Here is a 57,671-nt window from a genome sequence, read left to right as displayed (position 1 = left end):
GGCATCATCCGCATCGGCGCCGAGGTCACCACCGGTGACATCCTCGTCGGCAAGGTGACGCCCAAGGGCGAGACCGAGCTGACCCCCGAGGAGCGCCTGCTCCGCGCGATCTTCGGCGAGAAGGCGCGCGAGGTGCGCGACACCTCCATGAAGGTCCCGCACGGCGAGTCCGGCACCGTCATCGGCGTCCGGGTCTTCGACCGCGAGGACGGCGACGAGCTGCCCCCGGGCGTGAACCAGCTGGTCCGCGTCTACGTGGCGCAGAAGCGCAAGATCTCCGTGGGTGACAAGCTCGCCGGCCGTCACGGCAACAAGGGCGTCATCGCCAAGATCCTGCCGATCGAGGACATGCCGTTCATGGAGGACGGCACCCCGGTCGACGTGATCCTGAACCCGCTGGGCGTCCCGCGACGGATGAACATCGGCCAGATCCTCGAGCTCCACCTCGGGTGGCTGGCCAAGCAGGGCTGGGACCTCAACCTCTCCGGCGCTCCGGACGACATCGCCTGGAAGCAGCGCCTGCGCTCCATCGGCCTGGAGACCTCCGAGCCAAACACGAAGCTGGCCACGCCGGTCTTCGACGGTGCGCTCGAGGACGAGATCACCGGTCTGCTGGGTGCGACCCTGCCGAACCGTGACGGCGACCGCCTGATCGACGAGACCGGCAAGGCGCGGCTCTTCGACGGCCGCTCCGGCGAGCCGTTCCCGGAGCCCGTCGCGGTGGGCATGAAGTACATCCTGAAGCTGCACCACCTGGTCGACGACAAGATCCACGCGCGCAGCACCGGCCCCTACTCGATGATCACGCAGCAGCCCCTGGGCGGTAAGGCCCAGTTCGGTGGCCAGCGGTTCGGCGAGATGGAGGTCTGGGCGATGGAGGCGTACGGCGCCGCCTACGCCCTCCAGGAGCTGCTCACGATCAAGTCGGACGACGTCCCGGGTCGTGTGAAGGTCTACGAGGCCATCGTCAAGGGCGAGAACATCCCGGACTCCGGTATCCCCGAGTCCTTCAAGGTCCTCGTCAAGGAGATGCAGTCCCTCTGCCTGAACGTCGAGGTGCTGAGCCAGGACGGGTCGCAGATCGAGCTGCGCGACGCGGAGGAGGACGTCTTCCGCGCCGCCGAGGAGCTCGGCATCGACCTGTCCCGTCGCGAGCCCAGCAGCGTCGAGGAAGTCTGAGCCGGTGAGGCGCCGGGCGGGTGAGACCCCCGCCCGGCGCCACCCTCAGTCCCCTTCACCCAGCATCAACTTCTAACGAAGGACATCAGCCACCGTGCTCGACGTGAACTTCTTCGACCAGCTCCGGATCGGTCTGGCCACCGCCGACGAGATCCGCCAGTGGAGCCACGGCGAGGTCAAGAAGCCCGAGACCATCAACTACCGCACGCTCAAGCCCGAGCGTGACGGCCTCTTCTGCGAGAAGATCTTCGGTCCCACCCGGGACTGGGAGTGCTACTGCGGCAAGTACAAGCGCGTCCGCTTCAAGGGCATCATCTGCGAGCGCTGCGGCGTCGAGGTGACCCGGTCCAAGGTGCGCCGCGAGCGCATGGGCCACATCGAGCTGGCCGCGCCCGTCACGCACATCTGGTACTTCAAGGGCGTCCCCTCGCGCCTGGGCTACCTGCTCGACCTGGCCCCGAAGGACCTCGAGAAGGTCATCTACTTCGCGGCCTACATGATCACCTCGGTCGACGAGGACGCCCGGCACCGCGACCTGTCCTCCCTCGAGGGCAAGGTCGGCCTGGAGCGCGAGCGCCTCGAGCGCCGGCGCGACCAGTCGCTGGAGGACCGCGCGCGCAAGCTGGAGGAGGACCTCGCCGCCCTGGAGGCGGAGGGTGCCAAGTCCGACCAGAAGCGCAAGGTCAAGGACGGCGCCGAGCGGGAGATGAAGCAGCTGCGCGACCGCGCGCAGCGCGAGATCGACCGCCTCGCGGAGGTGTGGGACACCTTCAAGAGCCTCAAGGTCCAGGACCTCATGGGCGACGAGATGCTGTACCGGGAGATGAAGAACTGGTTCGGCAAGTACTTCGAGGGCTACATGGGCGCCGCGGCGATCCAGAAGCGCCTCCAGGACTTCGACATCGAGGCCGAGGTCGAGAGCCTGCGCGAGACCATCGCGACCGGCAAGGGCCAGAAGAAGGTCCGCGCCCTCAAGCGCCTCAAGGTCGTCGACGCCTTCCGCAAGACCGGCAACCAGCCGATCGGCATGGTCCTCGACGCCGTCCCGGTCATCCCGCCGGACCTGCGCCCGATGGTCCAGCTCGACGGTGGCCGCTTCGCCACCTCCGACCTGAACGACCTGTACCGCCGCGTGATCAACCGGAACAACCGCCTCAAGCGGCTGCTCGACCTGGGCGCGCCCGAGATCATCGTCAACAACGAGAAGCGGATGCTCCAGGAGGCCGTGGACTCGCTGTTCGACAACGGCCGCCGCGGTCGTCCGGTCACCGGCCCGGGCAACCGGCCGCTGAAGTCGCTCTCCGACATGCTCAAGGGCAAGCAGGGTCGCTTCCGTCAGAACCTGCTCGGCAAGCGCGTCGACTACTCGGGTCGTTCGGTCATCGTCTCCGGCCCGCAGCTGAAGCTGCACCAGTGCGGTCTGCCCAAGCAGATGGCCCTGGAGCTCTTCAAGCCGTTCGTGATGAAGCGCCTCGTCGACCTCTCGCACGCGCAGAACATCAAGTCGGCCAAGCGCATGGTCGAGCGCGCCCGCCCCGTGGTGTGGGACGTCCTCGAAGAGGTCATCACCGAGCACCCGGTGCTGCTGAACCGTGCGCCCACGCTGCACCGCCTCGGCATCCAGGCCTTCGAGCCGCAGCTGATCGAGGGCAAGGCCATCCAGATCCACCCGCTCGTCTGCGGCGCGTTCAACGCCGACTTCGACGGTGACCAGATGGCCGTCCACCTGCCGCTCTCCGCGGAGGCGCAGGCCGAGGCCCGCATCCTGATGCTGTCGACGAACAACATCCTCAAGCCGTCGGACGGCCGTCCGGTGACCATGCCCTCGCAGGACATGATCATCGGCCTGTTCTGGCTCACCTCGGACCGTGGTGAGCAGAAGGGTGACGGTCGCGTCTTCTCGTCCCCGGCCGAGGCCGTCATGGCCTTCGACCGCGGCGAGATCGCCATGCAGAGCACCGTCAAGGTGCGCATGGACGACGTCGTGCCGCCGGAGGGCGTCGAGGGCGAGCTCGGTGACGCGGTCATCGTGGAGACGACCCTGGGTCGCATCCTCTTCAACGACCTGCTGCCGATCGACTACCCGTTCGTCAACGGCGAGGTGGGCAAGAAGAAGCTGGGCCAGATCGTCAACGACCTGGCCGAGCGGTACCCCAAGGTCGTCGTCGCGGCGTCCCTGGACGCGCTCAAGGACGCCGGCTTCCGCTGGGCCACGTTCTCCGGCGTCACCGTCTCGATCGACGACGTGACGACCCCGGACGACAAGCCCGGCATCCTCGCCGGCTACGAGAAGCAGGCCGCGAAGGTCCAGAAGGACTTCGAGCGCGGTCTGATGACCGACGACGAGCGTCGCCAGGAGCTCGTGGAGATCTGGACCGAGGCCAGCCGCCGCGTCGGTGACGCGATGGAGAAGGCCTTCGACCCGACGAACCCGATCTACATCATGGTCCACTCCGGTGCGTCCGGAAACATGAACCAGATCCGTCAGGTCGGCGCCATGCGTGGTCTGGTGGCGAACCCGAAGGGCGAGATCATCCCGCGCCCGATCAAGGCGAACTTCCGCGAGGGCCTCTCCGTCCTGGAGTACTTCATCTCCACGCACGGTGCCCGCAAGGGTCTCGCCGACACCGCGCTGCGGACCGCCGACTCGGGCTACCTGACCCGTCGTCTGGTGGACGTGTCGCAGGACGTCATCATCCGCGAGGAGGACTGCGGCACCGAGCGTGGTCTGCCGAAGACCATCGCGGAGCGCCTCGAGGACGGCCGTCTGGTCGCCACCGAGAACGTCGACACCGCGGCCTACGCCCGCTGCTCGGCCACCGAGATCGCCCACCCCGAGACCGGCGAGCTGCTGGTCGAGGCGGGCGGCGACCTGGGTGACGTCAAGATCGACGAGCTCATCGCCGCCGGCGTCGAGTCGGTCAAGGTCCGCTCCGTCCTCACCTGCGAGGCGAAGACCGGTACCTGCGCGAAGTGCTACGGCCGCTCGCTGGCCACCGGCAAGCTGGTCGACATCGGCGAGGCCGTCGGCATCATCGCGGCCCAGTCGATCGGTGAGCCCGGCACGCAGCTGACGATGCGTACCTTCCACACCGGTGGTGTGGCCTCGGCCGACGACATCACGCAGGGTCTTCCCCGCGTCGTCGAGCTCTTCGAGGCCCGGTCCCCCAAGGGCCGTGCCCCGATCACCGAGGCCGCCGGTCGCGTCGAGATCGAGGAGACCGACAAGGCCCGCAAGGTCCTGGTCACCCCGGACGACGGCTCGGAGGTCCAGGAGTACCCGGTCTCCAAGCGCGTGCGCCTGCTCGTCGCGGACGGCGACCACGTCTCCGTCGGCCAGATGCTCACCGTCGGCACCCCGGACCCGCAGGACGTCCTGCGCATCCTCGGTGTCCGTCGGGCCCAGGAGCACCTGGTGGGCGAGGTCCAGTCGGTGTACCGCTCGCAGGGCGTGTCGATCCACGACAAGCACATCGAGATCATCGTGCGCCAGATGCTGCGCCGCGTGACCGTCATCGAGTCGGGCGACGCGCACCTGCTGCCGTCCGACCTCGTCGACCGCACCCTCTTCGAGGAGGAGAACCGTCGCGTGGTCTCCGAGGGCGGCAAGCCGGCCTCGGGTCGTCCGGTGCTCATGGGCATCACGAAGGCCTCGCTGGCGACCGAGTCGTGGCTCTCGGCGGCCTCCTTCCAGGAGACCACCCGCGTGCTCACCGACGCGGCCATCAACGGCCGCAGCGACTCGCTGCGCGGTCTGAAGGAGAACGTGATCATCGGCAAGCTGATCCCGGCGGGCACCGGCCTCGAGCGGTACCGCAACGTCCGGGTGGAGCCCACCGAGGAGGCGCGTGCCTCGGCCTACTCGGTCACCGGGTACGACTCCTACGACTACGAGTTCGGGAGCACCGGCGGCCAGGCTGTCGCGCTCGACGACTTCGACTTCGGTTCCTACCAGAACTGACGTCACCCACGTCCGGCCCCGTCCCCACCTCGGTGGGGGCGGGGCCGTTCTGCGTCCCCGTGACGCCCGGCCCCCACCGCGTGCGTCGTCCTCGGTGCCACCTGCCAGAATCGGGCACGTGAGCAGCGCCGCCGTGACACCCCCGCCGACCGAGACCGACGTGCTGGTGGTGGGTGCGGGCCCGGCGGGCTCCGCGGCCGCCGCGTGGCTGGCGCGCCAGGGGGTCCAGGTGGTCCTCGCGGACGCCGCGACGTTCCCGCGCGACAAGACCTGCGGCGACGGGCTGACGCCCCGGGCGGTCGGCGAGCTGCGCCTCCTCGGTCTCGAGGACTGGCTGCGCGGCCGCACCGTCAACCAGGGCCTCCGCGCGCACGGCTTCGGCCAGGTCCTGCACCTGCCGTGGCCCGGGGGAGCGCTGCCGGACTGGGGGAGCGCGGTGCCGCGTACGGAGCTCGACGACCGCCTGCGCCAGGTGGCGGTGGAGTCGGGCGCGACCTGCGTCGAGGACGCCCGGGCGGTCGACGTCCGGCGCGACGGCAGCCGCGTGGCCGCCGTCGTCTTCGAGCGGCGGGGTCAGGGTGGTCGCGAGGATGCGGAGCGCTTCGAGATCGCCTGCCGGCGGCTGGTGGTGGCGGACGGCGTCCGCTCCCCGCTCGGCAAGGTGCTGGGGCGGGAGTGGCACCGCGACACGGTCTACGGCGTGGCCGGGCGCTCCTACGTCACCAGCGAGAAGCACGACGACACCTGGATCAGCTCGCACCTGGAGCTGCGGGACGAGCAGGGCTCGATCCTCTCCGGCTACGGCTGGATCTTCCCGCTCGGCACCGGCGAGGTGAACCTCGGCGTGGGGACGCTCGCCACGGCCAAGCGGCCGGCCGACATCGCCGTCAAGCCGCTCATGTCCTTCTACGCCGACCAGCGGCGCGAGGAGTTCGGGCTGGGGGACGACCTGCGCATGCCCACCTCCGCGCTCCTGCCCATGGGCGGTGCCGTCAGCCAGGTCGCCGGCCCCAACTGGGCGCTGATCGGCGACGCGGCCGGCTGTGTGAACCCGCTCAACGGCGAGGGGATCGACTACGGCCTGGAGACCGGTCGCCTGGTCGCCGCGCTCCTCGGCGACCTCGACGCGGACGCGCACGGCCTGGCCACCGCCTGGCCCGCCCTGCTGCGCGAGCACTACGGCGAGGCGTTCTCGATCGCCCGCCGCCTGGCCGGCCTGGTGACCGTCCCGTGGGTGCTCCCGCGCTTCGGCCCGGCCGGCATGCGCTCGACGGCGCTCATGACCCTCGCCCTGCGCTGGATGGGCAACCTCGTGACCGACGAGGACCGGGACGCGGCCGCGCGGCTGTGGCGCTGGGCCGGCAAGGGCTCGGTCCGGCTGGACGACCGTCCGCCCTTCTCCTGACGAGCCCGCCGTGACCCGCGACGCCTGCCCCCTGGCCAGTGGAGGGGCCAGTGCGGCCGCCGGCGCCACGTACCGGCGGGTGATCCGGGCCGGGCACGGCGTCCTGCGCCTCCTCGACGTCCAGGAGCGCTGGGCCGGGCTCGAGCACGTTCCCCGCACGGGCCCCGTCGTGGTCGTCGCCAACCACCACTCCTTCGCGGACTTCGCCGTGGTCGGGCACGCCCTGACCCAGCGCGGGCGCTTCGGGCGGTTCCTGTGCCGGGCCGACCTCTGGCGCTCCCGCCCCGTCGGCCGGGCGCTCGACGCGATGGGTCACGTGCCGGTGGACTTCGCCGCCCCGGCCGCAGCCTTCCTCGACGCCCGGCGGCTGCTGGAGGCGGGGGAGGCGGTCGTGATCTTCGGCCAGGCCGGCTTCGGCCACTCCTACACCGTCGAGCGGCTCATGCCCGGGGCGGCGGCGCTGGCCCGGACGACCGGCGCGCCGCTGGTCCCGCTCGCGCACTGGGGCAGCCAGCGGCTGTGGCCGGTCAAGCGGCACCCCGACGCCCCCGCGGCCCGGCCGACGCCCCGCCGCCACGTCGTCGTGGACGTCCAGGTGGGTCCGTCGCCGGTGCCGGGCGCCAGCTCGCAGGGGGACGCCGGGGGCAGCCCTCGCGCCGTCCTCTCCGACGCCCGCAGGCAGGACGTCGCCGCCACCCTGGCGCTGGGGGACTGGCTCGACGCCACGCTGACCCGCCTCCAGGCCCTCCCCGAGCACCGACCCACCCACGGCCCGGCGTCCGCGTGGCCGACCCACCCGACCCACCTGGGCGGGGGCGCGCTCACCCCGGCGCAGGCGACGCTCCTGGACCGCCGCCCGCCCGGCGTCGTCGAGGCCGGGTGGGGGTCACGCGAGCCGCGCCCGGCCCCGTAGGTTGGTCGGGTGACGCCGCCCCCGACGCCCGCCCAGCCGGCCGAGCCCGACCAGCCCCCGCAGGTCCAGCGCCTGGCCGCCTACGCCCTGGTGGTGCGCGACGAGCAGGTGCTGCTCAGCCTCGTGGCCACCCACATCCGGCCCGACGACCTCTGGACGCTCCCGGGCGGCGGCGTCGAGCACGGCGAGGACCCGCGGGAGGCCGTGGTCCGCGAGGTGCACGAGGAGACCGGCCTGGCCGCGGAGGTCGCGGAGACCTGCCGGGTGGTGAGCCAGCACCGGCCGGACGTGGTCTGGTCGGACGGCGAGCGCATGGACTTCCACCACGTCCGGATGGTGTTCGAGGGCTGGGTGCCGCGGAGCTCGCCCGAGCCCCGCACGCTCGAGGTCGGCGGCAGCACGCGGGACGCGGCCTGGCTGCCGCTCGCCGACGTGCTGGCCGGCCGGGTGCCCGTGGACGCCCTGGTGCGCGAGGCGCTGGCCGGCCACGCCGTCGTCCGGCACCAGCGGCTCTCGGCCTACGCGCTGGTGCGGCGGGAGGACGAGGTGCTCCTGACGCGGGTCTCCGCGCGCGGGGCCCACCCCGGCGCCTGGACCCTGCCGGGCGGCGGGGTGGAGCACGGGGAGGACCCGGCCTCGGCCCTGGTCCGCGAGGTCGCGGAGGAGACCGGGCTGGAGGTGGCTCCCTCGGGGCTGCTGATCGTCCACGACACGCACTTCACCGGCACGGCGCCCAGCGGGAGGACCGAGGACTTCCACGGCGTCCACCTGGTCTTCTCCGCCGACGTCACGGACGGGTCCGAGCCCGCCGTCGCCGAGGACGACGGCACGACGGACGAGGCCGCCTGGCACCCCGTCACCGACGTGCTGGACGGTCAGGTGGGCGTCCTCGACGTGGTCCTGGCCGCGCTGCGCGCCGACGCGGTGCGCTGAGCGACCGGTCTCGGAAGCGGGCGGCCTCAGAAGCGGGCGGCCGCGACCTCGCACAGGTTCAGGTCCGGGTCGTCGTCGTTCACGACCCAGTAGCTGGAGACGATGAGGTGCCGGGTCCGGGCGCCGTCGGTGTAGTACAGCCGCAGCATGCCGTTCTCCGGCAGCTGGATCGGCGGGACCGACTCGGTGTCCGGGTCGTAGTCGTACTGGTCGGTCACCACGTGGTCGTCCTCCGCGCCCTCGGCCTCGATCGTCTCGAACCAGACGTTCACCGTGTCCTCGGACCCCGAGGCCGGGGCCGTGGTGGGGGTGAAGGTGACGGTCTCGACCGCGTCGTCGACGTCGTCGGCCTCGCGGCAGGTGAAGGACACCGTGCCGGCCTTGCCGAGGGTGAAGGTCCGCTTGCGCAGCGCGCTGTCGGACTCGCCGTGCCAGGAGAGGCCGAAGGGGCGGCTGTCGGAGTCGGAGGTGGCCGACGCGGTGCTCTCGGCGGTGGTGCGGACGACGGTGCGGATGCGGCAGAACCGCTTCGAGACGTCCTTGCGGTGGAAGCCCTCCCAGTACCAGCTGGTCTCCACCGAGGACACCGGCGTGGTGAACGAGCCGCCGACGGCGGCGTTCCGACCGCGCCGCTGGCTGATCACGCCGTGCGCGTAGCCCGCGCCGCGGGCCTCGACGGGCGTCTCGAGGTTGAGGCCCTCGTGCGAGGCCTTCCCGGTGCCGCCCGTGCCGTCGTCGTCGGCGGTGGCGTACTTGTAGACCCGCACGTTCTTGACCGCCACGGAGACGACCTTCCCCGTGCGCGGGTTCTTGGTGTACTTCGCCAGCCACATCTGCGTCTCCTTGGCCCGCTCGTACGGGGTGAGGTTCAGCAGGGTCTCGTCGGGCCGGCACACCGCGGTCAGGACGCCGACACCGGGAATGGTGACGGACTTCTGTCGGGCGCCGTGGTTCCCGCGCCAGCGCAGGACGCTCACGACCTTCCTCGTGCCCGTGAGCCGCGCCGACGCCGTGGAGGACCCGGCGCCTGCGTCCGCGCTCGCCGTGCCCCCGACCGCCACGAGGGCGGGCAGGACGCAGAGGGCGAGCGCGAGCGCCAGGACGGAGGCACGGCGGCGGGACGGGGGCACGAGGAGGGTCATGACACCAATCGGACGGGGACCTGTGGCGGGGTGACTAGGAGCCGGAGCTCGTGGTGGCGGTGGCGGACGCGGAGGCGCTCGCGCCGGCGGACGCGGTGTCCGAGGCGCTCGCGGTGCTGGTGGTTCCGTCGGCCTCGAGGTACGTCGGGTCGAGACGACCGGTCACCCAGCCTCGCTGCTCCTTGATCTGGTCGGAGGTCACGGTCACGAGCCGGTTCTGGACGCTGAGGCCCGTGTTCGACTTGTTGCTGGTGACGTCCTTCAGGGCGTTGTCGAGGTAGTAGAGCAGGAACTCCTGCACCTCGTCGCGGTCCAGGGAGCGCTGCGTGGTGGTGAGCAGGTAGGGCCGCGAGAGCGGGTACTGCCCGTCGGTGATGGTCACCGCGCTGGGGAACACGCAGTTCTCGGTGCCGTCCTCGGTGATCTCGAACGGCCGCAGCTCGTTCTCGAACACCTGGTAGTAGCTGTAGCCGAGGTAGGCGACCCGACCGGTGAGGGCCTCGACGCGCTTGGCGGCGGCCTTGGACTTGGCGTAGCTCTTGGTGAGCGAGGCCTGCTCGGCCAGGAGGCGGTCGAGCTTGCGCACCTCGCGGGCGAGCTTCTTCTTGGCCGTGCTCAGGCGCTGGCGGTCGGACTTCTGCGTGGCCGCGTCGCGACCGGTGCGGACGCCCTTGGCGACCTCCTTGGCCGCCTTGCGGACCTCGGAGCGGGCGTCGGCGACGACGCCGCGCTGCGAGCGGATGTAGGTCGTGTACTGCTGGACCTGCCGCTGGTAGGTGCGGACCTCCGCGGCCAGCGTCTCGTCGGAGGTGTTGCCGACGACCTCGAGGCGGGTCTTCTTGTCGGTGTCGAAGCTGACGTAGTCCGAGCGGAACGTCACCTTGGCCGGGTTGTCGGTGCCGAGCACGGTCTGGGCGAACCAGGTGAACCGGTCGTCCCCGTACGGTGCGCCGATGGCCTCGAGCGGGGTGTCGTAGAACCCGTCGCCCACCTGCGACCACTCGGTGATCGGCGAGCCGGCCCGGTAGATCTCGGCGAGCTGGGACATCGAGAGGCAGTCGCCCCCGACGTCCGTCTCGTTCTTGATGGCCACCACGAGCGCGTCGGCGGCGACCTCGAACTGCACCACGTCGAGGCCGTTGGCCTGGCAGGCCTTGATCTGGGCGTTCGTCATGGCCGTGTAGGTGTCGGCGATGTCGATGTCGCCGGAGCAGAGCTTGGCGTAGGCCGTGTCGGCCGACGTCGTCGAGCGCTGCACGAAGGTGTCGGTGCCCGAGGAGTTGAACTTGGCCCGCTCGAAGGCGGTGAGCTCGTCGGCGATGCCCTCGATGGTGACGGTGCCGTCGGCGGCGGTCGGCAGGGCGTCGTAGTTGGCCTGCACCGAGCTGACGGGCGTCGACGGCGCCACGGTCACGGTGGTCTGCGCCTGGGCGTCCTGCACCAGGTCGCTGCTGGAGCCGGAGTCCATCGAGCAGGCGGCCAGCAGGCCGGTGCTCACCAGGAGGGCCGAGGTGGCGGCGGCGGCACGAGTGGTGCGGCGGTGCATCAGTTGCTCCCGGCGGTGTCGGTGGCGGTCGCCGTGGCGGACGCGGTGGCGGTGTCGGAGGAGTCCGTGGAGTCGGCGGCCGCCGACTCCGTGGCGGCCGCGTTCGTGGCGACCTTGTCCGGCGTCGGGTAGCGGTACTTCTTGCCGAGCTTGACCACCTCGAAGTCGTCGAGGCTGAGCCCCTGGAGCTCGTCGCCCTCGAGGTCGGTGGCGTCGCGCTGGGCGAAGAGCGTGGGCACCTCGGCGCGCTCCACGACGATGGCGCCGTAGGTCCGCAGGGCCAGGACGATCGCGTCCGCGTACCGCTTCTGGTCGGCGGTGAGCGCGATCTTCTTGCCGTTGGAGTCCACCGGGTTCTTGAAGGTCACGTTCGCCTTGAGGCGGATGCGGGCGCCGATGGGCAGCGAGGCGTTCTTGCCGTTGCCGTCGGTGGAGGAGGCGGGGGAGACGTACCACTTGCTGGACGGCGCGGGGACCGCGATCGCCAGGGCGTGGTCGATCTCGCCGGCCTCCAGCTCGGCCGGGCGGATGAGCCCGGCGAACAGCGGCAGGCCCGACCCGCGGGCGCCGACCTCGCCGGCCGTCTGCCAGCCGGAGCCGTCCAGGTTCCAGATCTTCATGTAGTGGTACGAGATCGACCCGTCGTCCTCGCGGCGCGCGCGCCAGAGGTCGTAGGCGATGTTGTTCGTGGTGTCGAGGATCGTGTACCAGCCGTCGTACTCCGGGTCCGGGTCCACGTCCTCGGGGACGTCGAGGGTGATGGAGCCCTCGCCGTCGCCGCAGGAGGTCTGGCGGCACGTCACCTCGGTGGCCACGCCCCCGGCGACGACCGGGTCGGTCCACTCGGTGGTGTTGATCCACAGCGGGTCGTCGACCTTCTTGACGACCTTGGTGAGGCCGGTCTTCTTCTCCTCCCAGCCGATGCGCGTCATCGCCAGCTCGAGCATCTTGGCCGAGCTCTTGTCCGTGGCCTCGGTGTCGGCGCGGGTGTTCCAGACCGAGGCGTCGTTGAAGAACTTCTGCGTGCTGGTGTCGTTGCCGCCGGTCGACGAGCCGGAGTCGGCGTCGCCGGTGGCGGCGGCGGTCACGGTGACGGTGGCGTCCGCGGTGGCGGAGGACGAGTCGTCGCCCTCACCACACGCGGCGGCCACCAGGGCCAGGGTCACGAGCGCGGCAGCGGCGCCTGCGCGCCGGCCGGGCCGTCGGAACTGGGTGTTCATCGCTCCTCGTCGAGGTCGGTGGGGTCGAGACGCTCGAGGTGCTCGGCGAATCGGGCGGAGACGGCGCCGAGGCGGTGCAGGACGACGTCGTCCGGCTGCCCCCCGCGCAGCGGACCGCGACGCGGGCCGGTGAGCAGGGCGTGCGCCTCGCGGCGGGCGTTGAGCCGGATCAGCTCGGCGTCGAGCTCGGCCTGGGCCGTCACCAGCTCGCAGCGGCGGGCCGCCTCGAGCTCGATGGCCTCCAGGTGGAGGGCGGTGGCCTGCTGGGCCGCCTGCATGCGGGCGATCACCGAGCGGGCCACGTCGTCGACGCTGACGTCGATCCGCGTCTCGCCGGCACCGAGCCCGTCGAGGGTGGCGGCCAGGTAGGTCTCGCCGGCCTGCGCGGCCGGGAGGTCGTAGAGGTCCGGACGGGCGGACGCGGCGGCCCGCTGGCCCGGCTGGGCGCCGCGCGGCTGCTGCGGGGCGGCCTGCTGGCGGGGCTGCTGGGGCGCGGGCGCCGGGGCGGTCGGCTCGGCGTACTCGGCCCACCACTCCGACGGGTCGCCCGGGGCGGGCTCGTGCCCGGCCTGCAGGTCGTCCTCCTGGACCCCGTCGTAGGAGTCGTAGGAGTCGTCGTAGGCACCCTCGTGGGCACCGTCGGAGACGGCCATGGCCTCGTTCAGCAGGGTGCCCCACGGGTCCTGGGGGCGGCCCGCACGGCGGGTCTCCTCCCAGGTGCTGGGGACCGGGCGCAGCCGGGGGCCGGCCGGGCGCGGCGCGGCAGCCTGCGGGGCGGCGGGCGCCTGCGGGCGCACCGCCTCCTCCCCGAGGCGACGCTGCACCGGCGGCTGGGCCGGCCACTGCGGCTGGGCCGGGTACTGGGCCGGGTACTGGGCCGGGTACTGGGCCGGGTACTGGGCCGGGTACTGGGCCGGGTACTGGCTGGAGTGGTCGGCCGGGTAGCCGAACGCGGGCTGCTGGGCGGGCTGCGGCGCCGGTGCCTGCGGGCGGGCGGCCCGGGGGCGGGCCGGGCGCGGGGCGCGGACCGACGGGCGCGGTGCGGCCGGCGGCTGCTCGTCCCAGACCTGCTCCGGCTCCCAGCCGATCTCGTCGGTGACGGGCAGCTTGGCCTCGGCGGTGCGCTGCGCGGCGGAGCGGCGCTCGGCGGCGCGGGTGGCCGGGCGGGGCGCGGCGGTGCGGCTCGGCGCCGTCGGGGCGACGACCTCGGCCTGCTCGCTGCGCGGGGCCGGTCGGTACGGGCGGGTGGCCGACTGGGCGCGGGCCTTGGCCTCGCGGCGGGCCTGCTCCTCGATCGCCTGGCGGCGGGCCTGGGCCTCGTGGTCGACGGCCACCGACTTCGGCTGCGGGCGGTTGACCGGACGACGGGCGGCACGGACGGCCACCGGCGTCTCGACGGGGCCGAAGTCCGCGGCCCACGAGTCCGCCTCGGCCGAGGTGGGCACCTCGGCCGGGGCCGACGCCTGCGCCGGCGTGGCGGGCCGGTGCACCGGTCGGGCCGCGGCGGCGGGCTTCCGGACGGCGGGCTGCGCGACAGGCTGCTCGAGGGCCTGCTCCACGGGCGCGGCGACCGGCTCGACGGGCTGCTGCACGGGCTGCTGAACGGGCGCCGGGGCGAGGAACATCGGCTCGTCCTCCGGCAGGTCCCGCGCGGTGGGCGCGGCAGGAGCGCTGGGGCCGGTGGGGGCCACGTCGGCCCGGAGCCCGGCCAGCCACTGGTCCGAGGCGCCCTGGTCGACCGGCAGGTGGATGGCCAGGCCCTCGGGAACGGCGGGGAGGGCCGGCTGGTCCGCGGGGGCCGCCGAGGCGACGAGCGCCTCGGCGGGCTGTGCCACGGACGTGGCCTCGGGCTGGGCGACGGGCTTCTCGGCCTTCGCGGAGCGCCGGGTGGGGCGCTGCTCCTTGCGCGAGGGCTTCGCGCCCTTGCCGGAGGTGTGCTTGACGAACGGACCGGCCTCCGGACGGGTGGCGGCCACGGGCTCCTCGACGGGCTCGGCGTCCTGCACCGGGGCCGCAGGGGCGGGGGCGAACAGGTCCACGTCGGGGGCCTGGACGACGGGGCCGTCCTGGGGCGCCTCGACGGGCTCGCGGGTACGCGCCGCGCGGGCCTCGGCGGCGACCCGGACCGCCTCGGCGGTGTCCCCCGGGCTCGCCTCCGCGGCGGCCTTCTCCTCCGCCTGCGCCGCCTGGGCGAGCCGGAGGGTGAAGTCCACCTGACCGATGCGGTCCGCCCGGTCGACGGACAGGATGTCCTCGAGCGTCGGCGGGGGCTGGATGCGGGCGCGGTTGTCGATCATGACGCGGAAGCCTCCGTGAGACCGGCGAAGTCGGCGGGGACGGCCACGACGGCGTACTCGGCGTTGGAGTAGACGACGGTCAGCTCGCCGCTGCTCAGCAGCTCCGGGTACTGCTCGCTGAGGAGGTCGTCACCGTCCGTGGTCAGGAGGAAGTAGTCGACGTCGGCCTTGACCGGGTTCTTCGCGGCCTGGAGCCAGGGCCCGTCGGACTTGTCGATGCGGTCGAAGAACAGCTCCGGCTCGCCGCTGAAGAGCATGACGGCGTACGTGGCGGAGTTGTCGGTGAGCACGGAGCCCGTGGCGTCCACGTTCTCCTGGATCCACTGGCCCATGTCGAGCGCCGGGTCGAGCGTGATCGTCTGGCCGCCCTTGGTCGTGGCGCCCTCCTGGCTCTCCCCGGAGAGGATGCCCTGGGTGAAGACCTTCTCCAGGTTCTGGTACTTGTACGTGCGCATGCCCTGGAACGTCCACGGGATGCTCGCCACGAGCGCCAGCGCGAGCAGGCCGCTGATCGCCGCGGCGCCCTCGCCGGCCGAGCGGGCCAGCCACAGCGCGCCGATCACCGACATCACCAGGATCGGGACGGCGTTCTCCATCGCCATCGGCGAGTCGGTGAGGCCGAGCAGCACCGACATGGCCGGGGTGAGGATCGAGAGGGTCAGCATGAGGCTGAGCAGCACCGCGAAGGGGTTGTTGCGGCCCAGGCCGACGAAGAGCAGCGCCGGCAGGACCAGGATCGCCAGCGGTGCCCCGAAGAGCACCAGCTCACCGGTCCAGCGCAGGAGCCCGAGGGCGGTGAACTGCTCGATGTCCGTGGTCGTGGGGGCGGCGCTGGTGATCCAGTAGATCGGGTTGCCCGCGAGCAGGAGGTTGAAGCCCGTCCACAGAGCGACGACGTAGATCGCGGGGGAGGCGAAGCCGACCATCGTCCCCTCGACCTCGGTGCCGTCCGCGCCGAGGTGGGCGAGGATCGCGCCGACGCCGACGGCGGCGAGCAGGAAGTAGAGCAGCGTGGTGTAGCCGGAGAGGCCGGCCACCGCGAACGCGAGGCCGCCGATCATGATGAAGCGGACGTCGGCGGTGATGTACCAGGCGTAGAGGGCGCCGACCGAGGCGACCAGGAACGCCAGCCAGATCATCATCGGGGAGCCGGTGGTGGCGTAGAGGACGACGAGCGGGTTGAGGCCGAACGCGACCAGCAGCGCGATCCGCAGGAACACCGGGATGCCGGTGCGGCGCATCATCGTGTTCAGGTACATCATCAGCAGGCCGGCGAAGAACGCCGAGGCCACCGGGATGACGACCAGGAAGTCGACGCCCAGCCGGAAGATCGTGAGCGGCGAGATCAGCAGCGTCTGGAGCGGCGGGTAGTCGAAGCCGATCGCCGACATCTTGGCCGGGTTGTTGTGCCACACCATGAGGGCGCGGTTCATCCGGTCGAGGATGTCGTAGTTGACGATGTGCAGCTGCGCGACGACCCGGAAGCCGATCCAGGTGTAGACGACCAGGGAGAGGCCGAAGACCAGCGCGCTCTCCCACCAGCGACGGGGGACGTCGGCGGAGCGTCGGCCGACGGCCTGGACGATCCCGGCGAGGCGAGCGGCGTTCGTGATGATCGCCGGCTGGACGGTGGTGCTCATCAGTGCTCCTCCTCGTCCAGGCCGTGCTCGGTCTTCTCCCAGTAGAAGGGGTTGGTGAAGAGCTGGATGAAGCCCTTCCAGGCCGCCCAGCTCATCAGGCCCCAGTAGAGCGGGGAGAGGAGCGCCGTCCTGGTGATGCCGAACTCACCGCGCTGCAGCGAGCCGGCCAGGTTCAGGTAGATGAAGACGAAGTTGCCCACGAAGAGCATCGCGGAGGCCATGTAGAAGACCAGGCCCGGGAACAGCGCCTGGATGAAGCCCGCCTGCGTGATGACGTAGAGCGTGGTCAGCGACCAGAAGATCGGGTTCATCAGCAGCACGTAGGCCGAGCCCATGGTCAGGTTGAAGGACATGAAGTCCTTCGGGCCGATCTTGAGCAGCAGCCCGATCGGGTTGCGCATGTGCACGAGCCACGTCTGGTAGTAGCCCTTGTTCCACCGGCTGCGCTGGCGGATCCAGTTCGGGACCTGGGAGTTGGCCTCCTCCAGCGTGGTGGAGTCGATCATCGCCGTCCGGTAGCCCTCACGGTGGAGGCGGATGCCGAGGTCGGCGTCCTCGGTGACGTTGAAGGGGTCCCAGGCGCCGAGCTCGCGCAGGATCGAGGTCACGAAGTGGTTCGAGGTGCCGCCCAGCGGGATCGGCGACTCCGAGGCACCCATGGCGGGGAGCACGAGCTCGAAGTGCATCGAGTACTCGTTGGCGAACCAGGCGGTGAGCAGGTTCTGGTCCTGGTTGAAGTGGTTGAGCTTGCCCTGGACGCAGGCCACGTTGTCGCCGACGCGGTTGAACGCGATGACGGCCTTCTTGAGCTGGTCCGGGTCCGGGCGGTCCTCGGCGTCGAAGATGACGCAGTACTTGCCGCGCGCGACCATCAGGCCGTAGTTGCAGGCCTTGGGCTTGGTCTTCGGCAGGGAGTCGGGGACGACCACGCAGTGGAAGTGCGGGGGCAGGTCCATCGACTTGATCATCTCGATCGTCTCGACGTCGTCCTCCTCGCAGAGGAGCTTCACGTCGAGGCGGGTGCGCGGGTAGTCGAGGGCGTTCATGTCGCGCACGAGGCGCTTGACGATGTTGCCCTCCTTGTACAGCGGCACGAGGATCGTGTAGATCGGCAGCGTCCGCTCGTCCAGCGCCGCGATCTCCTCGGGCGTGGCCTCGATCTCGAGGTGGGTGCCGAGGGCGCGCAGGGTGAGGCGGAACTTGTAGACCGAGACGACCAGGTAGATGACGCTCGCGAGGGTCACCAGGCCGATCAGGGTCTTCATCGGCTCGAAGACCATGCAGATCGCGACGAGCACGAGGAAGCCGATGCCGCCGACCTTCTGCGGGGTGGAGAACACGCGGTGGGCGGAGATCTCCGGGGCGTTCTCCATGAGGAAGGACGTCGCCAGCTCGGAGTAGTACTCGCCGTGCACCTTCTGGATCAGCTCGTCCAGGTCGATGCGGTTGGCCAGGAGCTGGCGGACCGGCTGCTGGACGGCCTCCTCGACCTCCTCGAGGAGCTCGGGGGAGAGCGGACGCTGGACGGCGAGGAGCAGGGTGCCGTCCGCGTCGGCGACCGGGAGCACCTGGTGGCGCTGCGCGATCGGCTCGGGGAGCCGGCGGGCGACCTCCATGTCCGGGGTGAAGTCGCGCAGACCGACGCGCTGCATCTGGTGGATCTCGGAGAGCGCCGCCACGAGGATGTCCTCGGAGATGGCCTCGTCGGCCACGAGGATGTCGCCCAGCGGGTCGCCGCTGCGGGCGTGCTGGATCATCGCGGACTGGAGCTGCTCGTTGGTGATGAGCCCGCTGCGGGTGAGCATCTGGGCCATCTGGATGCGCGTGCGGCGCTCCTCGACGGTCTCGAGCTCGTCCTCGATCGGCGGGTAGACGTCGTCGATGGCGGCGACGATCTCGTTGGCGGTGTGCCGGACGAGGACGACGGGCGCGTCGACGCGCTCGGCGACCACCTGGAGGGTGATCTCGTCGTCGGCGTCGGAGGCGGCGACCAGGACCTGGTCGTCGACCACCGCGTACGGCATGACGCGGAAGGTGCGGCAGATGCCCTCGGGGAGAAGGGTCGCCACGCGGGACTCGACGCCCTCGGTGAGGCGTCGGCTGCTGCTGCGCTGGATCGAGGCGGTCACTGGGCACCCGCTCCGAAGCCGCTGCCCGAGCCGGAGCCGGCCGCGCTGCCGCCGCCACCCCCGCCGGACTTGGCCTTCTGCTTGGCCGTCATCACGGTGTGCACGAGGAGCGCCCCGAGCAGCATGGCGATGGGGGCGATCAGGAAGAAGGCGAAGGACGCCACGAAGATGAGCAGCGTCGTGAGCACGCCCAGCCACGCGGAGCCGACGGACTTCCGCTTGGGCTGGTTGGTCACCTGAACAGTCATTGGTCCCGAATCCCTTCCGAGGCTCTGGGGTCAGTGGGGGGCGGCATTGGGTACCCCAGGGTCTTCATCGTCGAAGGTAAGGGCCCCGGTTACCCCGGGAGGCAACAGCACGTCCACGCTTCGGTAACAGCTGCACATGCCCTGCCACAATCAACGTAATCCCAGTTCAGGCCGCGTGTCGCGGTGCTGGGGGGAGCGTGAGGACGCACCTTTGGAGTGCGTTCGGACCACGGATGTCCTCGGGCCTGAGGGCTGGGGGACCCGGCGCGGCGACGCTGCCTCGCGACCCGGAAAATGGTCCCTGACCTGCAGCGATGCTTGCCTCGGACAATTTTCGGTCACGACGATACCTTTAGGGGTATCTAGATGTCCCCGGAATGGGGCATGACCTCGCAGGTCGGGTGGGCGTCGGGATGCCCGAACGGGCAGCGCGGGCGTCCGGTCCGCTCGGTCCCGCGCGTGCTCGGCCGGGGAGGTAGGGCCAGGGATGTAGGGGCAGGGGCTCAGTCGCGGGCCGAGGCCAGCAGCCCGGCCGCGACGGTGCCCCAGGCCGTGGGCGAGCCGGCGTCGTCGCTCACCAGGGATCCGTCGTCCGCGGCCCCCGTGCGCCACCAGCCGAGGAGGAGGCCCGTCCCGTGCTGGCGCGCCCAGCGGGCGTAGGCCCGCGCGACGTCCGCGTCGGTGCCGTCCTCGCCGGCGCTGACCTCGGTCGCCACGACGGGCACGACGTCGGCGACGGGGGCCACCTCCCGGTCCCAGCAGGACGTCGTCGCGCACGCGCCCCCGGGCGTCGGCTGGAAGGACGCCACGAGCTGGCCGTCCGCGGGCGCGAGCGCCAGCCACGAGCCGAGGTCCTGGCCCGCCGAGAGGCCGGCCAGCAGCACCGGCTGCTCGGCACCGGCACCCCGGACGGCCTCCAGCAGCGCGGTCGCGCCGGCGTGCGAGTAGTCGCCGTCGCGCCACAGGGCGCCCTCGTCGACCCAGGGGGAGGTGCTGGTCGACCGCGTCGAGGGCTCCCCGGGACGCGCGTACAGCTCGAACATCACCGACGGGTCGTCGGCGAACGTCCTGCCCACCAGGCTCCAGAAGGCGATGGACGCCGAGCCCGGGAAGGCCGGTCGCTCCACCTCGTCCGAGCCCTGGGCCTTGCGGGTGTCGAGGGAGAGGACGACGGCCAGGCCCTCGGCGTGCAGGGCGTCGACGAAGGCGACGACCTGGGCGCGGTACCCCGCCACGTCGCGCGCGTGGAACGCGTCGCCCACGGGGGCACCGCGCCCCGTGTCGGACCAGCAGTCCAGGTTGAGGGTGAGCCGGACGGTGTCGACGTCCCAGGCGGCCAGCGCCGCCGCCTCCTGGGCGGCGCCGTCCTCGCCCAGCGCGTCGAGCGTCGAGTAGCCCCAGCCCTGCGCGCACGCCGTCGCGAAGCCGGTCCAGGTCACGCCTCGCGGGGTCCAGGCCTCACCGGTGCGGGCGTCCACGAGCGTGGACCCCTCCACGATCGGCTCCGGCGCGAGGTCGGTCGCGTCCGCGCCGGTGGCGGCGGCCACCCCGTCGCCCACGGCGTCGGCCAGGCTGGCCCCGCGCCAGGCGACGAGCACCCCGGCGACGAGCGTCAGCACGAGGGCGGCGGCGGCCACCAGGGTCCAGCGACGCACGGCCACGCCCTCCTCGTCTCCGACCCCACGTCGGGGTCGTGGCTGCTCGACCGGCCGGTCGGCGCGGGTCGCCGCGGGTGGTCCCGCGGCGACGATCGTAGGCCCGTGGCCGTGCCCGTGAGGGCGTTCGCCCGGTCCCGGGAGGCGGACTCGGGTGCGGCGGACGACGGGCGGGGGGACACAATGGCACCCGTGCCCGACCTTGCGCTCCCCGCGTCCGACCTCGCGGCCCCCGATCTCGTGGCGGCTCTCCGCGGTGCCGGTCTCTCCGACGTCGACGACTCCGCCCTCGCCCGGGCCCTGTACTCCAGCGACGCCTCGCTCTACCGCGTCCCCCCGCGCGCGGTGGTCCGCCCGCGGCACCGCGACGAGCTCCTCGCCGTCCTGGGCGTGGCGCGCGAGACGGGGGTGCCGCTGACAATGCGCGGCGCCGGCACGTCCATCGCCGGCAACGCGGTCGGCCCGGGCATCGTCGTGGACACCTCCCGCCACCTCAACCGGGTCCTCTCCGTCGACCCCGAGTCCCGGACGGCCCTCGTCGAGCCGGGCACCGCGCACGCCGTCCTGCAGCGCGCCGCGGCCCCGCACGGCCTGCGCTTCGGGCCCGACCCGTCCACGCACCCCCGCTGCACGATCGGCGGGATGATCGGCAACAACGCCTGCGGCTCGCGCGCGCTGGGCTACGGCCGTACCTCCGACAACGTCACCGCCATGGACGTCGCGTTCGGCACCGGGGAGGTCTGGACCGGTGGCTCCTCGGCCGCCGGTGACGCCCTCGCCGGCCTGGTGGACTCCCACCTCGCGCACGTCCGCACGTCCTTCGGCCGGTTCACCCGCCAGGTGAGCGGGTACTCCCTCGAGCACCTGCTCCCCGAGAACGGCCGCGACCTGGCGAAGTTCCTCGTCGGCTCCGAGGGCACGCTCGGCGTCGTCCTCGGCGCCACCGTGCGCCTGGTCGACGACCGCGTCGACCGGCACCTCCTGGTGCTGGGCTACCCCTCGATGACCGAGGCGGCCGACGCCGTCCCCGCCCTCCTCACCGCCGCCGGCGCGGCCACCGACGCCGTGGGCGGCCGGTCCACGGCCGACGCCGGCCTCACCGCCTGCGAGGGCCTCGACGCCCGGATCGTCGACCTCGTCCGGGCCGGCGGGGGCGTGCCGGACCTGCCGCCCGGCGGCGGCTGGCTGTTCGTCGAGTACACCGACCCCGCCCTGGAGACCGCCCTCGTGGCGGCCTCGGGTGCCCTCGGCCACCGCGTCGTCACCGACGAGCGCGAGGCCGCGGCGCTGTGGCGCATCCGCGAGGACGGCGCGGGCCTCGCCGCCCGCTCGCTCGGACGTCGCGCCTACTCCGGCTGGGAGGACGCGGCCGTGCCCCCGGAGAAGCTGGGCACCTGGCTGCGCGAGTTCGACGACCTGCTCTCGGCGCACGACCTCCAGGGCGTGCCGTACGGCCACTTCGGCGACGGCTGCGTCCACGTCCGCATCGACTTCGACTTCTCCGACCGCGACGTGGACCCGGCCGCCGGCCCGCGCCGCTTCCGCGAGTTCCTCGTGGCCTGCGCGACCAAGCTCGGCGAGCACGGCGGCTCGATGTCCGGCGAGCACGGCGACGGCCGGGCGCGCTCGGAGCTCCTGCCGCTCATGTACGACGCGGAGTCGCTGCGCCTGTTCAGCGCGGTCAAGCACGCGCTGGACCCGGACGACGTCCTCAACCCGGGGGTGCTGGTCGACCCGGCCCCGCTGGATGCCGACCTGCGCCCCGCCCGCCCGGTGAAGGCGCCGCGGCCGCTGCTGCGCCTCGCGCACGACAACGGCTCGTTCGGCGAGGCCGTCCACCGCTGCACGGGCGTCGGCAAGTGCGTCGCGCCCGACTCCAAGGGCGGCGTCATGTGCCCCTCGTGGCAGGCCACGCGGGACGAGAAGGACTCCACCCGCGGTCGCTCGCGCGTCCTGCAGGAGGCGCTGGACGGCACCCTGCTGCACGGGCTGTCCGACCCGGCGGTCGGCGAGGCGCTCGACCTGTGCCTGGCCTGCAAGGGCTGCGCCAGCGACTGCCCCACGGGCGTCGACATGGCCACCTACAAGTCCGAGGCGCTGCACCAGCGCTACGACGGTGACGGCGCGACCGAGCGCCGCCCGATGAGCCACCTGACCCTGGGCCGGCTGCCGCTGTGGTCGCGCCTGATCGCGCCGGTGGCCGGCCTGGCCAACACCTCGCTGCGGATCGGCCCCCTGGCGCGCGTCGCCAAGAAGGTCGCCGGCGTGGACCAGCGACGCTCGATCCCGTCGTTCGCGACCACGACGGTGCGCGCCGGCGAGCGCCGCACAGAGCGTGCGGCCGACGCCCGCGTCCCGGACGTGTGGGTGTGGGCGGACTCGTTCACCGACCACTTCCAGACCGGCTCCGCGCACGCCGCCATCGAGGTGCTCGAGTCCCTCGGCCTGCGCGTGAAGGTGATCGACGAGCACGCCTGCTGCGGCCTCACCTGGATCACCACCGGCCAGCTCACCAAGGCCCAGAAGATCGTCGCCGCCTCCGTCGAGACGCTGGAGCGCTACGTCTCCTCCGGCGTGCCCGTGGTCGCCCTCGAGCCGTCGTGCCTGGCCACGCTGCGCTCGGACGCCACCGAGCTCACCGACGACCCGCGCGCGGTGACCGTGGCGGAGGGGATGCTCTCCTTCGCCGAGCTGCTGACCCGGCTCCGGGCCGAGCGGCCGGAGCTGGCCCTGCCCGACCTCACGGGCGTCGAGGTCGTGGCGCAGCCGCACTGCCACCACCACGCGGTCATCGGCTGGGGCACCGACGAGACGCTCCTGCGCGACCTGGGCGCGAGCGTCACCAAGGTGTCGGGCTGCTGCGGGCTCGCGGGCAACTTCGGCATGGAGGAGGGGCACTACGAGGTGTCCGTCGCCGTCGCCGAGACGAACCTGCTGCCGGCCGTCCGCTCGCACCCGGACGCCGTGGTGCTCGCCGACGGCATGTCCTGCAAGGTGCAGCTCGACGACCTCGTGGGCGTCCGCGCGCTCCACCTGGCCGAGCTGCTCGCCTCCCGCCTGGACGGCGCGGCGCAGGGCGGTGACGCGTCGTGAGGCTCCTGGACAACCCCCGCCACCGTCGGCTGGTGATCCCGGTGGCGCTGGGCGCGCTGCTGGTGGTCGTCGTGGTCGCGGCCCTGCTCAAGTGACGCCAGCCCCGTAGAGCCCAGGAAGGGAGACCCCGATGGCCGAGCCGCTGCTGCGTGCCCTCAACCGGCTGCGTGAGGACCTGCTGTCCGACGAGCGGCTGGTCCGGGCGGTCGCCTCGGGCCGCCGGCGCACGGAGACCCCCCGCTGGCGTCGGGTCGAGCTCCGCTACGTCGACCTCAAGGCCGGCCGGCACCTCCAGGTGACCGCCTACGACGAGCGGCAGGCGCACACATCCAACCACCTCGTGCGCGGCGCGGACGGCGAGCCGTCGACCGCCGCCCGCGACGCCCTGGACGACCTCTTGGAGGAGCCGTTCGGCAACTGGCACGTGGAGACCACCACCCACAGCCACCAGCTGCGCGTGACGAAGAAGGGCGAGGCGCTCGTGCACTCCGCGGAGCGCACCGAGGCCGTCGAGCCGGACCGCGGTCACGACCAGGAGAAGAAGCGGCTGCTCGAGGAGAGCGACCCCGTCTTCGCCGCGCTCGGGATCACCGACGCGCAGGGGCGCGTGAAGCCCACGCGGCGGGCCAAGCTGCGCCAGGTCGAGGAGTTCGTGCGGCTGCTGGACGCCACGATCACCGAGGCGCTGGAGAAGAAGCACCTGCGCACGCCGACGGCCGAGGACCCGCTGCGGCTGGTCGACCTCGGCTGCGGCAACGCCTACCTCACCTTCGCCGCGCACCGCTTCCTCACCCATGTCCGCGGCCTGCCGGTGCGGGTCGTCGGCGCGGACGTGAAGCAGCAGTCGGCCGACCACAACACCGAGGTCGCCCGCAGCCTCGGCATCCCCGAGTCCGAGGCGTCCTTCGTCGTCGGCTCCATCGAGGGCGTCGAGCTGGACCCGGCGCCCGAGGTGGTCCTCGCGCTGCACGCGTGCGACACGGCCACGGACGACGCGCTGGCCCGCGGCATCGCCTGGGCCGCGCCGGTCGTCCTCGCCGCCCCCTGCTGCCACCACGACGTGGCCGCCCAGCTGCGCCGGGCCGCGACGCCCGGGCCGTACGCGATGCTCACCCGCCACGGCATCCTGCGCGAGCGCTTCGCCGACACCCTCACCGACGCCCTGCGGGCCTCGCTGCTGCGGCTCGAGGGCTACCGGGTGGATGTCGTGGAGTTCGTGGAGTCCGAGCACACCCCCCGCAACACCCTGCTCCGGGCCGTGCGCACCGGGGCGCCCGTGCGCGGCGGTGGCGTGGTGAAGGAGTACGAGGCCCTCGTCGGGGAGTGGGGCATCACCCCACGCCTGGCGGAGCTGCTGGGCCGGGTCCCGTCGGACGCCTGATGGGCGGTCGGGGCGGACTGACCGGACAGTCCGTCAGGGGCGGACGCTGGTGGCCGCGGGCGTCCGCTCACGCTCGTCGGCGGGCGAGGGGGTTCCTCGTGACGCTGGCGGGCGTCGTCCTGGCCCCGGCGGTCCTGTTCGGACCGACCGGACAGGCGGCCGCCGACGCCGCTGGCGCCGGCGCTGTCACCGCGTCCACCGCAGACGGCCGCGAGGACGGCGCCGAGGTGGTCCTGCGCTGGCAGGACCCGCGGATCATCGAGTCCTCGGGCCTGGTGTCGGTCGGCCGCTGGCTGGTCACCACCAACGACTCCGGCGACGTGGGTCGGGTCTTCACCGTCGCGGCGCGTGGGGCCGACGCCGGGGAGACCGTCGGGGTCACGACGTGGAGCCAGGACGCCGTCGACGTGGAGGCCCTCGCCCCCGGCGGCCCGGGCCACGTGTGGGTCGGCGACATCGGTGACAACGAGGCCCAGCGCGACTCGATCGCCGTGACCCGGGTGCCGGTCGGCGTCGGGGACCGCACCGTCGACAGCACCGTCTACACGCTGGTCTACCCGGACGGGGCCCACGACGCCGAGACGCTGCTGCGAGACCCCACCACCGGTCGGCTCTACGTCGTCACCAAGGAGCTCCTGGGCGGCACGGTCTACGCGGCCCCGAGGACGCTCGACCCGGACGGCACCAACCGGCTCCGGCGGGTGGGTCCGGTCCTGCCGATCGCCACCGACGGCACGTTCGCCCTCGACGGTTCCGCGATCGTCGTCCGCGGCTACTTCGGGGCCACGCTCTACGAGTGGCCCTCGCTGCGCGAGCTGCGCGACGTCGCCCTGCCGGTGCAGGACCAGGGGGAGGGCCTGGCGATCACCCGCGGCGGTGGTCTCCTGGAGTCCACCGAGGGTCGCGGGACGGCCGTGCTGCGCGTGCCCACCAGCGCGGCGCTGCGCGCCCGGCTCCGCGGCGACGAGCCGGCGGACGCGACGCCCTCCGCCTCGGCCTCCTCGGGCGCGGCCGGGGACAGTGCGGGAGACAGCGCTGGAGGGGGCGTTGGTGACGTCACGGGCGACGTCACCGCCAGCGTCCCCGGCTGGGTGCTCGCGGGGATCGCCGGGCTGGCCGGCGTCCTCGTGCTCGGGGTGCTGGTGGCGCTGGCCGTGGCCGCCGCCCGCGGCCTGCGTCGCCGCTGAGACCCCGCGCGCCCGGCGCGGTCCCGGCGCGGTCCCGGCGCGGCGCCGACCCGTCCGGGCGAGCCGCAGCGGGTGAGACGCAGCGCCGCCCGGCCTGCCTAGCCTCGCCGCATGCGCCTGCGACGGACCTCCCCCGACCAGCCCGGCTGGACCCGCCGCCGGGCCGGCCGCGGCTGGACCTACCTCGACGCCGACGGGCACCGCCTGACGGGCACCGACCGCGACCGCTGCGAGGCGCTCGTGATCCCGCCGGCCTGGCAGGACGTGTGGATCACCCCGTACCCGCACGGTCACCTGCAGGCGGTCGGCACCGACGCGGCCGGGCGCCGCCAGTACCTCTACCACCCCGAGTGGCGCCGCCGGCGGGACGAGGAGAAGTTCGAGCGGGTGCTGACCTTCGGCGCCGCGCTGGCCTCCGCCCGCACCCGCGTCCTCGCCGACCTCGGCGGGAGCGGGATGCCGCTCGAGCGCAGCTGCGCCGCCGCCGTCCGGCTGCTCGACCTCGGCTGCTTCCGGATCGGCAACGACGTCTACGCCGACGCCCACGGGCACTTCGGCCTCACCACGCTCGAGCGGCGGCACGTGCGCCGCAAGGGAGAGGGCCTGGAGTTCCACTTCGTCGGCAAGTCCGGCGTCGAGCACCGGATCGAGATCGCGGACGTCGGCGTGGTCGAGGCGATCGCGGTCATGCGCCGCCGCCGGGCCGCAGAGGACCCCCGGCTGCTGGCCTACACCGAGCGGCGGCGCTGGCGGGGCCTGCTGCCGGACCTGGTGAACACCTACGTCCGCGAGGCCACCGGGATCGAGGCCACGGCCAAGGACTTCCGCACCTGGCACGCCACGGTCCTCGCGGCGGCCAGCCTCGCCGGGGCCTCCGACCGGGGAGAGCCGGGCGGGACCGCCGCCTCGCGCAAGCGGGCCGTCTCGGTCGCGATGAAGGAGGTCTCGGCCTTCCTCGGCAACACCCCGACCCTGGCGCGCACCTCCTACGTGGACCCCCGTGTCGTGCTCGCCTACGAGGAGGGCAGGACGATCCGGGCGGCCGTGCGGCGCAGCCACGCGAGCCCCGACGAGCGGCAGGCCGACCTCGAGCGGGCCACGCTGCGGCTCCTCGGCGGGCCGACGCAGCTGCCGCTGCCGGACCTCTCCCAGGTGACGCTGGCCTCCTGAGGCGCCCCGAGGAGCCCTGGGCAGCCCCGCCGGGCGGTCAGAGCCGCTCGAGCACCCAGTCCAGCGTGCGGGTGAGGGCGGCGACGTCGGCCGGGTCGACCGCCGGGAACATCGCGATCCGCAGCTGGTTGCGGCCGAGCTTGCGGTAGGGGTCGCAGTCGACGACGCCGTTCGCGCGCAGCACCGCGAGCACGTCCTCGAAGTCGATCTCGTCGACCAGGTCCAGCGTGCCCACCACGAGCGAGCGGTGGGCCGGATCGGCCACGAAGGGGCTGAGCCGCTCGTGCGCCTCGGCCCAGCGGTACAGGGTGCTGGAGGAGGCGGTGGTCCGCTCGACCATCCCGCTCAGCCCGCCGTTGCCGAGCATCCAGTCCAGCTGCTCGGCCAGCAGGAAGAGGGTCGAGACCGCGGGCGTGTTGTACGTCTGGTTCTTCGCGGAGTTGTCGATCGCCGTGGGCAGGTCGAAGAACGCGGGCACGTGTCGGTCGGTGGCGGCGATCCGCGCGGCCCGCTCGAGGGCGCGCGGGGAGAAGAGGCCGATCCACAGGCCGCCGTCCGAGCTGAAGCCCTTCTGCGGCGCGAAGTAGTAGACGTCCGCCTCCGCGACGTCCACGGGGAGGCCGGCGCCGCCCGAGGTGGCGTCGATGAGCACGAGGGCGTCGTCGTCGATGCCCTCGGGGCGCAGGACCGGCGCCATGACGCCGGTCGAGGTCTCGTTGTGCGCCCAGGCGTAGGCGTCGATCCCGGCCTCGGCCACCGGCGTCGCCAGCGAGCCGGGCTCGGCGGTGCGCAGCGACGGGTCGCCCAGCCACGGAGCCTTCCTGGCGGCCGTGGCGAACTTCGAGGTGAACTCGCCGTACGTGCAGTGCTGGCTGCGGCGCTCGAGCAGGCCGTGGGTCGCGACGTCCCAGAAGGCGGTGGAGCCTCCGTTGCCGAGCACGACCTGGTAGCCCTCGGGCAGGTCGAAGAAGGTGGACAGGCCCTCGCGCACCCGGCCGACCAGGTTCTTCACCGGGGCCTGGCGGTGCGAGGTGCCCATGAGGCTCGCGCCGGTGTCGGCGAGCGCCTGGAGGCGCCCCGCCGGGATCTTCGAGGGACCGGAGCCGAAGCGTCCGTCGGCGGGCAGCAGGTCGGTGGGGATCTGCAGGTCGGTGACGGAGCTGGCCACGGGGCAACCCTCCTGGGGGAGCGGGACGTCGTACCGGGTGATCATCCCAGCCCCGGGCCAGGGGCCCGCCCTCCGGCCCGAGGGGTGGGCGGGCCCGGACCGGCCCCCCGCGACGCGTGTGGCCGCCCTGTGACGCGGGCGGCACCGGCACGGCGCGGGGCCACCCCCGGCCCGCGCAGGGCGCCGCCACCGCGCGAGGATGGGCCGGTGAGCAGCTCCCCCGCGCAGGTCCCCGTCGCCACCTGGGACGACGGTTTCCGACTCGTCCAGGTGGGCTTCGGCCACCCGGACGCCGTCCGGCTCGTCGCGGAGGTCCAGGCCGTTTACGTCGAGCGCTACGGCGAGGAGGACGTGACGCCGCTGGAGCCCGAGATGTTCGACCCGCCCAGCGGCAGCTTCTTCGTCGGCTACCTGGGCGACGACCCCGTGGCCAGCGGCGCCTGGCGGCGGCACCCGGAGGTCGCCGAGCAGGTCGGCTGGCCCGGCCTGGACGTGGCCGAGATCAAGCGGATGTACGTCGCCCCCCGCGCGCAGCGGCGGGGCCTCGCCCGCCGGGTCCTCGGGTTCCTCGAGGGCCACGCCCGCGAGGCCGGCATCGAGGCATTGGTGCTGGAGTCCGGCATCCACCAGCCCGAGGCGCTGGCGCTGTACGACACCAGCGGCTACGCCGACATCCCCGGCTACGGCGTGTACGTGGGCGACCCCGAGGCGGTCTACCGCGGCAAGCGGCTGGACGTCGTCGCCGGCTGAGCCCTCCCACTCTCCCCGCCGACCCAACCCCCACCGCACCGACCGGGTGGGGTGCGCGACCCCGGCCGCGGGGCACGGTGGGGGCGTGACGCAGACCGAGGAAGGCACCCGCGGGGAGCTCATGGAGACCGCCCGCGAGGTGGGCATCAGCGAGCCCTCGTCGATGTCGAGCAGCGAGCTCGCGGAGGCGGTCGAGGAGCACCCCGCCACCGACCGCGACCCGGCCGACGAGGCCGAGGAGGTCGCCCCCGCGCGCAAGCCGACCACGGCGTCCCGCGTGGCGGCCTTCCGTGACCTGGCGAAGGCGCGGGCCCGCGGTGAGATGGTCTTCCTGCCCCGCCACCTGGTGGGCCACGAGCGGCGCATCCACGTGCGCCAGACGATCCGCGAGGACCACGAGACCCGGATCGCGCACCCCAACAGCGACGCCGAGGCGAAGTTCGCCAAGCTGCACGACTCGGTCTTCAGCTTCTTCCGCGGCACCTGCCTGCTGTTCTACCGGGACCTCGCGGGCGAGGACGCGCTCATGCCGACCGTGCTCACCCTCGGTGACGTCCACCCGGAGAACTTCGGCGTCATGCCGTCCGCCGACGACGTGCCGATCTTCGGCGTCAACGACTTCGACGAGGCGTTCTACGCCCCCTTCACCTGGGACCTCAAGCGCGGCGCCGTCGGCTTCATGCTGGCCGCGGAGACCGAGGGCGGCCTCGAGCGCCCGAAGCAGTGCCGGATCGCTGAGGAGTTCGTGCGCGGCTACGTGGACGCCATGCGCCGCTACGCCACGGACGCCACCGAGCAGCAGGGACAGATGCGGCAGGACAACGCACCGTCGCTGATCCGCCACCTCATCGAGGACGCGCTCGAGGAGGGCCGCGACGCGTGGCTGGCCCGCAAGTACCACGACGAGCAGCGCCGCGGCTTCCGCTCGGACGAGGAGCACGTGCCCGTCTCCAGCCGGACCGCGGAGTTCCAGGAGGTGCTGGAGGCGTTCGTCGCCGACAACGGCATCGAGCTGCCCGACCGGGCGATCTCGGGGGAGACCGGCGGCTTGCGCGTGAAGGACGTCTGCCAGCGGCTGGGTCAGGGCACGGCGTCCCTCGGCCTGCCCCGCTACTACCTTCTGGTCGAGGGCCCGGCCGCCGACGGCAGCGACGACCTCGTCATCGAGCTCAAGCAGGCCCGGCGCTCGGCACTGGCCGGCCTCGCCCCGCCCTCGGAGTACGTGATGGACGGCAACGCCGAGCGGATCACGCACGCGCAGGGCGTCCACCTGGTCCGGGGCGACCGCTTCTACGGGGCGGTGGAGCTGGACGGGCTGTCGTTCATGGTCCGTGAGCGGGCGCCGTACCGGGACTCGGTGGACCTCGACGACCTCTCGAAGAAGCAGTGGCGCGCGTACGCGCGGATCTGCGGCGGCTCGCTGGCGCAGAGCCACGCCCTCTCGGACGAGGCGGGCCTGCTCGACCACGACGTGGAGCCGGAGATCCTGGCCGCCATCGGCCCGGAGGAGCTCTTCGTCTCCGACGTGGTCGCCTGGGCCGGGGACGCCCTCGAGCGGGTCAAGGCCGACCACGCGCACTTCCGTGCCGACCACGAGCTCGGGGCCTTCACCGCGGTCGACCGAGTCTTCCGGTGAGCCACCGCCGGAAGGCGCGCTGACCTGGGAAGACGTGTGCGGACAGGCTCCTGCCAGGTGACTGACGGGTGGTGCCCAGCCCCCGTTCACCCGGTGTGCGCCGACTGGTCGCGCGCCCGCCGACAGGGGCTAGGAGGGGTGTTCACCCGCGCTCGGTGGGGTGGATCTCGAGGCCGCACCCACGCGGCCGAGCCTTCCACCCCACGAGGACCTCCTGATGCTTCCCGCTCTGCCCGCCCGTCCCTCCGCGACCCGTGGCCCGGCGCTGCGCCCCAGCCGCCGCACCGTGCTCCTGGGCCTCGGCGCCGCCGCCGCGCTGCCCGCCGTGCAGGTCGCCGGCTCGAGCGCCGCGCTCGCCGACGACGTCACCATCAGTGACCTGCTGCTCCAGGTCGGCGCCGACGAGACGTCGCGCAACCTGGCCTGGTTCACCAGCGAGGACGCGGCCCAGACCGTCCAGCTGGCCCTGGCCGAGGCGATGACGGACGAGACGTTCCCGACCACCTACTCCTCGGTGACCGCCACCACCGGCGCGACCATCACCGACGGCGAGTACTACCAGCACGCCACGCTCTCCGGCCTGGCCGCGGAGACCGACTACGTCTACCGGGTCGGCAGCGAGACCGCGGGCTGGAGCGAGGTCTACTCGTTCTCCACCCAGGCGGCCTCGAGCACGTTCAGCTTCGTCTTCGTCGGCGACCCGCAGATCGGCTCGAGCCACGACAACGCCGGCGACGGCGAGGGCTGGGCCACCACGATCGCGCTCGCCGAGGCGTCCTACCCCGACACGGCCTTCGTGCTGACGTCCGGCGACCAGGTCGACACCGCCTCGAACGAGGAGCAGTACACCTACTTCCTCGCCCCCGAGCAGTTCACGTCGATCCCGCTGGCCACCGCCCTGGGCAACCACGACTACTCCTCGACGGCGTACCACGAGCACTTCAACGTCCCGAACGTCTCCGACACCTACGGGCTGGCCGCCGACGCCACGCAGTCGGGTGGCGACGCGTTCTTCGTCTGGAACGACGCCCTGTTCATCACGCTCAACACCAACAACACCGACACCGACGGTCACCTGGCCTACGTCGAGGCGACGATGAACGCGCACCCGGACGCGGCCTGGACGATCGTCGTCTTCCACCACTCCGTGTTCAGCACCGCCTCGCACGCCTTCGACGACTACATCGTCACGCTGCGCGACGTGCTCCCCGCGGCGTTCTCCGAGCTGGGGGTGGACCTGGTCCTCATGGGCCACGACCACCACTTCACCCGCTCCTACCTGATGAACGGCACCGGGATCAGCGCGGCCGAGACCGCCGGGTCCGTGAGCGGCACCGTGGTGCCGGAGGAGGGCGACGTCCTCTACCTCACGGCCAACTCCTCCAGCGGCAGCAAGTTCTACGCCGACAACAGCCGCATCGACGAGTGCTACTGGGCGGCGATCGACGACCAGCAGGAGCACCCCAACTTCACCTACGTGACGGTCTCGGAGGACACCATCACGCTCACCACCGTCGACACGACCACCGAGGCCGTCGTCGACCAGGTGGTGCTGGCGCCGGTCTCCGAGGACGACTCCGACGACACGGGCTCCGGCGGCACGGGCTCCGGCGACACGGGCTCCGGCGACACGGGCTCGGCCGGCCGCGCGGAGACCCGGACCCGCCTGAACCTCACCCGGCACCGCCAGGTGCGGGGCGGCACGGCGGCCCGCGCCCGCGTCACGGTGACCGCGGTCGGCAGCGACGAGGTCGTCCGCGGCCGGGTGAAGATCTTCGCGGGGGAGCGGCTCGTCCGCACCGCCACCCTGAAGAAGGGCACGGCCGTGGTGACCCTGCCGAAGACCCTCTCCGTCGGCACCCACGAGCTCCACGCCGTCTACGTCCGCACCGACGACTACCGCCGCTCGGTGTCCTCGGCGCGGACCCTGCGGGTGCGCCGGGCCCGCTGAGGGCGTCCGTCCCCCCGGCCCTGCGTGACCTGGCCTGCGTGACCCTGGGCTGGGCCCGGCGTTGTCCCTCACGTGACGACCGCCCCCGAGCAGTGCCCACCGGCCGCCCCCTCGAGCCCCGAGGGGGCGGCCGTGCGGCGTGTCCGGGAGGCGGTCCGTCGGCTCTCGCGGGCCACCGCGGCCAAGCACGTGGACGGCGCGCTGGACTGCTTCACCGAGCGGGCCGTCGTCCTGGGCGACGCCGGTGGCGAGGAGGCGTCCGGGCGCGAGGAGCTCCGGGCGTTCCTCGAGGAGGTCTTCGAGGAGCCGTGGTCGCTGGCGTGGGAGGTGCTGGCGGCGCAGGCGCGGGGGCGCACCGGTGCGGTGTGGTTCGCCGCCGAGGTCGACGTCCTGCAGGCCTACCCGGAGGGGCTGGTCGAGCGGGTGCCGGCCCGGCTGGTCGGCGTCCTCGAGCAGGGGGACGCGGGCGTGTGGCGGTTCGACCTTCTCACCCTCAGCCAACCGGTCCCGGCGCCGCCGGAGGGGCGGGCCGAGGGCGGGTCGCTGCTCGGCTGAGCCGCCCCGCGCCGTCCGGCCACCACCCGGCCACCACCCGGCCACCACCCCGGCTACCACCGGGCGCGCGGGCGCAAGCGGGTTCCCGGCTCACGGCATCTTCACGGGACGCGGGCCGCTTCTCCTCAGAATCGGGCACGCGAACCCGACGCGGTTCCTAGCCTTGTCAGGTACTGGTCTGGTCCGGTTGCGGGCCGACCGACACCGTTCTCGGGAGGAACCCCATGCACCACCCCGTCCGTCGCACCACCCGCAGCCTGCTGCTCGCGCTGGTGCTCGCCCTCGCGCTCGGCGCCGGGCTCGCCGCCCCGGCCTCGGCCACCCCGATCGAGGGGTACGCGAGCTACGACGGCGCCGACGAGTGCAAGCCCGCCGCCAAGCGGGGCACCGTCTTCCTGGAGGCCTGGACGGTCCGGCACTTCGGCGGCGTCGCCGGCGGCATCTCGCGCGACTGCAAGCGGGACAAGGACGTCTACTCCGAGCACCAGGAGGGCCGCGCCTTCGACTGGATGGTCGACAGCCGCACCACCTCCGGCGCCCGCAAGGCCAAGCGCTTCCTGCGCACCCTCTTCCGCAAGGACGCCCGGGGCAACACCGACGCCCTGGCCCGGCGCATGGGCGTCATGTACGTGATCTGGGACGACGAGATCTACTCGGCGTACTCCGGCTTCGAGCCCCGGCCCTACCGGAACTCCGCCTGCCCCGCGAAGAAGCCGCTCAAGGCCTGCTCGCCGACCCTGCGCCACCTCGACCACGTGCACGTGTCGCTCTCCTGGAAGGGCGCGCGCGGCAACACGAGCTTCTTCGTCAAACGCATCGGCTCCGCCGCCGACGCCCGGGAGGCGAAGCAGAAGGGCTGACGGCGCCCCACGGCGCCCTGCGACGCGAGCGGCCCCGGCCGCCGACCGGCACGAGCCGGACGGCGACCGGGGCCGTTCTGCGTGTCGCCGAGAAGGCGCGAGTCACCTGAGTGAGTGCTCACTCACCCCAGGACGCGTCCCAGCCCTCCACGCTCTCGGGGCCGCGGGCGGCCGGTCCGGTGTAGACGGCGGACGGCCGGACGAGGCGCCCGGTCGTCCGCTGCTCCAGGATGTGCGCCGACCAGCCCCCGGTCCGGGCGCAGGTGAACATCGACGTGAACATCGGGGCCGGCACCTGGGCGAAGTCCAGGACGATGGCCGCCCAGAACTCGACGTTGGTCTCCAGGACGCGGTCGGGCCGGCGCTCGCGCAGCTCGGCCAGCGCGGCCTGCTCCAGCGCCTGGGCGACCTCGTAGCGCGGGGCGCCGAGCTCGCGCGCGGTGCGGCGCAGGACGCGGGCGCGCGGGTCCTCGGCCCGGTAGACGCGGTGGCCGAAGCCCATCAGCCGCTCGCCCTTGTCGAGCAGGTCCTTGACGTAGGCCCGGGCGTCGCCGCGCTCCTCGACGTCCGCGATCATCCCGAGCACGCGAGAGGGCGCGCCGCCGTGCAGCGGCCCGCTCATGGCCCCGACCGCGCCGGAGAGGGCCGCGGCCACGTCCGCGCCGGTGGAGGTGATGACGCGCGCGGTGAAGGTCGAGGCGTTCATGCCGTGCTCGGCCGCCGAGGACCAGTAGGCGTCGATGGCGTGGGCGTGCTTGGGGTCCACCTCGCCGCGCCAGCGCAGGAGGAACTTCTCGGCCAGGGTCGAGCCCTCGTCCACCACGTGCTGGGGCACCACCGGCAGCCCGACGCCGCGGGCCGACTGGCCGGCGTAGGAGAGCACCATGACCGCGGCCCGGGCGAGGTCCTCGCGGGTCTGGGCGGGGGAGATGTCGTAGGTCTGGCCGAGGCCGAGCTGCGGGGCGAGCATGGCGATGGCGGCCTGGACGTCGACGCGGACGTCACCGGTGTGCACCGGCAGCGTGGCCGCCTCGGCGGGCGGGAGGCCGGGCGTGAACGAGCCGTCCACCAGGAGGCCCCAGATGTGCTCGAAGGGCACGCGGCCGACCAGGTCCTCGATGTCGACGCCGCGGTAGCGCAGCGCCGACCCCTCCTTGTCCGGCTCGGCGATCTGGGTCTCGAAGGCGACGACCCCCTCCAGACCGTGCATGACCTGCGGGGTGGCGGCAGTGGACATGGCTGACTCCTTCGTCGTGGGCGGCGGTGCGTCGCGGCGCGGCTCCTCGCGGGGCGCAGGGACGTGCCCGGCATCCTTGCAGGACGAGACGCGCGCCACAGCCCGTCCACGGTACGGACGCGGCGGCGCGCTGCCCACCCCCGGCGGCCGGGCGTGCCCGGGGCGCCCCGCGGGGCTAGCGTGGAACCGTGACCGAGCAGCACCCCGACCTCCGCTCCCTGCGCCACGACTACGCCGCCCGCGGCCTCGACGAGTCCGAGCTGCTCGCGGACCCGCTCGACCTCTTCGACCGCTGGTTCGCCGACGCCCTCGAGGCCGGCCTCGGCGAGCCCAACGCGATGGTCGTCGCCACGGTGGACGCGGCCGGCCGGCCGTCAGCCCGCACGGTGCTGCTCAAGGAGCGCCGCCCCGAGGGGCTCGTCTTCTTCACCAACCACGCCTCGCGCAAGGGGGCGGAGCTGGCCGAGAACCCCGCCGTCGCGCTCCTCTTCCCGTGGCACGACCTCGAGCGCAACGTCCGTGTCGAGGGGGTCGCGGAGCCGCTGCCGCGCCCCGAGGTGGAGGACTACTTCGCCGTCCGGCCGCGGGGCTCGCAGCTGGGCGCGCACGCCTCGCGCCAGTCCTCCGTGGTCGCCGACCGCGCCGAGCTGGAGGCCTCCTACGCCGAGGCCGAGCGCCGGTTCGAGGGCGAGGACGTCCCGCCGCCGGCCACCTGGGGCGGCTACCTCGTCCGGCCCCAGACGGTCGAGTTCTGGCAGGGCCGCCCCTCCCGCCTGCACGACCGGCTCGTCTACCGCCGCGACGACGCCGCGCCCTCCGGGTGGCGCACGGAGCGCCTCGCCCCCTGAGCCCGGCCCCCGCCCCCGCCCCGCCTCCGCGCGAGTGAGCCGCCACTCACTCGAAGGTCCGGCCGGGAAATGACTGGCTGAGTGAGTGCTCACTCATCTAACGTCCTCCCCGTGAACGACACCGTGAGGCGCCGCGCGCGACCGATGGCGCCCGAGGAGCGCAAGGCCGCTCTCGTGAGCGCCACCCTGCACCTCCTGCGCGAGCACGGCCGCGCCGTCACCACCCGGCAGATCGCCGAGGCGGCCGGCGTGGCCGAGGGGACCATCTTCCGGGTCGTCGACTCCAAGGAGGAGCTCGTCGACCTCGCCATCGCCAAGGCGTTCGAGCCCGGCGCCCTGCCGGAGCGCATCGCCGAGATCGACCCCGGCCTCCCGCTGCACGACCGGCTCGTCCAGGCGGGCTCCGTCCTGCAGCAGCGCTGGCGCGCCACGTTCTTCCTCATGCAGAAGGTGGGCATGGTCGGGCCGCCGCGCGGCCTGCACGACGGGGAGCGGGCGGACGCCTGGCGGGCCCGGCTCGACGGCATGCTCGCCGACCTCGTCACCCCGGACGCCGAGCAGCTGACCGTCCCGGTCGAGGACCTCGTCCACCGCTTCCGGCTCCTGCTGTTCGCCGGCAGCCACGCCCAGATCGCCGACGGTCGCCTGCTCACCCCCGAGCAGGTGGTCGACACCCTGCTGCACGGGCTGCTCGCGCCGCCCGGGTCGCCCGCCGCGCTCGCGCCGGCGGGGAGCCCCGCACCCCGCACCACCGCCACCCAGCCCCCCAGCCATCCCTCCACCCAGCCCCCCACCGAGGAGACCCCCTGATGCTCGTGAGACTGCTCCGCGAGCGGCTCGCGCCGTACCGCGGCCCGCTGGTCGGCGTCGCCGTCCTGCAGCTGGGCGGCGTGCTCGCCATGCTGTACCTGCCCAGCCTCAACGCCCGGATCATCGACGAGGGCATCGTGCTGGGCGACCAGGCCACCATCTGGCGTCTCGGCGGCCTCATGCTCGCCGTCTCGATCGGCCAGATCGTCGCCAGCCTCGGGGCGTCCTACCTGGGGGCGCGCACGGCGATGAGCCTGGGTCGCGACCTGCGCCGGGCGCTGTTCGCCCGGGTCCAGTCCTTCTCGGCCCAGGAGGTCTCCCGGTTCGGGGCGCCCTCGCTGCTCACCCGCACCACCAACGACGTCCAGCAGGTCCAGATGCTCGTCGTGATGGGCGCGACCGTCGCGATCGCCAGCCCGATCATGATGATCGGCGGCATCCTCATGGCCCTGCGGGAGGACCTCGGCCTCGGCTGGATCCTCGTCGTGGTCGTGCCCGCGCTGTTCGCCTCGGTCGGGTTCGTCGTGTCGCGGATGGTGCCGAGCTTCCGGGCCATGCAGTCGCGGATCGACGAGGTCAACCGGGTGCTGCGCGAGCAGATCAGCGGCATCCGCGTGGTCCGGGCGTTCGTCCGGGAGCCCCGCGAGGTGGAGCGCTTCGCGGAGGCCAACGACGCCCTCACCGAGGTCGCGATCCGCGCGGGCCGCTGGATGGCCGCGCTGTTCCCGCTCGCGATGATCGTCGTCAACGTCTCCAGCGTCGCCGTGATCTGGTTCGGCGGGCTCCGCGTGGACGCGGGGGAGACCCAGGTCGGCGCCCTCACGGCCTTCCTGTCCTACCTCATGCAGATCCTCATGAGCGTCATGATGGCGACGTTCTTCATGATGCAGGTGCCGCGCTCGGCCGTCTGCGGCGAGCGCATCGCCGAGGTGCTCGACACCGAGTCGTCGGTCCGCCCGCCGGCCGAGCCCCGCACGCCCGACCCGCTGCGGCGCGGCCACCTCTCGCTGGAGGCCGTCACGTTCTCCTACCCCGGCGCCGAGTCGCCGGTCCTGCACGAGGTCAGCCTGGAGGGCCGCCCCGGCGAGACCATCGCCGTCATCGGCTCCACCGGCGCCGGCAAGACCACGCTGGTCAACCTCGTCCCGCGGCTCTTCGACGCCACCGGCGGCACGGTGCGGGTCGGCGGCGTCGACGTCCGCGACCTCGAGCCGGAGGCGCTCTGGGCCGACCTCGGGCTCGTCCCGCAGCAGGCCTACCTCTTCTCCGGCACGGTGCGCTCCAACCTCGCGCACGGCAAGCCGGACGCCACCGAGGAGGAGATGTGGGCGGCCCTCGAGGTCGCGCAGGCCAAGGACTTCGTGGCCGCGCTCCCGGAGGGCCTGGACGCTCCGGTCACCCAGGGCGGCACGGACTTCTCCGGGGGCCAGCGGCAGCGGCTGGCCATCGCGCGGGCCGTGGTCCGCCGCCCGGCGGTCTACCTCTTCGACGACTCGTTCTCCGCCCTCGACCTGGCGACGGACGCCCGGCTGCGGGCGGCGCTCAAGCCGGTGACCACCGACGCGACCGTCGTGGTCGTGGCCCAGCGGGTCTCCACGATCCGCGACGCCGACACCATCGTCGTCCTGGAGGACGGCCGGGTGGTCGGGTCGGGCACCCATGCCGAGCTGCTCGGCACCTGCGAGACCTACCAGGAGATCGTCGCCTCCCAGCGGGGCGCGGAGGAGGCGGCATGAGCGGCACGCACCCCACCGGTCCTCGGCCGGCGGGCAACGGCTCCGCGAAGGCCACCGAGCGGCTCGGCCCGCAGGGCGGCCAGCGCGGCCCGATGCCCGGTCCGCCGCACGCGGGCGGCATGGCCGTCGGCGGCAAGGCGGAGTCCTTCGGGCCGTCCGCCAAGCGGCTGGTGGCGCGGATGCGCCCCGAGCGCACCGCCGCGATCGGCGTCCTCGTGCTCGTGGCGGCGTCCGTGGCGCTCATGTCCGTGGGGCCGCGGCTCCTGGGGCACGCCACCGACCTCGTCTTCCGCGGCCTGCTCGGCAAGCTGTACCCGGCGGGCACGCCCGTCGACGAGCTGCCCGCCGCGGTGCAGGCGCAGGGGGTCGTGCCCGGCGAGGGCGTGGACTTCGACGCCGTCGGCCACTGGCTCGTCCTCGTCCTCGTGGTCTACGTCTCGGGCGCCGTGCTCTCGTGGCTCGCGGGCTTCGTGCTCAACGGCGTGGTCCAGCGGACCATCCGGGCCCTGCGCGCGGACGTCGAGGAGAAGCTGCACCGGCTCCCGCTCTCCTACGTCGACCGCTCGGCCCGCGGCGAGATCCTCAGCCGCGTCACCAACGACATCGACAACGTCTCCACCACGCTCCAGCAGACGATGAGCCAGCTGCTCCAGTCGCTGCTCATGCTGCTGGCCGTGCTCGCGATGATGGTGTGGATCAGCCCGCTGCTGGCGCTGGTCGCGTTCGTCTCCGTGCCGGTCTCGCTGGTGCTGACCCGCCTCATCATGAGTCGCTCGCGCACCCAGTTCACCGCCCAGTGGCGGCGCACCGGCGAGCTGAACGGCCACGTCGAGGAGGCCTTCTCCGGCCAGGCGCTGGTCAAGGTCTTCGGGCGCACCGCCGAGGTGGAGGAGCGCTTCGGCGAGCTCAACGAGGACCTCTACCGGGTCTCCTTCAAGGCGCAGTTCATCAGCGGCATGGTGATGCCGACGATGATGTTCGTCGGCAACCTCAACTACGTCGCGGTGGCCGTCCTCGGTGCCCTGCGGGTCTCCTCGGGCGCGCTCACCCTGGGCGACGTCCAGGCGTTCATCCAGTACACGCGGCAGTTCTCCCAGCCGCTCACCACGGTCGCCTCCATGGCGAACCTGCTCCAGTCGGGGGTCGCGTCCGCCGAGCGGGTCTTCGAGCTCCTGGACGCCGAGGAGCAGACCGCCGACCTGACCACCACGTCCCTGCCCGGGCGGGAGGACACCCACGGCGAGGTGCGCTTCGAGCACGTCCGGTTCTCCTACGAGGCCGACCGCGAGCTCGTCCGCGACCTGTCGCTGGTGGCCCGCCCCGGGCAGACCGTCGCCATCGTGGGCCCGACCGGCGCCGGCAAGACGACCCTGGTCAACCTCGTCATGCGCTTCTACGACCTCGACGCCGGGCGGATCACGCTCGACGGCGTGGACGTGGCGGCGGTGCCGCGCCGCGAGCTCCGCTCGCGCATCGGCATGGTCCTGCAGGACACGTGGCTCTTCGAGGGGACCATCCGGGACAACATCGCCTACGGCCGCCCGGGCGCGACCGAGGAGCAGGTGCTCGAGGCGGCGCGGGCCACGTTCGTGGACCGGTTCGTCCACTCGCTGCCGGACGGCTACGACACGGTGGTCTCCGAGAACGGTGGGAGCCTCTCGGCCGGTGAGCGCCAGCTCGTCACCATCGCGCGGGCGTTCCTCACCGACCCCGCCCTGCTGATCCTCGACGAGGCGACCTCGTCGGTCGACACCCGCACGGAGCTGCTGCTCCAGCACGCCATGGCGGCGCTGCGGGCCGACCGGACGTCGTTCGTCATCGCGCACCGGCTCTCCACCATCCGCGACGCCGACCTCATCCTCGTGATGGAGCACGGCGACATCGTGGAGCAGGGCACGCACGACGAGCTCGTGGCCGCGGACGGCGCCTACGCACGGCTCTACCGCAGCCAGTTCGAGGGGGCCGTGGCCGGCGAGCTCGGCTGACCGAGGCTGTTTCACCACAGGAAACGCTGTCTTCCGTGATGTAACGTTTACACGGCGCGGGCGCCCGCGAAACGTGGCGTGGATTGCATGGACGTCGTCCCAGCACCGCCCCCACCGGGGGGCCGACGACGAGGAGCAGCCATGTCCGCCGAGGCGACCGCAGGTACCACCACCCCGTTCCGCGTCACGCCGGACGCGTGGCAGGGCCTGCCCCGCATGGAGGAGCACCCGGACGCCGAGGGCTACATCGGCGACGTCTACCAGAACCCCGAGGGCAGCACGATGTGCAGCGGCTACTTCGAGCTGCACCACACGGACGAGCCGCTGGTCTACGACTACGGCTACGACGAGATGAAGGTCGTCCTGCAGGGCGAGTTCACCCTCGTCAACGTCGACACCGGCCAGACGATGGTGGCCCGCGAGAAGGACGCGATCTTCTTCCCCAAGGGCTCGCGGATCGCCTTCTCCACCCCCTCGTACGCGCTGGCGTTCTACGTCGGCGACCGCGACGGCACCCTGCTCTGAGCGGGCCCCGGCCGTCATGACGATGGTGGACGCCGCGCCGGCGACGCCGGCGCCCGACGGGCGCCTGGGCGAGCAGCCCGGCGAGAAGCCCGTCGAGCAGCCGCTCGGCCTGCCGGTCTGGCCGGCCGAGCCCGAGCCCGTCGACCCCCGGGCCACGGGCTACCTGGTCGCCGTCTGCGGGGCCGACCCCCGCGCCGAGGCGGTGGGTGCCTACTGGAGCGCGGCCGCGACCCGGGTCGCCCCGACCCGCCTGCTGGCCCTGCCCGACGGCCCCGTCGGGGCCGGGCGCGACCTGCTCGTCCGCGCGCTGGGCGAGCTGCGCACCGGAGCCCGGGTGATGGTCGCGGGCGGCCGGCACGACGTCCTCGTCGCGCTCGCGGTCTGCCGGGCCCAGGGGGCCTGCCCCGAGGAGCTGCGCAGCTTCGCGGTGGACGCCCACGACGGGCCGGTCCCGCTGCCGGTGTTCTGCGCCCACTGCCGGGCCGTCCACGCCATGACGGCCGAGCCCGGCGGGACCACCACCTGCCCCGGGTGCGCCCGGGAGCTGGACGTGCATCCGCACCACTCCGCCGCCCTGGGGGCGTTCCTCGCCTCCGACGCCCGGGCCCGGGAGCTGGCGTGAGCGCCGCGACCGACGAGCCCGCGCTCGAGCGCTACCCCGCCCACCTGCACGCCGGCTACCGCACCGCCACCCGTCGGCTGCGCGTCTCGGCCGTGGACGAGGCCGCTCCCGACGTCCGGCACCTGACCCTGGTCGACCCCGACGGCGCGCCGCTGGCCCCGCACGAGCCGGGCGCGCACCTGGTGCTCGCGGTGGGCCCCGACGTCCGCAACGCGTACTCGCTCACCGGCGACGGGTTCCTCCCGCGCACCTACGAGATCTCGGTGCTGCTGAAGCGGGCCGAGGACGGCGGGACGGGCGGCTCCGCCCGCGTCCACGCCCTGTGCGTGGGGGACGAGGTGGAGGTCGAGGGGCCGCGATCCTCCTTCGCACCCCGCCACGACCAGCGGCACACCCTGCTCCTGGCCGCCGGCATCGGCATCACGCCGGTGCTCTCCCACGCCCGCGCGGTGGCACGGTGGGGCGGGACGGCCGAGGTCGTCTACTCCTACCGGCCCGGCCGGGCCGCGCACCTGGAGGAGCTGCGCTCGCTCGCCGAGCACCCCGCGATCACCCTGCGCGAGGTCTCCGGCGCCGCCGCGACCGCCGCCCTCCTGGCCGAGCGCCTGGCCGACCAGCCGCTGGGGAGCCATGCCTACGCCTGCGGGCCGCCGGCCTTCCTCGACGCCTACGTCGAGGCCGCCGAGCGGGCCTGCTGGCCGGCCTCCCGCGTCCACCTGGAGCGGTTCTCCGCGCCCGAGCTGGACCCGGGGGTGGCCTTCACCGCCGTCCTCGCGGACGGGGAGCGGCTGGGCGTCGCGCCGGGCACGAGCCTGCTCGAGGCGCTGCTGGCGCACGGTCGCCCGGTGGCCAACCTGTGCCGCCAGGGCGTCTGCGGCGAGTGCGTGGTGCCGGTGCGTGCCGGCGAGGTCGAGCACCGGGACCTCGTCCTCTCCGACGGCGAGCGGGCGGCGGGCGACCGGATGCTGAGCTGCGTGTCCCGGGGCGCCCACGAGGGCGCCGTGATCGAGGTGGAGGTCTGATGAGCACGGCTGCGCAGCGGGTCGAGCCCGCCTTCCCCGTCCGCGGTCACACCGCGCGCCTGCCCTGGCCGTTCCCCGACGACCTGGACGCGTTCCGCTACTCCGTCAACGTCGAGCCGGCCCGCGTGGTCCGGCGCACGGCCGCCGGGAGCTGGGGCGCCCACATCGTCGACCTCGGCGGGGAGGAGTACGGCGCGATCATGGCCGAGCGCCGGCGCATCCTGGACGTCGACCCGCACCGCACCCGGCTCATGCCCGGCATGGGCCCGGCGTGCTGGGACCTGCTCGTCTACTACCTGCGCGACCTGGCGATCTCGTACCCGCACGTGATGGAGCTGACCGAGGACGGGGACGCCTTCCACTGGCGCAACCACGCGCTGGGCACCGACCAGCGCTTCGTCGTGGGCGACGCCTCCACGCTGCCGTACGACCCCCTGACGTTCCTGGGTCGCGAGATCCCCGACGACCTGCTGCTCGTGAAGGAGCGTGACGGGCACCTCTGCTTCGACGCGGGCCTCGTCACCTTCGCGGCTGCCTGGTCGGTCGCCTTCGACGTCGGCATGACCATGACCGAGATCCACAACCCCGTCCCGCGGCTGACCCGGGAGGGCGTGACGTCGCGGGCCGAGCAGTTCCTGCGCCGGCTGCCGGTCGACCAGGTCTACCGGCGGGTGAACTGGACGCTGTCCGCCTCCGGCTCGCGCCGGCTCGACGTGAGCCTCGAGGAGCTCCCCGAGTGGGGCGCCGACATCCCGCGGCTGGTGCGCGACCAGGACTGGGGACGTCTCCAGCTGCGGATCGAGGTCGAGCACTTCGTCCGCCTGCCGATGACGGGCGCCGTCACCTTCAACATCCGCACCCACATGACCTCCCTCGAGGAGGTCCGGCAGATCCCGGCCTGGCGGCGCCAGCTGGCGGCCGTGGTCCTCGAGCTGCCCGACGACCTCGCGGCCTACAAGGGCTTCCTCGACTACCGGGAGCCCGCCATGGCGTGGCTGACCGAGCCGGACCGCGCCCGCCCCACCCACGACACCCACCCCACCCACGGCCAGGAGGTCCCCGCGTGAGCCCCGCCCCGCCCGCCTACACCAGCGTCCCCGTCTGGACGCGCGAGCCGGTGGTGGAGGAGCCCGACACCGCCGGCCTGGTCCACACGGTCCTCCAGGTGGGCCCGGACCCGGCCGCCGCGGCCGTCGTCGCCGACTGGTGCGCGGTGCTCGCGGCGGCGCCGCCGGTGCGGGTCCTGCCGCACGTCTGCGCGGACGCCGAGGAGGCGCTGCGCGCGCTGGCAGCCGACCTCCAGGACGCCCGCGTCGGGCACCGGGTGCTCGTCGCCGGCTCGGCGCGCGACTGCCTCGCCGTGAGGGCCGCCGCCCTGCGCGCCGGCCTCACCGAGGAGGAGCTGACCGTGGGCGTCACCTCGGTCGCCGTCCGCGACGTGTGGTGCGTGCACTGCGCCGCGACCGCCTCGGCCGAGGTCGACCTCGAGGGGGTCGTCGCCTGCCCCGGGTGCTCCCGGAGCCTGCTGGTCTACCCGCACGTGTCCCGTCGCAGCGGCGCGCACCTCGGCTTCCAGGTGGACGCCGAGCAGCTGCCCGAGCCGAGCGGGGCCGCCCGATGAGCCCGGCGCGGATCAGCCTCGTCGTGACCGAGGTGACCGAGCTCGTCCCCGGCGTCCGGGGCCTCGCGCTCGCCGCCACGGACGGCGCCCCGCTGCCGTCCTACCCGCCCGGCGCGCACCTCGTGCTCGACGTCCCCGCCGGCGACGGCCGCCCGCGGGCGCTGGCCAACGCCTACTCGCTCACCGGCGAGAACGTGGAGCCGCTGGAGTACCGGGTCTCGGTCCTGCGCTGCGACCCGGCCACGGGCGCCGCCGGCGGCTCGGCCTGGGTGCACGCCCTCGAGGTCGGCGACAAGGTCGAGGCGCACCCGCCCCGCAGCCTGTTCGCCCCGGTCCGGCACGCCTCCCGGCACCTGCTGGTGGGCGCCGGCATCGGCATCACGCCCCTGCTCTCGCACCTGCGCTCGCACGCGCGCTGGGGTGCCGAGGCCGAGCTGCTCTACCTGTGTCGCGAGGGCCTGGGCGCGCACGTCGAGGACCTCGCCGCGCTGGCGGGGGAGTCCGTGACCGTCCTGCACGACCGGGCCGCCTTCACCGCCCTGCTGCGCGAGCGCCTGCGCGACCAGCCCCTCGGCACGCACCTCTACACCTGCGGGCCGACCGGGTTCATGGACCTCGTCCACCTCGAGGCCGCCGACGCCGGCTGGCCCGCGGGGCGCCTGCACGCCGAGGCGTTCGGCACCGCCGACCTCGACCCCGGGGAGCCCTTCACCGTGAGCGTGGACGGCGAGGAGCTCGCCGTGCCCGCCGGGGTGAGCCTGCTGGAGGCGCTGGAGGAGGCGGGCCACGAGGTCGCCAACCTGTGCCGCCAGGGGGTGTGCGGGGAGTGCCGGGTCGGCGTCGGGCCGGGCAGCGGGCCCGTCCTGCACCGCGACCTGTACCTGACCGACGAGGACAAGGCCGCGGGGGACTGCCTCATGGCCTGTGTCTCCCGCGCCGAGCCTACCGACGACCGACCCGCCCACCTCGAGGTGATCCTGTGACCGCCACGCCCACCGCGCCCACGGCCTTCCTGGCCCCCACCGGCCTCACCACGGACGGCCTGCCGCTCACCACCGTCGACGAGGAGCGTCGGGCCGCGCTGGTGGCGGGCTTCCCGTTCCCCTTCCCGAACCCGACCTACCGCTACTCCACCAACGTGGAGCCGGCCCGGGGCGCCGTGCTGACGCCCGCGGGCCAGTGGGGCGAGGTGGTGGTGGACGTCGACGTGGAGTACCGCGAGGAGCTGGCCCAGCGCGAGCAGGTCCTGGCCCGGGACCCCTCCCGCTACGCCGTGCTCCCGCACATGCGCGTGGCCTGCTGGGACGCGATGCTCGGCCTCATGCGCGAGCTCGCGGCCGCGTACCCGGACGACATGGAGCTCACCCTCGTCGAGGCCGGTGCCCGCCCGCGCTACCGCTGGCGCAACGGCCTGCTGGGTCTCGAGCAGGAGTTCACCTACGGGGTCGAGGACACCCTGCCCGGGGAGCCGCTGGGCTGGATCTGCTCCCAGGTCCAGGAGGACGTCGTGCTCATGGACCAGCGCGACGGCGTGCTCTACGGCGACGCCGGCGTCGTGACGTTCGCCGCCGACTGGTCGTTCGGCTTCGACGTGGGGATGAGCTTCCTGGAGATCCACGGGCCGGTGCCGCGGCTGCACGCCGAGGGCGTCATCACCCGGGCCCAGCAGTTCCTCGTCCGGCTCCAGCCCGGCGAGGTCTACCGCCGCACGAACTGGACGCTCACCATCGGCCGCCGCCTGGACGTCTCCACCGAGCTCTACGACGAGTGGGGCCCCGACCGGGAGAGCGTCCAGCTGCTCGACGACACCGCCTTCGGGGCGCTCGTCCACCTCCGGGTCGAGGTCCAGCACCTCGTCCGGCTGCCCGAGTCCGGCGCGATCATGTTCCTGATCCGCACCTACATGCTGCCCCTCGAGGAGGTCGCGCGGGTCGAGGACTGGCGTGTCCGCGCCGCCGACGTCCTCGCCGAGCTGCCCCAGGACATGGCCGACTACAAGGGCATCGCGAAGTTCCGCGACCGGGCCGCGGCCTGGCTGCGCGCCGCCGGCTGAGCGGCACCTGTCGGGTTCCCTGCGGTCCGCCGCAAGGGTCCCTGACGCGTCTTCATCCCGGCAACGGAGCCGTCACGCGGGGTGGGTCGCCGTCATGTGGTCGTCACAGAGTCGTTCGACCTCGGCAACCCACGCCCGGTTTCCCTTGATGAAACTACGTTCACTCTCGTAAACCTGCCCCAGGAGGACCCTGTGACCCCCGAGGACACACTTGCATCCATGGAAGCGGTCATCACCGACCTCTTCTACTGGGTGTCGATCGCCCTGATGATCTGCATCCACGCCGGCTTCCTCGCCTACGAGGTCGGTGCGTCGCGGTCGAAGAACGTGCTCGCCGCGGCCATGAAGAACCTGCTGACCTTCTCGGTCGTCTGCGCGACCTTCTTCTTCTTCGGCTGGTGGTTCTACAACGCGTTCTACCAGTTCCCCGTCGGTGCCATCGACACCGCGACCGCCGCTCTGCCCTGGAGCGACGACATGGGGCCGAACAACTCCTCGGTGACCGGCATCTTCTGGGGCGCCTTCGCCCTCTTCGCCGCCACCACCGGCTCGATCCTCTCCGGTGCGGTGCTCGAGCGCATCCGCACCAGCGCGTTCCTCATCCTCACCACGGTGCTCGGCTCCGTCGTCTGGATCATCGGTGCCGCGTGGGCCTGGCACGGCTCCGGCTGGCTGCTCACCGAGTGGGGCTGGCACGACTTCGGCGCCGCCGGCTGCGTCCACCTGATCGCCGGCGCGTTCACCCTGGGCGTGCTGATCAACCTCGGCCCCCGCATCGGCCGCTTCGTCGACGGCAAGGCCATCACCATCCCGCCGCACAACCTGCCGCTGACCATGCTGGGCCTGATGCTGATCTTCGTCGGCTTCTTCGGCTTCCTCATGGGCTGCGTCGTCTACACGAACACCGGCTACTTCTCGATCTTCGGCAACCAGACGACGCTCTCCGCGGTCGCCTTCAGCACCCTCATGGGCCTGGCCGGCGGCATCCTGGGCGCCTACGTCTCCTCGAAGGGTGAGCCCTTCTGGACGATCTCGGGCGGCCTGGCCGGCGTCATCTCGGTGGCCCCCGGCATGGACCTCTACCACCCGGCCCTCGCCTTCATCATCGCCGTCGCCGGCGGTCTCCTGATCCCCTACTTCGGCAAGGCGATCGAGAAGTTCGGCATCGACGACGTCGTGGGCGCGGTCGCGGTCCACGGTGGCTGCGCCGCCTTCGGCATCGTGGTCTCGGGCTTCGTCCTGTGGGGCTACCCGAACGTGGCCGGCTACCCGGACATCAACCCGCTCGGCCAGATCGGCGGCTTCGTCGTCCTCGCCCTGCTCGGCTTCCTCCCCGGCTACGTCCTCTCCCTGGCCCTGAAGAAGGCCAAGATGCTGCGCATCCCGGCCGCCGTCGAGCTCGCCGGCCTCGACCTCTCCGAGGTCCCGGCCACGCCCTACCCCGAGGGCATCCCCGTCACCATCCTCAAGTCCGACACGGAGGTCACCGCATGAGCCCGATCGACTCCTGGGACGACGCCTCGGGCGTGGTCTTCACCGGTGCCGGCACCATCTGGCCGGTCCTGTTCTCGATCGTCGCGTTCGCCCTGTTCGTCGCCTTCCTCGCGGTGATGATCCGGCACGAGAAGCACGCCTACGTCGCGATGCTGAAGCACGAGCCGATCGAGAAGGGCCCCGCCGTCGAGGGCGAGCCCCGCGTCTACTGACCCGACGCCCTGCACCCCTGGCCGTCCGTCACGCACGGCCGGCGCACCACCGCCACCGCCCCCTCCCGGCACCGGGAGGGGGCGGTGGCGCTTCCCGGGCTGCTTCGGGCCGCTTCGGGCCGCTCCCGCCGGGGCCGGCGGACCCGGCGTCCAAAAGTGACCCCTGTTTAACGCGCCGGACACATCGCACCTGTCTACTATCCGTAGACAGTGATTCACGACGGTAGACACTCTGAAGGAGAGCCGATGACCGCGACGGGCGCCCCGGAGACGGGCACCACCGACCTCGCGACCCTCGCCGAGCAGACCGGGACGAGGTTCATCCTGGCGCTGTTCGTCGACCTCGACGGCAAGCCGTGCGCCAAGCTCGTGCCGGTCGAGGCCGTCGACGCGCTCGCCACCGAGGGCGTCGGCTTCGCCGGCTACGCGGTGGGCTCCATGGGCCAGGAGCCCAAGGACCCCGACCTGATGGCGATCCCGGACCCGTCGTCCTTCACGCCCGTCCCCTTCCTCAAGGAGGGGCTCGCGATCGTCCACTGCGACCCGCACGTCGACGGCAAGCCCTGGCCCTACGCCCCGCGCGTGATCCTCAAGTCGATGCTGGCCCGGCTCTCCTCGACGCAGGGCCTGGACGCCTTCGTCGGGGCCGAGGTCGAGTACTTCCTCCTGCGGCGCACCGAGGACGGGACGCTGGTCACCGCCGACCCGGGCGACGTGGCGGCCCGCCCCTGCTACGACGCCCGCGGCGTGACCCGGATGTTCGACCACCTGGCGTCCGTCTCGACCGCGATGAACTCGCTGGGCTGGGAGAACTACGCCAACGACCACGAGGACGGCAACGGCCAGTTCGAGCAGAACTTCGCGTACGCCGACGCGCTCACCACCGCCGACCGGGTCGTCACGCTGCGCTACCTGATCACCATGATGGCCGAGGAGCGCGGGATGCTCGCGACCTTCATGCCGAAGCCGTTCGCGGACCGCACCGGCTCGGGCCTGCACCTGCACCTGTCCCTGTGGAAGGACGGCGCCTCGGCCTTCCCGTCCGCCGACGACCCGCGCGGGCTCGGTCTCAGCGACACCGCCTACGCGTTCACCGCGGGCATCCTCGAGCACGCCTCCGCGCTGCAGGCCGTCCTCGGGCCCAGCGTGAACTCCTACAAGCGCACCGGCGCGGTCTCCACCACCTCCGGCGCCTCGTGGGCTCCCCGCTTCCCCACCTACGGTGGGAACGACCGCACCCACTTCATCCGCATCCCGGACGGCCACCGGATCGAGCTGCGGGGCGGGGACGGCTCGGCCAACCCCTACCTCGCGATCGCCGCCGCGCTGGGCGCCGGCCTCGACGGCCTCGAGCGCGACCTGGACCCGGGCACCGTCGGCGGCGACAACGGCGCCGAGCGTGCCCCGCTCCCGCGGACCCTGCTGCACGCCGTCGAGGCGCTCGAGGCCGACCCGGTCGTCCAGGGGGCGCTGGACGGCGCCGCCCTGACGCACGGCGAGGGCCACCGCGTCGCGGCCTACTTCGCCGAGGCCAAGCGCGAGGAGTTCTTCTCCTGGCACTCCCAGGTCACGCCCTGGGAGACCGAGCGCTACCTCAGCGCCTACTGAGCCGCCACCACCGGTAGCACCCACCACCCCGCCACCGACCACCCCTGACCCCGCCCACCCTCGAACGAGAGGAGCCGCGCATGTGCGGCATCGTGGGGTTGCACCTCCGCAACCCTGACCTGCAGCCTCGCCTCGGCGAGCTGCTCACCACCATGCTCTGCGAGATGCAGGACCGCGGCGCGGACTCCGCCGGCGTCGCCGTCTACGGCGACCCGCGGATGTCCCCGCCCGGCCGGACCACCGTCAGCCTGCTCGAGACCGGCTCGGACGCGCCGGCCCTCGCCGCCGCGGTGAGCGCCGCGCTCGGCGCCCCGGCCGACGTCCTGGCCGTGGGGGAGACGCTGCTCGTCTCCGCCGAGGCCACGGACGAGGACTCCCTGCTCGCCGCCTGCCGGGCGGCCGCGCCGGACGCACTGGTCGCGGGCTTCGGTGCCGACCTCGCCGTCCTCAAGGGCGTCGGCCACCCCCGCGACCTCGCCGACGGCTGGAGCCTGGCGCAGGCCCAGGGCTGGCAGGGCGTGGGGCACACGCGCATGGCCACGGAGTCCGCGGTGGACGCCTCGGGCGCCCACCCCTACGCCGTCGGCCCGGGCCAGTGCATGGTGCACAACGGCTCCTTCTCCAACCACGCCACCGTCCGCCGCGAGCTGGTCCGCCGGGGCGTCGCCTTCGACTCGCAGAACGACACCGAGGTCGGCGCGCGCTTCGTCGCCCAGCAGCTGGCCGAGGGCCGCGACGTCGAGACCGCGCTCAAGGAGCTCTGCACCACCCTGGACGGCTTCTACACGCTGCTCGTCAGCAACCGCGACTCCTTCGCGGTGCTGCGCGACGCGATCGCGTGCAAGCCGGCCGTCATCGCCGAGACCGACGACTGGGTCGCCATGGCCAGCGAGTACCGGGCGCTCGCGGGCCTGCCCGGAGTCGAGTCCGCCCGCATCTGGGAGCCCGAGCCGGAGGTCGTCTACGCATGGACACGCTGAGCACCACCACCAGCAGCAGCAGCACCGTCACCACGTTCGACCTCGCGCAGGTGCCGCTGCGCGAGGTCAACTCCGCCCTGCACGCCCCCGGCCTGTCCGGTGAGTTCCTCATCACCGGGCCGGCCGGGGCGCACAACGTCGCCGTCGGCGTGAACGCGCCGGTCAAGATCACGGTGAGCGGCCACGTCGGCTACTACGCCGCCGGCATGAACCAGCAGGCGGAGATCCTCGTCGAGGGCAACGCCGGCACCGGCGTGGCCGAGAACATGATGAGCGGCACCGTCGTCGTCACCGGCAACGCCTCCCAGTCGGCGGCCGCCACCGCGCACGGCGGGCTGCTCGTCGTCCACGGGGACGCCTCCGCGCGCTGCGGCATCAGCCTCAAGGGCGCGGACGTCGTGGTCGGCGGCAACGTCGGGCACAACTCCGCGTTCATGGCCCAGGCCGGGCGCATGGTGGTGCGAGGGAACGCGGGCCACGGCCTCGGGGACTCCCTCTACGAGGCCCGCCTCTACGTGCGGGGCGAGGTCGCGAGCCTCGGCGCCGACTGCGTCGCCAAGGAGATGCGCCCCGAGCACCTCGAGGAGCTGGCCGGCCTGCTCAAGGCCGCCGGCTACGACGACGACCCGGCGAGCTACACCCGTTACGGGTCGGCGCGCAGCCTCTACCACTTCCACTCCGACAACGTCTCGGCCTACTGAGCCGCCCGAGCAGGAGCACGAGAGACACATGAGCACCCCGCACAGCTGGGCCCTGCGCGAGTCGGCCACGTTCGACCGCGCGGCCATCGCCGCCATCGACAACGCCGCCGAGACCGGCCTCTACGACATCCGCGGCTGGGGCGCCAAGCGCGCCGTCCCGCACTTCGACGACCTGCTCTTCCTGGGCGCCTCCATGAGCCGCTACCCGCTGGAGGGCTACCGGGAGAAGTGCGGCACCGACGTCGTCCTGGGCGCGCGCAACGCCAAGTACCCGCTGCACCTCGACATCCCGGTCACGATCGCCGGCATGTCCTTCGGGGCGCTCTCCGGGCACGCCAAGGACGCCCTGGGCCGCGGCGCCTCCGAGGTCGGCACGTCCACCACCACCGGTGACGGCGGCATGACGCCCGAGGAGCGCGGCCAGTCCAAGCACCTCGTCTACCAGTACCTGCCGAGCCGCTACGGGATGAACCCGGACGACCTGCGCAAGGCCGACGCCATCGAGATCGTCCTCGGCCAGGGCGCCAAGCCCGGCGGCGGCGGGATGCTGCTCGGCCAGAAGATCTCCGACCGGGTGGCCGGGATGCGGACGCTGCCCGCGGGCATCGACCAGCGCTCGGCCTGCCGGCACCCCGACTGGACGGGCCCGGACGACCTCACGATCAAGATCAACGAGATCCGCGAGATCACCGACTGGGAGAAGCCGATCTACGTCAAGGTCGGCGCCTCGCGGCCCTACTACGACGTGAAGCTCGCGGTGCACTCCGGCGCCGACGTCGTGGTGCTCGACGGCATGCAGGGCGGCACCGCCGCCACGCAGGAGGTCTTCATCGAGCACGTGGGCATCCCGACGCTCGCGGCGATCGCCCCGGCGGTCCGCGCGCTGCAGGAGCTCGGCGTGCACCGTCGCCCGGACGGCGTCCAGCTGATCGTCTCCGGCGGCATCCGCACGGGCGCGGACGTCGCCAAGGCGCTCGCCCTGGGTGCCGACGCCGTGGCGATCGGCACCGCTGCGCTCATCGCCCTCGGTGACAACTCCCCGAAGTTCGAGGCCGAGTACGCCAAGATCGGCTCCGCCGCCGGCTTCTTCGACGACTTCCAGGACGGCCGGGACCCCGCGGGCATCAACACCCAGGACCCCGAGCTGGAGAAGAACCTGGACCCGGTCGAGGGCGGGCGACGCCTCGCCAACTACCTGCGGGTGCTGACGCTCGAGGCGCAGACGATCGCGCGGGCTTGCGGCAAGGCGCACGTCACGCACCTCGAGCCGGAGGACCTCGTGGCCCTCACGGTCGAGTCGGCCGCGATGGCGCGGGTGCCGCTCGCCGGCACGGAGTGGATCCCCGGCGCGCCGGTGACGGGGTACTGACGTGGCCGACCTGCCCACCTCCGCCGAGGTCGTCATCGTGGGTGGCGGGCTCGAGGGCTGCTCCGCGGCCTGGCAGCTCGCCTCGCGCGGGGTCGACGTGCTCGTCCTCGAGAAGGGGACCGTCGCCTCGGGCATGACCGGCAAGTCCTCCGGCATCGTCCGCTGCCACTACGGCGTCTCCTCCCTCGCCGCGATGGCGGCCGACAGCCTCGAGGTCCTCGAGCAGGGCCAGGAGATCTTCGGCGTCGACATCGGCTTCCGCCAGACCGGCTACGTCGTCGGCGTGGGCGAGCCCAACGTCGACCCGCTGCGGGCCAGCCTGGCCGCGCAGCAGGCGGTCGGGGTCGACACCGTGGAGATCGGCGCCTCCGAGGTGGCCGCGATGTGGCCGCACGCCGACCTGGAGCCGTTCGCCGCCTTCGGTTACGAGAAGCGCGGCGGCTACGGGGACGCCTACCAGACCGCGCAGGCCTTCGCGGCCGCGGCCCGCGCGCACGGGGCGGTGGTCAGGCAGGGCGTGGAGGTCGCCGGCCTCGTCACGGACGGCGACCGGGTGACCGGTGTCGTCACCAGCGACGGGTCCCGGGTGTCCGCGGGGACCGTGGTCGTGGCCACCGGCGTCTGGTCCCGGCCCTTCCTGGCGCCGCTGGGCATCGACCTGCCCATCCGGGTGCACCGCGAGGAGATCGTCATGGTGGCGCCGGGCCTGGAGCTCGGCGCGGTGCCGGTGTTCTCCGACCTGGTCTCGCTCCAGTACGTGCGGCCGGAGGTCGGCGGGGACATCCTGTTCGGCAACTCCGACCTCCAGCAGCTGAGCGACGCCGACCCCGACGAGTACTCCAACCGCCCCACCGAGGAGATCCTCGACATCGCGGTGGAGAAGATCGGCACCCGCTTCCCGGGGCTGGAGAACGCCTCGATCGCGGGTGGCTACGCCGGTTGCTACGACGTGACGCCGGACTGGAACCCGGTGATCTCGCGCATGCCGCAGGAGGGGCTGGTCGTGGCTGCCGGCTTCTCCGGGCACGGCTTCAAGATCTCCCCGGCGGTGGGCCGGCTGATCGCCGACCTGGTGGTCGACGGCGTCAGCTCCGACCCGCGCATCCCGGAGACCGACTTCCGGTTCTCCCGGTTCGCCGAGGGCGACCTGCTGCGCAGCCCGTTCCCCTACAAGGGCGCGGGGGAGATGCGCTGAGCGAGCAGCCGGACCTGCGGGACGGGCGGGGGCCACGTGGCGGCCCCCGCCCCTTCCGGCGTGTCCCGGAATCGCCGGAGCGGGTGAGGGGCCTTGTGCCGGGGCTGGTGACGGGGCATGTGACGGACCCCGCCGAGGACGGCTGCCCGCTGCACGGCGGTTCGCCCGCGCGGCAACCAGGTGTCTCCTATCGTTCACCCATGGCCACCGAGCAGAACCAGCCGGTGCCGGAGCTGGTCCGCAACCGGGCCGGCACCGCCCGCGACCGCGACCCCGCGACGCCGCTCGACGAGCTCGAGCTCGTCGAGGCGATCGCCCGCAACGTCCGCGTCCTGCGACAGCAGCTCGGGCTGTCGGTGGGGGAGACCGCGGAGCGGGTGGGCATCTCCAAGGCGATGCTCTCCAAGATCGAGAACGCGCAGACGGCGTGCAGCCTCGCGACGCTCTCGCGGCTGGCGGTGGGCCTGGACGTCCCGGTGACGACGCTGCTGCGCGGGGCCGAGTCCGAGCGCCCGGCGTCCTACGTGGCGGCGGGCACCGGCGCGAACATCGTGCGCGCCGGCTCGAAGGAGGGGCACCTCTACGAGCTGATCGGCTCGCTGCGGGGCGAGCACAAGCGCCTGGAGTCCCTCCTGGTGACGCTCACGGAGAACTCCGAGACCTACCCCATGTTCCAGCACCCGGGCACCGAGTTCATCTACATGCTCTCGGGGGTCATGGACTACGCCCACGGCCGTTCCGTCTACCGGATGAGCCCCGGTGACTCCCTCCAGCTGGACGGCGAGGGCGCGCACGGACCGGTGGAGCTGGTGGAGCTGCCGATCCGCTTCCTGTCCGTGATCGCCTTCCCGGACGCGGCGCTCTGAGGAGCTCTCGGCCGCGAGTCCCGCCTCCCGAGAGTGGACGACGTCACCCTTGCGGAAACACGGGCGTGATCCGGGCGGTCTAGCCTCGTCCCCGTGACGACCTGGAGCACGACCGTGGCGGGGCGGTCCTACACGTTCCGGCACCTCGTGGAGGTGCTGGCGAAGGCCTCGCCGCGACGCAGCGGGGACGAGCTCGCCGGCTGCGCCGCGGAGACGGACGCGGAGCGGGCCGCCGCCCAGTCCGTCCTGGCCGACCTCGACTTGTCGACATTTCTCACCACCCCCGTCGTCCCGTACGAGACCGACGAGGTCACCCGCCTCATCCTCGACACCCACGACGCCGCGGCCTTCTCCGCCGTCTCCCACCTCACGGTGGGGGGCCTGCGGGACCACCTGCTCGAGACCGTGACGCTGCCGGACGCGGGGGAGCGACTCTCCGCGCTGGCGCCGGGCCTCACCCCGGAGATGGTCGCGGCGACCAGCAAGCTGATGGGCAACGCCGACCTGATCTCGGTCGCGCGGGCCACGCGGGTCACCTCGGCCTTCCGCTCCACCATCGGGCTCCCCGGCCGGCTGTCGACGCGGCTCCAGCCCAACCACCCGACCGACGACCCCCGCGGGGTGGCGGCCGCGACCCTGGACGGACTGCTCCTGGGGTCGGGGGACGCGGTCATCGGCATCAACCCGGCCACGGACTCCCCGCAGGCGGCCGCCGACCTGCTCCGGCTGCTCGACGACGTCCGCCTCCGCTACGACATCCCCACCCAGTCCTGCGTCCTGGCCCACGTCACCACCTCGATCGAGCTGATGGAGGCGGGTGCCCCGGTCGACCTGGTCTTCCAGTCCGTCGCGGGCACCGAGGCGGCGAACCGGGGATTCGGCGTCGACCTCGCCGTGCTCGCCGAGGCCCACCAGGCCGCGCTCTCGCTGGACCGGGGAACGGTCGGCACCAACTGCATGTACTTCGAGACCGGCCAGGGATCGGCGCTCTCCGCGGACGCGCACCTGGGCGTCGACGGCCACCCCGTCGACCAGCAGACCCTCGAGGTCCGCGCCTACGCGGTCGCCCGCGCCTTCGACCCGCTCCTGGTCAACACGGTGGTCGGCTTCATCGGGCCCGAGTACCTGTACGACGGCAAGCAGATCATCCGCGCCGGCCTCGAGGACAACGCCTGCGGACGCCTGCTCGGCCTCCCCATGGGCGTCGACGTCTGCTACACCAACCACGCCGAGGCCGACGCCGACGACATGGACACCCTGCTCACCCTGCTCGGGGCGGCCGGCGTCGGCTTCGTCATCACCGTGCCCGGCGCCGACGACGTGATGCTCGGCTACCAGAGCCTGTCCTTCCACGACGCGCTCACCATGCGCCAGACGCTCGGCCTGCGGCCCGCGCCGGAGTTCGAGGCGTGGTTGGAGCGGGTGGGGCTCATGGACGCCGGCCGCGTGCCGCCCGTCGATGCCGCGTTGAGCCCCCTGCGGGCCCTGGTGGGTGGCCGATGAGCGGGCCGGGGGACGTCGAGGGGACGGCGCAGGGGAGCGGCCGCGTCGCCACGGCGACCGGCACCGACGACTTCTGGGCACCGCTGCGGGGGTCCACCCGCTCGCGGATCGGGCTGGGCAGGGCCGGCGACGCGCTCCCCACGCGGGAGGTGCTCGCCCTGCGGAGCGCGCACGCCGTGGCGCGCGACGCCGTCCACCTCCCGTGGGACGCGGACGCCCTCGAGGCCGGTCTCGCCCCGCTGGGGCTACCCGTCCACCGGGTCCACAGCGCCGCCGTGGACCGTGCCGAGTACCTGCGCCGGCCGGATCTCGGCCGGCGACCCGTCTCCCTGGACGGCGTCCCCGGGGCCGCGCCCGGCAGCTACGACGTCGCCATCGTCCTCGCCGACGGGCTGTCCGCGCGAGCCCAGGACGACCACGGGGCGACCCTCACCCGCGTCCTCGTCGACTCGCTCACCGCGGTGGGCCTCACGCTCGCACCGCTGGTCCTCGCCGAGCAGTCGCGGGTGGGTCTCGGCGACCACGTGGGTGCACACCTCGGGGCGACCGCCGTGGTCGTGGTGATCGGGGAGCGACCCGGCCTCAGCGTCGCCGACAGCCTCGGGCTCTACCTGACGCACCGGCCCCGCCCGGGGCGCCGGGACTCCGAGCGCAACTGCATCTCCAACGTGCACCCGCCCGACGGCCTCTCCTACGAGCGGGCGGCCCAGGTGCTGACCGCCCTCGTGCTCGGAGCCCGCGAGCTGGGGGAGTCCGGCGTGAGGCTGAAGGACGTGGGTCCGGCCCTGTCCACCGACGACCTCGGTCTGGTCGATCCGGCGCTCTGAGAGGTCCCAGCACCCCGCCCGACCCTCTGACCAGGGACTTTACCCGGCCACCTGAGACCGACCGATGTCGATTTGGGCCATGGCGCCCTCGTGGCTAATGTTCTCTCTCGCCGCCGGACGCCCGGTGAGACACCTCGGAGACACGGTCTCGAACACGAGGGTTTCGCCATGTCCGGAGGCAGGAGAAACGGAAAACGCGCCGAGTTGACACTCGGAAAACGAATCCGTAAGTTTCTCCGGGTTGCCCGGCCAGCGGAGCGGAAACGCGAGGCGGTTGGTGCGTGTGATTCTTGAGAACTCAACAGTGTGTCATTGATAGTCGACGAATTAGTTTGTTTATGCCCCTCTCGTCGGCATGGCTGGTGTCTGCTCTCTTTTGTGGGTGGGTGTTGGTTGTGTTGGTGGGTGGGTTTCTTTGACGATGATTCTGACAAGTTT

Annotated in this window: 45 protein-coding genes (1 of these 45 running past the window's edge); 35 read left to right on the top strand and 10 right to left on the bottom strand. The window is 73.0% G+C overall.

Features of this window, described 5'->3' with window-relative positions; genetic code table 11:
• The 5 genes from rpoB to E8D37_RS20610 form a co-directional block, all read left to right on the top strand.
• Window positions 1-1,179 carry the 3' portion of a DNA-directed RNA polymerase subunit beta gene (gene rpoB / locus E8D37_RS14955; RefSeq protein WP_136570612.1) on the top strand. It extends 2,286 nt beyond the left edge of the window, so only the last 1,179 of its 3,465 coding nucleotides appear in the window; its start codon lies off the left edge, out of view; the stop codon is at window positions 1,177-1,179.
• A gap of 94 nt (window positions 1,180-1,273) precedes the next feature.
• Complete coding sequence (locus E8D37_RS14950; RefSeq protein WP_136570611.1) at window positions 1,274-5,140, top strand: DNA-directed RNA polymerase subunit beta'; 3,867 nt, start codon at window positions 1,274-1,276, stop codon at window positions 5,138-5,140.
• 118 nt (window positions 5,141-5,258) lie between these two features.
• Entirely contained in the window at window positions 5,259-6,545 is a 1,287-nt protein-coding gene (locus E8D37_RS14945) for a geranylgeranyl reductase family protein (RefSeq protein WP_136570610.1), read from the top strand.
• A 10-nt stretch (window positions 6,546-6,555) separates the two neighbouring features.
• Window positions 6,556-7,458, top strand: coding sequence for a lysophospholipid acyltransferase family protein (locus tag E8D37_RS14940; RefSeq protein ID WP_136570609.1), 903 nt, complete (start codon window positions 6,556-6,558; stop codon window positions 7,456-7,458).
• A gap of 9 nt (window positions 7,459-7,467) precedes the next feature.
• Window positions 7,468-8,391, top strand: a complete 924-nt coding sequence (locus E8D37_RS20610; RefSeq protein ID WP_276606502.1) for an NUDIX domain-containing protein — start codon at window positions 7,468-7,470, stop codon at window positions 8,389-8,391.
• A gap of 26 nt (window positions 8,392-8,417) precedes the next feature.
• Here the strand turns inward: E8D37_RS20610 and E8D37_RS14930 are convergent, their stop codons facing one another.
• The 8 genes from E8D37_RS14930 to E8D37_RS14895 all read right to left on the bottom strand — a co-directional run bounded on the left by E8D37_RS14930 (window position 8,418) and on the right by E8D37_RS14895 (window position 20,268).
• Window positions 8,418-9,533 (bottom strand): hypothetical protein, encoded by a 1,116-nt coding sequence (locus E8D37_RS14930; protein WP_136570608.1) that lies wholly within the window; start codon window positions 9,531-9,533, stop codon window positions 8,418-8,420.
• Window positions 9,534-9,567: 34 nt separating this feature from the next.
• Window positions 9,568-11,079: a hypothetical protein gene (locus E8D37_RS14925; protein ID WP_136570607.1), complete on the bottom strand. Its 1,512-nt coding sequence runs from the start codon at window positions 11,077-11,079 to the stop codon at window positions 9,568-9,570.
• Window positions 11,079-12,299 (bottom strand): hypothetical protein, encoded by a 1,221-nt coding sequence (locus E8D37_RS20605; RefSeq protein WP_136570606.1) that lies wholly within the window; start codon window positions 12,297-12,299, stop codon window positions 11,079-11,081. Before E8D37_RS20605 ends, E8D37_RS14925 begins: the two co-directional genes overlap by 1 nt.
• Window positions 12,296-14,596 (bottom strand): hypothetical protein, encoded by a 2,301-nt coding sequence (locus tag E8D37_RS14915; protein ID WP_136570605.1) that lies wholly within the window; start codon window positions 14,594-14,596, stop codon window positions 12,296-12,298. The genes E8D37_RS20605 and E8D37_RS14915 overlap by 4 nt, the downstream gene beginning before the upstream one ends.
• Window positions 14,593-16,236, bottom strand: coding sequence for a hypothetical protein (locus tag E8D37_RS14910; RefSeq protein ID WP_136570604.1), 1,644 nt, complete (start codon window positions 16,234-16,236; stop codon window positions 14,593-14,595). The genes E8D37_RS14915 and E8D37_RS14910 overlap by 4 nt, the downstream gene beginning before the upstream one ends.
• A complete protein-coding gene (locus E8D37_RS14905) occupies window positions 16,236-18,365 on the bottom strand; it encodes a glycosyltransferase (protein WP_136570603.1) in 2,130 nt (709 codons plus the stop codon). The genes E8D37_RS14910 and E8D37_RS14905 overlap by 1 nt, the downstream gene beginning before the upstream one ends.
• Window positions 18,362-18,601, bottom strand: a complete 240-nt coding sequence (locus E8D37_RS14900; RefSeq protein WP_136570602.1) for a hypothetical protein — start codon at window positions 18,599-18,601, stop codon at window positions 18,362-18,364. The genes E8D37_RS14905 and E8D37_RS14900 overlap by 4 nt, the downstream gene beginning before the upstream one ends.
• Window positions 18,602-19,116: 515 nt before the next feature.
• A complete protein-coding gene (locus E8D37_RS14895) occupies window positions 19,117-20,268 on the bottom strand; it encodes a hypothetical protein (protein WP_136570601.1) in 1,152 nt (383 codons plus the stop codon).
• A 192-nt stretch (window positions 20,269-20,460) separates the two neighbouring features.
• On the opposite strand from E8D37_RS14895, the gene E8D37_RS14890 reads away from it, so the two are divergent.
• The 4 genes from E8D37_RS14890 to E8D37_RS14875 all read left to right on the top strand — a co-directional run bounded on the left by E8D37_RS14890 (window position 20,461) and on the right by E8D37_RS14875 (window position 27,099).
• Entirely contained in the window at window positions 20,461-23,361 is a 2,901-nt protein-coding gene (locus tag E8D37_RS14890; protein ID WP_240770475.1) for an FAD-binding and (Fe-S)-binding domain-containing protein, read from the top strand.
• A 130-nt stretch (window positions 23,362-23,491) separates the two neighbouring features.
• Window positions 23,492-24,742 (top strand): SAM-dependent methyltransferase, encoded by a 1,251-nt coding sequence (locus E8D37_RS14885; protein WP_136570599.1) that lies wholly within the window; start codon window positions 23,492-23,494, stop codon window positions 24,740-24,742.
• Window positions 24,743-24,840: 98 nt separating this feature from the next.
• Window positions 24,841-25,929, top strand: coding sequence for a hypothetical protein (locus E8D37_RS14880; RefSeq protein ID WP_136570598.1), 1,089 nt, complete (start codon window positions 24,841-24,843; stop codon window positions 25,927-25,929).
• 111 nt (window positions 25,930-26,040) lie between these two features.
• Window positions 26,041-27,099, top strand: a complete 1,059-nt coding sequence (locus tag E8D37_RS14875; protein ID WP_136570597.1) for a DNA topoisomerase IB — start codon at window positions 26,041-26,043, stop codon at window positions 27,097-27,099.
• 37 nt (window positions 27,100-27,136) lie between these two features.
• Here E8D37_RS14875 and serC read toward each other — a convergent pair whose 3' ends face one another.
• Window positions 27,137-28,267: a phosphoserine transaminase gene (serC, locus tag E8D37_RS14870; protein WP_240770474.1), complete on the bottom strand. Its 1,131-nt coding sequence runs from the start codon at window positions 28,265-28,267 to the stop codon at window positions 27,137-27,139.
• A 207-nt stretch (window positions 28,268-28,474) separates the two neighbouring features.
• On the opposite strand from serC, the gene E8D37_RS14865 reads away from it, so the two are divergent.
• The 5 genes from E8D37_RS14865 (at window position 28,475) to E8D37_RS14845 (ending at window position 34,019) form a co-directional block, all read left to right on the top strand.
• Window positions 28,475-29,017: a GNAT family N-acetyltransferase gene (locus tag E8D37_RS14865; protein ID WP_136570595.1), complete on the top strand. Its 543-nt coding sequence runs from the start codon at window positions 28,475-28,477 to the stop codon at window positions 29,015-29,017.
• Between the two features lie 85 nt (window positions 29,018-29,102).
• Window positions 29,103-30,653 carry a DUF2252 family protein gene (locus E8D37_RS14860; protein WP_206055773.1) on the top strand — a complete coding sequence of 517 codons (1,551 nt, stop codon included), beginning with the start codon at window positions 29,103-29,105 and terminating at the stop codon, window positions 30,651-30,653.
• Window positions 30,654-30,870: 217 nt separating this feature from the next.
• Window positions 30,871-32,604 (top strand): FN3 domain-containing metallophosphoesterase family protein, encoded by a 1,734-nt coding sequence (locus E8D37_RS14855; RefSeq protein ID WP_136570594.1) that lies wholly within the window; start codon window positions 30,871-30,873, stop codon window positions 32,602-32,604.
• 132 nt (window positions 32,605-32,736) lie between these two features.
• Window positions 32,737-33,159, top strand: a complete 423-nt coding sequence (locus E8D37_RS14850) for a nuclear transport factor 2 family protein (protein WP_168929771.1) — start codon at window positions 32,737-32,739, stop codon at window positions 33,157-33,159.
• 224 nt (window positions 33,160-33,383) lie between these two features.
• A complete protein-coding gene (locus tag E8D37_RS14845) occupies window positions 33,384-34,019 on the top strand; it encodes a hypothetical protein (protein ID WP_136570592.1) in 636 nt (211 codons plus the stop codon).
• Window positions 34,020-34,137: 118 nt separating this feature from the next.
• Here the strand turns inward: E8D37_RS14845 and E8D37_RS14840 are convergent, their stop codons facing one another.
• Window positions 34,138-35,256 carry a citrate synthase 2 gene (locus tag E8D37_RS14840; protein WP_206055772.1) on the bottom strand — a complete coding sequence of 373 codons (1,119 nt, stop codon included), beginning with the start codon at window positions 35,254-35,256 and terminating at the stop codon, window positions 34,138-34,140.
• 188 nt (window positions 35,257-35,444) lie between these two features.
• Here E8D37_RS14840 and pdxH point away from each other — a divergent pair, with 188 nt between their 5' ends.
• The 21 genes from pdxH to eutC all read left to right on the top strand — a co-directional run bounded on the left by pdxH (window position 35,445) and on the right by eutC (window position 57,233).
• On the top strand, window positions 35,445-36,104 hold the full coding sequence (gene pdxH / locus E8D37_RS14835; RefSeq protein ID WP_206055771.1) for a pyridoxamine 5'-phosphate oxidase: 660 nt from the start codon (window positions 35,445-35,447) through the stop codon (window positions 36,102-36,104).
• A gap of 111 nt (window positions 36,105-36,215) precedes the next feature.
• Window positions 36,216-36,914 carry a TetR/AcrR family transcriptional regulator gene (locus E8D37_RS14830; protein WP_136570591.1) on the top strand — a complete coding sequence of 233 codons (699 nt, stop codon included), beginning with the start codon at window positions 36,216-36,218 and terminating at the stop codon, window positions 36,912-36,914.
• Window positions 36,914-38,650: an ABC transporter ATP-binding protein gene (locus E8D37_RS14825; RefSeq protein WP_136570590.1), complete on the top strand. Its 1,737-nt coding sequence runs from the start codon at window positions 36,914-36,916 to the stop codon at window positions 38,648-38,650. The genes E8D37_RS14830 and E8D37_RS14825 overlap by 1 nt, the downstream gene beginning before the upstream one ends.
• 92 nt (window positions 38,651-38,742) lie before the next feature.
• The gene (locus E8D37_RS14820; protein ID WP_240770508.1) at window positions 38,743-40,635 is read left to right on the top strand and encodes an ABC transporter ATP-binding protein; all 1,893 of its coding nucleotides are present in this window, start codon (window positions 38,743-38,745) and stop codon (window positions 40,633-40,635) included.
• Between the two features lie 141 nt (window positions 40,636-40,776).
• Window positions 40,777-41,160: an ethanolamine utilization protein gene (locus E8D37_RS14815; RefSeq protein ID WP_136570588.1), complete on the top strand. Its 384-nt coding sequence runs from the start codon at window positions 40,777-40,779 to the stop codon at window positions 41,158-41,160.
• 16 nt (window positions 41,161-41,176) lie between these two features.
• Entirely contained in the window at window positions 41,177-41,782 is a 606-nt protein-coding gene (locus E8D37_RS14810) for a dimethylamine monooxygenase subunit DmmA family protein (protein ID WP_136570587.1), read from the top strand.
• Complete coding sequence (locus tag E8D37_RS14805) at window positions 41,779-42,804, top strand: PDR/VanB family oxidoreductase (RefSeq protein WP_136570586.1); 1,026 nt, start codon at window positions 41,779-41,781, stop codon at window positions 42,802-42,804. The genes E8D37_RS14810 and E8D37_RS14805 overlap by 4 nt, the downstream gene beginning before the upstream one ends.
• Complete coding sequence (locus E8D37_RS14800; RefSeq protein WP_136570585.1) at window positions 42,804-43,871, top strand: DUF3445 domain-containing protein; 1,068 nt, start codon at window positions 42,804-42,806, stop codon at window positions 43,869-43,871. The genes E8D37_RS14805 and E8D37_RS14800 overlap by 1 nt, the downstream gene beginning before the upstream one ends.
• The gene (locus E8D37_RS14795; RefSeq protein WP_206055770.1) at window positions 43,868-44,425 is read left to right on the top strand and encodes a dimethylamine monooxygenase subunit DmmA family protein; all 558 of its coding nucleotides are present in this window, start codon (window positions 43,868-43,870) and stop codon (window positions 44,423-44,425) included. Before E8D37_RS14800 ends, E8D37_RS14795 begins: the two co-directional genes overlap by 4 nt.
• Window positions 44,422-45,408 carry a PDR/VanB family oxidoreductase gene (locus E8D37_RS14790; protein WP_136570584.1) on the top strand — a complete coding sequence of 329 codons (987 nt, stop codon included), beginning with the start codon at window positions 44,422-44,424 and terminating at the stop codon, window positions 45,406-45,408. The genes E8D37_RS14795 and E8D37_RS14790 overlap by 4 nt, the downstream gene beginning before the upstream one ends.
• On the top strand, window positions 45,405-46,478 hold the full coding sequence (locus E8D37_RS14785; RefSeq protein ID WP_240770473.1) for a DUF3445 domain-containing protein: 1,074 nt from the start codon (window positions 45,405-45,407) through the stop codon (window positions 46,476-46,478). Before E8D37_RS14790 ends, E8D37_RS14785 begins: the two co-directional genes overlap by 4 nt.
• Before the next feature lie 219 nt (window positions 46,479-46,697).
• Window positions 46,698-47,972: an ammonium transporter gene (locus E8D37_RS14780; RefSeq protein WP_136570583.1), complete on the top strand. Its 1,275-nt coding sequence runs from the start codon at window positions 46,698-46,700 to the stop codon at window positions 47,970-47,972.
• Window positions 47,969-48,184 carry a hypothetical protein gene (locus tag E8D37_RS14775; protein ID WP_136570582.1) on the top strand — a complete coding sequence of 72 codons (216 nt, stop codon included), beginning with the start codon at window positions 47,969-47,971 and terminating at the stop codon, window positions 48,182-48,184. Before E8D37_RS14780 ends, E8D37_RS14775 begins: the two co-directional genes overlap by 4 nt.
• 246 nt (window positions 48,185-48,430) lie before the next feature.
• The gene (gene glnT / locus E8D37_RS14770; RefSeq protein ID WP_136570581.1) at window positions 48,431-49,792 is read left to right on the top strand and encodes a type III glutamate--ammonia ligase; all 1,362 of its coding nucleotides are present in this window, start codon (window positions 48,431-48,433) and stop codon (window positions 49,790-49,792) included.
• Between the two features lie 80 nt (window positions 49,793-49,872).
• The gene (locus tag E8D37_RS14765) at window positions 49,873-50,772 is read left to right on the top strand and encodes a glutamine amidotransferase (protein WP_136570580.1); all 900 of its coding nucleotides are present in this window, start codon (window positions 49,873-49,875) and stop codon (window positions 50,770-50,772) included.
• A complete protein-coding gene (locus E8D37_RS14760; protein ID WP_136570579.1) occupies window positions 50,760-51,473 on the top strand; it encodes a protein glxC in 714 nt (237 codons plus the stop codon). The genes E8D37_RS14765 and E8D37_RS14760 overlap by 13 nt, the downstream gene beginning before the upstream one ends.
• Window positions 51,474-51,501: 28 nt before the next feature.
• On the top strand, window positions 51,502-52,842 hold the full coding sequence (locus E8D37_RS14755) for an FMN-binding glutamate synthase family protein (RefSeq protein ID WP_136570578.1): 1,341 nt from the start codon (window positions 51,502-51,504) through the stop codon (window positions 52,840-52,842).
• A gap of 1 nt (window position 52,843) precedes the next feature.
• Complete coding sequence (locus E8D37_RS14750; protein ID WP_240770472.1) at window positions 52,844-54,037, top strand: FAD-binding oxidoreductase; 1,194 nt, start codon at window positions 52,844-52,846, stop codon at window positions 54,035-54,037.
• A gap of 200 nt (window positions 54,038-54,237) precedes the next feature.
• Complete coding sequence (locus E8D37_RS14745) at window positions 54,238-54,903, top strand: XRE family transcriptional regulator (RefSeq protein ID WP_136570577.1); 666 nt, start codon at window positions 54,238-54,240, stop codon at window positions 54,901-54,903.
• 93 nt (window positions 54,904-54,996) lie between these two features.
• Window positions 54,997-56,406 carry an ethanolamine ammonia-lyase subunit EutB gene (locus tag E8D37_RS14740; RefSeq protein WP_136570576.1) on the top strand — a complete coding sequence of 470 codons (1,410 nt, stop codon included), beginning with the start codon at window positions 54,997-54,999 and terminating at the stop codon, window positions 56,404-56,406.
• Complete coding sequence (eutC, locus tag E8D37_RS14735; protein WP_136570575.1) at window positions 56,403-57,233, top strand: ethanolamine ammonia-lyase subunit EutC; 831 nt, start codon at window positions 56,403-56,405, stop codon at window positions 57,231-57,233. The genes E8D37_RS14740 and eutC overlap by 4 nt, the downstream gene beginning before the upstream one ends.
• The last annotated feature ends 438 nt before the right edge of the window (window positions 57,234-57,671 follow it).

The organism is Nocardioides sp. GY 10127, assembly GCF_004919085.1.
GTDB lineage: Bacteria > Actinomycetota > Actinomycetes > Propionibacteriales > Nocardioidaceae > Nocardioides.
Note: the sequence above shows the minus strand (reverse complement) of the source record. Positions and strands in the feature narration are given on the sequence as shown.

Bases quoted from the DNA above. Each gene is read 5' to 3' on its own strand.
- E8D37_RS14930 (WP_136570608.1), bottom strand. From the start codon at position 9,533: ATGACCCTCCTCGTGCCCCCGTCCCGCCGCCGTGCCTCCGTCCTGGCG.
- E8D37_RS14925 (WP_136570607.1), bottom strand. From the start codon at position 11,079: ATGCACCGCCGCACCACTCGTGCCGCCGCCGCCACCTCGGCCCTCCTG.
- E8D37_RS20605 (WP_136570606.1), bottom strand. From the start codon at position 12,299: ATGAACACCCAGTTCCGACGGCCCGGCCGGCGCGCAGGCGCCGCTGCC.
- E8D37_RS14915 (WP_136570605.1), bottom strand. From the start codon at position 14,596: ATGATCGACAACCGCGCCCGCATCCAGCCCCCGCCGACGCTCGAGGAC.
- E8D37_RS14910 (WP_136570604.1), bottom strand. From the start codon at position 16,236: ATGAGCACCACCGTCCAGCCGGCGATCATCACGAACGCCGCTCGCCTC.
- E8D37_RS14885 (WP_136570599.1), top strand. From the start codon at position 23,492: ATGGCCGAGCCGCTGCTGCGTGCCCTCAACCGGCTGCGTGAGGACCTG.
- E8D37_RS14875 (WP_136570597.1), top strand. From the start codon at position 26,041: ATGCGCCTGCGACGGACCTCCCCCGACCAGCCCGGCTGGACCCGCCGC.
- E8D37_RS14855 (WP_136570594.1), top strand. From the start codon at position 30,871: ATGCTTCCCGCTCTGCCCGCCCGTCCCTCCGCGACCCGTGGCCCGGCG.
- E8D37_RS14845 (WP_136570592.1), top strand. From the start codon at position 33,384: ATGCACCACCCCGTCCGTCGCACCACCCGCAGCCTGCTGCTCGCGCTG.
- E8D37_RS14840 (WP_206055772.1), bottom strand. From the start codon at position 35,256: ATGTCCACTGCCGCCACCCCGCAGGTCATGCACGGTCTGGAGGGGGTC.
- E8D37_RS14825 (WP_136570590.1), top strand. From the start codon at position 36,914: ATGCTCGTGAGACTGCTCCGCGAGCGGCTCGCGCCGTACCGCGGCCCG.
- E8D37_RS14820 (WP_240770508.1), top strand. From the start codon at position 38,743: ATGCCCGGTCCGCCGCACGCGGGCGGCATGGCCGTCGGCGGCAAGGCG.
- E8D37_RS14815 (WP_136570588.1), top strand. From the start codon at position 40,777: ATGTCCGCCGAGGCGACCGCAGGTACCACCACCCCGTTCCGCGTCACG.
- E8D37_RS14810 (WP_136570587.1), top strand. From the start codon at position 41,177: ATGACGATGGTGGACGCCGCGCCGGCGACGCCGGCGCCCGACGGGCGC.
- E8D37_RS14800 (WP_136570585.1), top strand. From the start codon at position 42,804: ATGAGCACGGCTGCGCAGCGGGTCGAGCCCGCCTTCCCCGTCCGCGGT.
- E8D37_RS14790 (WP_136570584.1), top strand. From the start codon at position 44,422: ATGAGCCCGGCGCGGATCAGCCTCGTCGTGACCGAGGTGACCGAGCTC.
- E8D37_RS14780 (WP_136570583.1), top strand. From the start codon at position 46,698: ATGGAAGCGGTCATCACCGACCTCTTCTACTGGGTGTCGATCGCCCTG.
- E8D37_RS14775 (WP_136570582.1), top strand. From the start codon at position 47,969: ATGAGCCCGATCGACTCCTGGGACGACGCCTCGGGCGTGGTCTTCACC.
- glnT (WP_136570581.1), top strand. From the start codon at position 48,431: ATGACCGCGACGGGCGCCCCGGAGACGGGCACCACCGACCTCGCGACC.
- E8D37_RS14765 (WP_136570580.1), top strand. From the start codon at position 49,873: ATGTGCGGCATCGTGGGGTTGCACCTCCGCAACCCTGACCTGCAGCCT.
- E8D37_RS14760 (WP_136570579.1), top strand. From the start codon at position 50,760: ATGGACACGCTGAGCACCACCACCAGCAGCAGCAGCACCGTCACCACG.
- E8D37_RS14755 (WP_136570578.1), top strand. From the start codon at position 51,502: ATGAGCACCCCGCACAGCTGGGCCCTGCGCGAGTCGGCCACGTTCGAC.
- E8D37_RS14745 (WP_136570577.1), top strand. From the start codon at position 54,238: ATGGCCACCGAGCAGAACCAGCCGGTGCCGGAGCTGGTCCGCAACCGG.
- eutC (WP_136570575.1), top strand. From the start codon at position 56,403: ATGAGCGGGCCGGGGGACGTCGAGGGGACGGCGCAGGGGAGCGGCCGC.